Source organism: Pseudomonas sp. BN415, assembly GCF_029871195.1.
Taxonomy (GTDB): Bacteria; Pseudomonadota; Gammaproteobacteria; order Pseudomonadales; family Pseudomonadaceae; genus Metapseudomonas; species Metapseudomonas resinovorans.
Genome location: NZ_SSOK01000061.1, coordinates 169363 through 225543 on the forward strand (window position 1 = coordinate 169363; position 56181 = coordinate 225543).

54 protein-coding genes (2 of these 54 cut by a window edge) are annotated in these 56181 nt (G+C 62.5%); 36 read left to right on the top strand and 18 right to left on the bottom strand.

Translation table 11 applies throughout. The features are described 5' to 3' along the window. Nucleotides 1-273: the 5' end (the start) of a DNA polymerase III subunit beta gene (gene dnaN, locus E8F20_RS19160; protein WP_028627013.1), read on the bottom strand. The gene continues 831 nt to the left of window position 1, outside the view; the window shows 273 of its 1104 coding nt (coding positions 1-273); its start codon is at nucleotides 271-273; its stop codon lies off the left edge, out of view. Nucleotides 274-302: 29 nt separating this feature from the next. Beyond that, nucleotides 303-1766 (bottom strand): chromosomal replication initiator protein DnaA, encoded by a 1464-nt coding sequence (dnaA, locus tag E8F20_RS19165; protein WP_280285426.1) that lies wholly within the window; start codon nucleotides 1764-1766, stop codon nucleotides 303-305. 528 nt (nucleotides 1767-2294) lie between these two features. Between dnaA and rpmH the strand changes: the two genes are divergently transcribed. The 22 genes from rpmH (at nucleotide 2295) to cfaB (ending at nucleotide 23816) form a co-directional block, all read left to right on the top strand. Continuing rightward, the gene (rpmH, locus tag E8F20_RS19170) at nucleotides 2295-2429 is read left to right on the top strand and encodes a 50S ribosomal protein L34 (RefSeq protein ID WP_003290924.1); all 135 of its coding nucleotides are present in this window, start codon (nucleotides 2295-2297) and stop codon (nucleotides 2427-2429) included. Between the two features lie 14 nt (nucleotides 2430-2443). Continuing rightward, nucleotides 2444-2848, top strand: a complete 405-nt coding sequence (gene rnpA / locus E8F20_RS19175) for a ribonuclease P protein component (protein WP_280285152.1) — start codon at nucleotides 2444-2446, stop codon at nucleotides 2846-2848. Next, nucleotides 2841-3086 (top strand): membrane protein insertion efficiency factor YidD, encoded by a 246-nt coding sequence (gene yidD / locus E8F20_RS19180; RefSeq protein WP_280285153.1) that lies wholly within the window; start codon nucleotides 2841-2843, stop codon nucleotides 3084-3086. Before rnpA ends, yidD begins: the two co-directional genes overlap by 8 nt. A 2-nt stretch (nucleotides 3087-3088) precedes the next feature. After that, on the top strand, nucleotides 3089-4768 hold the full coding sequence (yidC, locus tag E8F20_RS19185) for a membrane protein insertase YidC (RefSeq protein WP_280285154.1): 1680 nt from the start codon (nucleotides 3089-3091) through the stop codon (nucleotides 4766-4768). Nucleotides 4769-4852: 84 nt separating this feature from the next. Continuing rightward, nucleotides 4853-6220 (top strand): tRNA uridine-5-carboxymethylaminomethyl(34) synthesis GTPase MnmE, encoded by a 1368-nt coding sequence (gene mnmE, locus E8F20_RS19190; protein WP_280285155.1) that lies wholly within the window; start codon nucleotides 4853-4855, stop codon nucleotides 6218-6220. 516 nt (nucleotides 6221-6736) lie between these two features. Next, entirely contained in the window at nucleotides 6737-8629 is a 1893-nt protein-coding gene (gene mnmG / locus E8F20_RS19195; RefSeq protein WP_280285156.1) for a tRNA uridine-5-carboxymethylaminomethyl(34) synthesis enzyme MnmG, read from the top strand. Then, a complete protein-coding gene (gene rsmG, locus E8F20_RS19200; RefSeq protein WP_280285157.1) occupies nucleotides 8629-9276 on the top strand; it encodes a 16S rRNA (guanine(527)-N(7))-methyltransferase RsmG in 648 nt (215 codons plus the stop codon). The genes mnmG and rsmG overlap by 1 nt, the downstream gene beginning before the upstream one ends. 14 nt (nucleotides 9277-9290) lie before the next feature. Further along, complete coding sequence (locus E8F20_RS19205) at nucleotides 9291-10079, top strand: ParA family protein (protein WP_028627005.1); 789 nt, start codon at nucleotides 9291-9293, stop codon at nucleotides 10077-10079. Nucleotides 10080-10088: 9 nt separating this feature from the next. Further along, the gene (locus E8F20_RS19210; protein ID WP_280285158.1) at nucleotides 10089-10961 is read left to right on the top strand and encodes a ParB/RepB/Spo0J family partition protein; all 873 of its coding nucleotides are present in this window, start codon (nucleotides 10089-10091) and stop codon (nucleotides 10959-10961) included. 147 nt (nucleotides 10962-11108) lie between these two features. Then, the gene (locus E8F20_RS19215) at nucleotides 11109-11516 is read left to right on the top strand and encodes a F0F1 ATP synthase subunit I (RefSeq protein WP_280285159.1); all 408 of its coding nucleotides are present in this window, start codon (nucleotides 11109-11111) and stop codon (nucleotides 11514-11516) included. A gap of 16 nt (nucleotides 11517-11532) precedes the next feature. Next, a complete protein-coding gene (gene atpB / locus E8F20_RS19220) occupies nucleotides 11533-12402 on the top strand; it encodes a F0F1 ATP synthase subunit A (protein ID WP_280285160.1) in 870 nt (289 codons plus the stop codon). Nucleotides 12403-12576: 174 nt separating this feature from the next. Then, nucleotides 12577-12834: a F0F1 ATP synthase subunit C gene (gene atpE, locus E8F20_RS19225; protein WP_003457994.1), complete on the top strand. Its 258-nt coding sequence runs from the start codon at nucleotides 12577-12579 to the stop codon at nucleotides 12832-12834. A 49-nt stretch (nucleotides 12835-12883) separates the two neighbouring features. Continuing rightward, nucleotides 12884-13354: a F0F1 ATP synthase subunit B gene (locus tag E8F20_RS19230; RefSeq protein ID WP_077527493.1), complete on the top strand. Its 471-nt coding sequence runs from the start codon at nucleotides 12884-12886 to the stop codon at nucleotides 13352-13354. Between the two features lie 12 nt (nucleotides 13355-13366). After that, nucleotides 13367-13903, top strand: coding sequence for a F0F1 ATP synthase subunit delta (locus tag E8F20_RS19235; RefSeq protein WP_280285161.1), 537 nt, complete (start codon nucleotides 13367-13369; stop codon nucleotides 13901-13903). A gap of 21 nt (nucleotides 13904-13924) precedes the next feature. Beyond that, entirely contained in the window at nucleotides 13925-15469 is a 1545-nt protein-coding gene (atpA, locus tag E8F20_RS19240; protein WP_280285162.1) for a F0F1 ATP synthase subunit alpha, read from the top strand. A gap of 52 nt (nucleotides 15470-15521) precedes the next feature. Further along, nucleotides 15522-16382, top strand: coding sequence for a F0F1 ATP synthase subunit gamma (atpG, locus tag E8F20_RS19245; protein ID WP_120653846.1), 861 nt, complete (start codon nucleotides 15522-15524; stop codon nucleotides 16380-16382). Between the two features lie 30 nt (nucleotides 16383-16412). Then, complete coding sequence (atpD, locus tag E8F20_RS19250; RefSeq protein ID WP_028626997.1) at nucleotides 16413-17789, top strand: F0F1 ATP synthase subunit beta; 1377 nt, start codon at nucleotides 16413-16415, stop codon at nucleotides 17787-17789. Between the two features lie 43 nt (nucleotides 17790-17832). Continuing rightward, nucleotides 17833-18258, top strand: a complete 426-nt coding sequence (locus E8F20_RS19255) for a F0F1 ATP synthase subunit epsilon (protein WP_120653847.1) — start codon at nucleotides 17833-17835, stop codon at nucleotides 18256-18258. 105 nt (nucleotides 18259-18363) lie between these two features. Continuing rightward, nucleotides 18364-19728: a bifunctional UDP-N-acetylglucosamine diphosphorylase/glucosamine-1-phosphate N-acetyltransferase GlmU gene (gene glmU / locus E8F20_RS19260; protein WP_280285163.1), complete on the top strand. Its 1365-nt coding sequence runs from the start codon at nucleotides 18364-18366 to the stop codon at nucleotides 19726-19728. A 139-nt stretch (nucleotides 19729-19867) separates the two neighbouring features. Then, entirely contained in the window at nucleotides 19868-20638 is a 771-nt protein-coding gene (locus tag E8F20_RS19265; RefSeq protein ID WP_280285165.1) for a DeoR family transcriptional regulator, read from the top strand. A gap of 15 nt (nucleotides 20639-20653) precedes the next feature. Further along, entirely contained in the window at nucleotides 20654-22489 is a 1836-nt protein-coding gene (gene glmS / locus E8F20_RS19270; RefSeq protein ID WP_280285166.1) for a glutamine--fructose-6-phosphate transaminase (isomerizing), read from the top strand. A gap of 139 nt (nucleotides 22490-22628) precedes the next feature. Further along, nucleotides 22629-23816 carry a C17 cyclopropane fatty acid synthase CfaB gene (gene cfaB, locus E8F20_RS19275; RefSeq protein ID WP_280285168.1) on the top strand — a complete coding sequence of 396 codons (1188 nt, stop codon included), beginning with the start codon at nucleotides 22629-22631 and terminating at the stop codon, nucleotides 23814-23816. Here cfaB and folE2 read toward each other — a convergent pair. After that, a complete protein-coding gene (gene folE2 / locus E8F20_RS19280) occupies nucleotides 23804-24694 on the bottom strand; it encodes a GTP cyclohydrolase FolE2 (RefSeq protein WP_280285170.1) in 891 nt (296 codons plus the stop codon). The two genes, cfaB and folE2, sit on opposite strands and share 13 nt — an antisense overlap. A gap of 54 nt (nucleotides 24695-24748) precedes the next feature. Here folE2 and dksA point away from each other — a divergent pair, with 54 nt between their 5' ends. Genes dksA through E8F20_RS19295 form a run of 3 tightly spaced genes read left to right on the top strand, consistent with a single transcriptional unit; the run spans nucleotide 24749 to nucleotide 27047 of the window. Further along, nucleotides 24749-25183 carry an RNA polymerase-binding protein DksA gene (gene dksA / locus E8F20_RS19285; protein ID WP_280285171.1) on the top strand — a complete coding sequence of 145 codons (435 nt, stop codon included), beginning with the start codon at nucleotides 24749-24751 and terminating at the stop codon, nucleotides 25181-25183. Nucleotides 25184-25194: 11 nt separating this feature from the next. Next, nucleotides 25195-26403 (top strand): zinc metallochaperone GTPase ZigA, encoded by a 1209-nt coding sequence (gene zigA / locus E8F20_RS19290; protein ID WP_280285172.1) that lies wholly within the window; start codon nucleotides 25195-25197, stop codon nucleotides 26401-26403. After that, nucleotides 26403-27047 carry a DUF1826 domain-containing protein gene (locus E8F20_RS19295; RefSeq protein ID WP_280285173.1) on the top strand — a complete coding sequence of 215 codons (645 nt, stop codon included), beginning with the start codon at nucleotides 26403-26405 and terminating at the stop codon, nucleotides 27045-27047. Before zigA ends, E8F20_RS19295 begins: the two co-directional genes overlap by 1 nt. Before the next feature lie 23 nt (nucleotides 27048-27070). On the opposite strand, the gene E8F20_RS19300 is transcribed toward E8F20_RS19295, so the two are convergent. Then, on the bottom strand, nucleotides 27071-27418 hold the full coding sequence (locus E8F20_RS19300; protein WP_280285174.1) for an NADH:ubiquinone oxidoreductase: 348 nt from the start codon (nucleotides 27416-27418) through the stop codon (nucleotides 27071-27073). 80 nt (nucleotides 27419-27498) lie between these two features. Between E8F20_RS19300 and E8F20_RS19305 the strand changes: the two genes are divergently transcribed. After that, a complete protein-coding gene (locus E8F20_RS19305; protein ID WP_280285175.1) occupies nucleotides 27499-28464 on the top strand; it encodes a CobW-like GTP-binding protein in 966 nt (321 codons plus the stop codon). Between the two features lie 146 nt (nucleotides 28465-28610). On the opposite strand, the gene E8F20_RS19310 is transcribed toward E8F20_RS19305, so the two are convergent. The 3 genes from E8F20_RS19310 to E8F20_RS19320 all read right to left on the bottom strand — a co-directional run bounded on the left by E8F20_RS19310 (nucleotide 28611) and on the right by E8F20_RS19320 (nucleotide 33335). Then, a complete protein-coding gene (locus tag E8F20_RS19310) occupies nucleotides 28611-29918 on the bottom strand; it encodes an MFS transporter (protein ID WP_280285176.1) in 1308 nt (435 codons plus the stop codon). A 322-nt stretch (nucleotides 29919-30240) separates the two neighbouring features. Further along, on the bottom strand, nucleotides 30241-31578 hold the full coding sequence (locus E8F20_RS19315; protein ID WP_280285178.1) for a sigma-54 dependent transcriptional regulator: 1338 nt from the start codon (nucleotides 31576-31578) through the stop codon (nucleotides 30241-30243). 2 nt (nucleotides 31579-31580) lie between these two features. Beyond that, the gene (locus tag E8F20_RS19320; RefSeq protein WP_280285179.1) at nucleotides 31581-33335 is read right to left on the bottom strand and encodes an ATP-binding protein; all 1755 of its coding nucleotides are present in this window, start codon (nucleotides 33333-33335) and stop codon (nucleotides 31581-31583) included. Between the two features lie 111 nt (nucleotides 33336-33446). Here E8F20_RS19320 and E8F20_RS19325 point away from each other — a divergent pair, with 111 nt between their 5' ends. Further along, nucleotides 33447-34325 (top strand): alpha/beta hydrolase, encoded by an 879-nt coding sequence (locus E8F20_RS19325; protein ID WP_280285180.1) that lies wholly within the window; start codon nucleotides 33447-33449, stop codon nucleotides 34323-34325. 91 nt (nucleotides 34326-34416) lie between these two features. Here E8F20_RS19325 and E8F20_RS19330 read toward each other — a convergent pair whose 3' ends face one another. Then, entirely contained in the window at nucleotides 34417-34821 is a 405-nt protein-coding gene (locus tag E8F20_RS19330) for a DUF3301 domain-containing protein (protein WP_028626981.1), read from the bottom strand. 48 nt (nucleotides 34822-34869) lie between these two features. Then, nucleotides 34870-36405 (bottom strand): sensor domain-containing diguanylate cyclase, encoded by a 1536-nt coding sequence (locus tag E8F20_RS19335; RefSeq protein ID WP_280285181.1) that lies wholly within the window; start codon nucleotides 36403-36405, stop codon nucleotides 34870-34872. A gap of 189 nt (nucleotides 36406-36594) precedes the next feature. On the opposite strand from E8F20_RS19335, the gene E8F20_RS19340 reads away from it, so the two are divergent. From E8F20_RS19340 to E8F20_RS19360, 5 genes are all read left to right on the top strand, one after another. Next, complete coding sequence (locus E8F20_RS19340) at nucleotides 36595-36978, top strand: DUF2946 domain-containing protein (RefSeq protein WP_280285182.1); 384 nt, start codon at nucleotides 36595-36597, stop codon at nucleotides 36976-36978. 88 nt (nucleotides 36979-37066) lie between these two features. Beyond that, the gene (locus tag E8F20_RS19345; protein WP_280285183.1) at nucleotides 37067-38440 is read left to right on the top strand and encodes a PepSY domain-containing protein; all 1374 of its coding nucleotides are present in this window, start codon (nucleotides 37067-37069) and stop codon (nucleotides 38438-38440) included. Nucleotides 38441-38501: 61 nt separating this feature from the next. Beyond that, nucleotides 38502-38972, top strand: a complete 471-nt coding sequence (locus E8F20_RS19350; RefSeq protein WP_280285184.1) for a copper chaperone PCu(A)C — start codon at nucleotides 38502-38504, stop codon at nucleotides 38970-38972. Nucleotides 38973-39255: 283 nt separating this feature from the next. Then, entirely contained in the window at nucleotides 39256-40656 is a 1401-nt protein-coding gene (locus tag E8F20_RS19355; protein ID WP_280285185.1) for a mannan-binding lectin, read from the top strand. A 666-nt stretch (nucleotides 40657-41322) separates the two neighbouring features. Next, nucleotides 41323-41550: a hypothetical protein gene (locus tag E8F20_RS19360; RefSeq protein ID WP_280285186.1), complete on the top strand. Its 228-nt coding sequence runs from the start codon at nucleotides 41323-41325 to the stop codon at nucleotides 41548-41550. Nucleotides 41551-41902: 352 nt separating this feature from the next. On the opposite strand, the gene E8F20_RS19365 is transcribed toward E8F20_RS19360, so the two are convergent. From E8F20_RS19365 to E8F20_RS19380, 4 genes are all read right to left on the bottom strand, one after another. Beyond that, nucleotides 41903-42385: an acyl-CoA thioesterase gene (locus tag E8F20_RS19365; RefSeq protein WP_280285187.1), complete on the bottom strand. Its 483-nt coding sequence runs from the start codon at nucleotides 42383-42385 to the stop codon at nucleotides 41903-41905. A 107-nt stretch (nucleotides 42386-42492) separates the two neighbouring features. After that, the gene (locus E8F20_RS19370) at nucleotides 42493-43287 is read right to left on the bottom strand and encodes a peptidase M24 (protein ID WP_280285188.1); all 795 of its coding nucleotides are present in this window, start codon (nucleotides 43285-43287) and stop codon (nucleotides 42493-42495) included. Between the two features lie 110 nt (nucleotides 43288-43397). After that, entirely contained in the window at nucleotides 43398-44765 is a 1368-nt protein-coding gene (locus tag E8F20_RS19375) for a glutamine synthetase family protein (protein ID WP_280285189.1), read from the bottom strand. An 88-nt stretch (nucleotides 44766-44853) separates the two neighbouring features. After that, nucleotides 44854-46245 carry an aspartate aminotransferase family protein gene (locus tag E8F20_RS19380; RefSeq protein ID WP_280285190.1) on the bottom strand — a complete coding sequence of 464 codons (1392 nt, stop codon included), beginning with the start codon at nucleotides 46243-46245 and terminating at the stop codon, nucleotides 44854-44856. A 269-nt stretch (nucleotides 46246-46514) separates the two neighbouring features. Here E8F20_RS19380 and E8F20_RS19385 point away from each other — a divergent pair, with 269 nt between their 5' ends. Next, nucleotides 46515-47177 (top strand): GntR family transcriptional regulator, encoded by a 663-nt coding sequence (locus E8F20_RS19385; protein ID WP_280285191.1) that lies wholly within the window; start codon nucleotides 46515-46517, stop codon nucleotides 47175-47177. A gap of 58 nt (nucleotides 47178-47235) precedes the next feature. Here E8F20_RS19385 and E8F20_RS19390 read toward each other — a convergent pair whose 3' ends face one another. Next, on the bottom strand, nucleotides 47236-47643 hold the full coding sequence (locus tag E8F20_RS19390; RefSeq protein WP_028626972.1) for an SMI1/KNR4 family protein: 408 nt from the start codon (nucleotides 47641-47643) through the stop codon (nucleotides 47236-47238). A 119-nt stretch (nucleotides 47644-47762) separates the two neighbouring features. Between E8F20_RS19390 and E8F20_RS19395 the strand changes: the two genes are divergently transcribed. Further along, a complete protein-coding gene (locus tag E8F20_RS19395; protein WP_280285193.1) occupies nucleotides 47763-48215 on the top strand; it encodes a GNAT family N-acetyltransferase in 453 nt (150 codons plus the stop codon). A gap of 134 nt (nucleotides 48216-48349) precedes the next feature. Further along, the gene (locus tag E8F20_RS19400) at nucleotides 48350-48814 is read left to right on the top strand and encodes a YbaK/EbsC family protein (protein ID WP_280285194.1); all 465 of its coding nucleotides are present in this window, start codon (nucleotides 48350-48352) and stop codon (nucleotides 48812-48814) included. 195 nt (nucleotides 48815-49009) lie between these two features. Here the strand turns inward: E8F20_RS19400 and E8F20_RS19405 are convergent, their stop codons facing one another. The 3 genes from E8F20_RS19405 to uvrD all read right to left on the bottom strand — a co-directional run bounded on the left by E8F20_RS19405 (nucleotide 49010) and on the right by uvrD (nucleotide 52964). Continuing rightward, nucleotides 49010-49870: a Tim44 domain-containing protein gene (locus tag E8F20_RS19405; protein WP_280285195.1), complete on the bottom strand. Its 861-nt coding sequence runs from the start codon at nucleotides 49868-49870 to the stop codon at nucleotides 49010-49012. A gap of 124 nt (nucleotides 49871-49994) precedes the next feature. Next, nucleotides 49995-50570: a TetR/AcrR family transcriptional regulator gene (locus E8F20_RS19410; protein WP_028626968.1), complete on the bottom strand. Its 576-nt coding sequence runs from the start codon at nucleotides 50568-50570 to the stop codon at nucleotides 49995-49997. Between the two features lie 213 nt (nucleotides 50571-50783). Beyond that, complete coding sequence (uvrD, locus tag E8F20_RS19415) at nucleotides 50784-52964, bottom strand: DNA helicase II (RefSeq protein ID WP_280285196.1); 2181 nt, start codon at nucleotides 52962-52964, stop codon at nucleotides 50784-50786. Nucleotides 52965-53165: 201 nt separating this feature from the next. On the opposite strand from uvrD, the gene E8F20_RS19420 reads away from it, so the two are divergent. After that, the gene (locus tag E8F20_RS19420) at nucleotides 53166-56051 is read left to right on the top strand and encodes an EAL domain-containing protein (RefSeq protein WP_280285197.1); all 2886 of its coding nucleotides are present in this window, start codon (nucleotides 53166-53168) and stop codon (nucleotides 56049-56051) included. A 76-nt stretch (nucleotides 56052-56127) separates the two neighbouring features. Here E8F20_RS19420 and yegQ read toward each other — a convergent pair whose 3' ends face one another. Next, nucleotides 56128-56181, bottom strand: the final stretch of a protein-coding gene (gene yegQ / locus E8F20_RS19425; protein WP_280285198.1) for a tRNA 5-hydroxyuridine modification protein YegQ. It continues 1272 nt past the right edge of the window; only the last 54 of its 1326 coding nucleotides appear in the window; its start codon lies off the right edge, out of view; its stop codon occupies nucleotides 56128-56130.

The window sequence follows — 56181 nt, forward strand, 5'->3', positions numbered from 1 at the left end:
ACGGATGTCGATCAGCGCGTCGCTGGGCAGGCTCTTGCAGATGTCCATCAGCTTACGGGCCGGTACGGTAATCTCACCCGGCTCAGCCGGTTCTTCCAGGGCAACGCGCCCAACCAGCTCGACCTCGAGGTCAGTGCCGGTCAACGATAGCTGCTGGCCTTCGACTACCAGCAGCACGTTCGAGAGGACCGGCAAGGTCTGGCGGCGCTCGACGACGCCGGCGACCAGTTGCAGGGGTTTCAACAGGGCTTCGCGTTGAATTGTGAAATGCATGGTCTAGTCCCTTGCCTCTTGGGCTGCGGTCAGGTGGTCAATGTACGCAGCAGATTCTTGTAATCCTCGCGGATATCCGCGTCGGATTCCCTTAGTTGTGCAATCTTACGACAGGCGTGCAGCACCGTGGTGTGGTCTCGTCCGCCGAACGCGTCGCCGATCTCCGGAAGGCTGTGGTTCGTCAATTCCTTGGACAACGCCATGGCGACTTGCCGAGGCCGAGCCACCGAGCGCGAGCGGCGCTTGGAGAGCATGTCGGACATCTTGATCTTGTAGTACTCGACTACGGTGCGCTGGATGTTATCGATGCTGACCAACTTGTCCTGCAGGGCCAGGAGGTCCTTGAGCGACTCACGGATCAGTTCGATAGTGATATCCCGGCCCATGAAGTGGGCGTGGGCAATCACTCGCTTCAAGGCACCTTCCAGTTCGCGCACGTTGGAACGAATACGCTGAGCGATGAAGAACGCGGCGTCGTGCGGCAGATCCACCTTGGCCTGCTCGGCCTTCTTCATCAGGATGGCCACACGGGTTTCCAACTCGGGCGGTTCAACCGCTACCGTCAAACCCCAGCCGAAGCGGGACTTGAGGCGCTCTTCCAGGCCTTCGATTTCCTTTGGGTAGCGGTCACTGGTGAGAATCACCTGCTGACCGCCCTCCAACAGGGCGTTGAAGGTGTGGAAAAACTCTTCCTGCGAACGCTCCTTGCGGGCGAAGAACTGAATGTCGTCGATGAGCAGCGCGTCTACAGATCGATAGAATCGCTTGAACTCGTTGATGGCATTCAACTGAAGGGCCTTCACCATGTCTGCCACGAATCGCTCGGAATGCAGGTAAACCACTTTGGCATTCGGATTCTTCTTCAGCAGGTGGTTACCCACAGCGTGCATCAAGTGGGTTTTACCCAGACCCACGCCGCCATAAAGGAACAGCGGGTTGTAGCCGTGTTTGGGGTTATCCGCCACCTGCCAGGCCGCCGCGCGGGCCAACTGGTTGGACTTGCCCTCGACGAAGTTCTCGAAGGTGAAGGTGCGATTCAGGTAGCTGGTGTGCTTCAACGCCCCTTCCACTTGCACGGAACGCTCCGTACGGATCGCTGGTGCAGATACCGCCGATGCCAGCGGATCGAGGTTGTCGCGGGTTTCTTCCACGGTCTCGATGCGCTTATGCGATGGAGCGGTAGGAGGGGGTGGCGGAGGCGCCATGACCGGAGGCGGGGGCGGTGGTGCCTTCCGCGGTGCCGGGCTGCGCTTACTGCCTATTAATAAGGAAAGAGCAGGCGCCAGGCCGTTGCCCCGTTCGCCGAGCAACTCGAGGAGCCGCCCCATGTACTTCTCGTTGACCCAATCGAGTACGAACCGATTCGGCGCGTAGACGCGCAGTTCGTCTCCATCAGCTTCAACCTGCAATGGGCGGATCCAGGTGTTGAATTGCTGGGCAGGCAGCTCATCGCGCAAGAGCTCCACGCACTGCTGCCAAAGTTCCACTGACACGGATGTCCCCCAAGTCGGAATGATGCCGGACTCAAACAAAACAGCCGTCATTGTAGCCGCGGCAGGAAGAGTTATCCACACGAAAAATGTCGAATGGGTGAATAAAATCAATATGTTATTCACCGCGCAGAATCACGTTGTGCTTGGCATGAATCTTGTGGATAACCATGCCATAACCCGGCCTTATCTCCTGGGGAAAAGTGCCTGCATAACTCGCCTGTGGGTAACCTCGCCATTCACCCCCAGCTTCTACCCAGATCGCCCACAACCAGAGCACCTCTTTCTGACAAGGTTGTTAGTCGGCTCACACGCAGACAGCATGCGGCCTGTGCTGGGTTTTCCACAGGCAAGGTGCTGGCCCAGTTATAAAAAACATAACCAAGCTTTTTTAAATTCCCCTTTCTTCTATATTCTTTTACTCGACAGCGCTGGTTGGAAATTGACCTGCCCGCACCGTTTCACTAGAATTGCCGGTCTCTTTAAACGGGGGCCACTTCCGGCCCGTAGTGACCACCAGGTAAAAGCATCATGAAACGCACTTTCCAACCCAGCACCATCAAGCGCGCTCGCACCCACGGTTTCCGTGCCCGTATGGCCACCAAGAACGGCCGCCAAGTCCTGTCGCGTCGTCGCGCCAAGGGCCGCAAGCGCCTGACCGTCTGATTTATCCGGAACGGGTGGTGAGTCAGGGCTTCGATCGGGAAAAGCGACTGCTGATACCCCGACAGTTCAAGGCAGTCTTCGACTCACCCACCGGAAAGGTTCCCGGCAAGCACGTCCTGCTCCTCGCGCGTGACAACGGCCTTGATCACCCCCGCCTGGGTCTGGTGATCGGCAAGAAAAGCGTCAAGCTTTCCGTCGAGCGCAATCGCCTAAAACGCCAGATTCGCGAATCCTTCCGCCATAACCTTGAGTTGCTGGTCGGATGGGACATCGTCATCGTGGCGCGCAAAGGCATCGGCGATCTGGAGAATCCTGAGCTGAGGCATCAGTTCGGCAAGCTCTGGAAGCGCCTCGCGCGCAGCCGGACTCGCCCTGAACCTGCTCCCGGATCAGGGGTGTCCGACAGTCCCCATGCGTAAACTGGCCCTCGCTCCGATCCAGTTCTATCGCTACGCCATCAGTCCACTGATGGCCAGTCACTGTCGTTTCTATCCCAGTTGTTCCTGCTACGCGCAGGAGGCCATCGAACAGTATGGCGTCCTGCGTGGCGGCTGGCTGACCCTGCGTCGGCTGGGCCGCTGTCATCCGTGGAATCCGGGCGGCTATGACCCGGTGCCACCTGCCAACACTCCCCAACCTCCTTCGATGGCCGAGTAATCATGGATATTCAACGCTCGATCCTGATCGTCGCCCTGGCAATCGTGTCCTACCTGATGGTTCTGCAGTGGAACCAGGACTACGGCCAAGCCGCCCTGCCGAGTGCAGGCAATAGCGCAAGCTCCGCGCAAGCGACGCTGCCGGACGACAACGCAACCGCCAAGTCCGGCGACGACGTGCCGACCGCCAGCGCTGAGCGCAGCGAACCGGCAACTCCCCAGACCGTCGCTCCCAGCAGCGAACTGATCCGTGTTGAAACCGACGTACTGAGCCTGGCCATCGATCCGAATGGCGGTGACATCGTCCAGTTGACCCTGCCGAAATACCCGCGACGCCAAGATCATCCGGATGTGCCTTTCCAGCTGTTCGACAATGGTGGTGAGCGCCTCTACCAGGCCCAAAGCGGCCTGGTCGGTGCCAATGGTCCGGACGCCCGGGCCAACGGACGCCCGATGTACAGCGCCACTCAGCGCAGCTTCAAGCTGGCCGATGGTCAGGAACAACTCGTAGTCGACCTGACATTCAGCGAAGCCGGTGTGAACTACACCAAGCGCTTCACCCTGAACCGCGGCAAGTACGAGCTGCAGGTGGCCTACAAGGTCGACAACCAGAGCGCCCAACCCTGGTCCGGCAGCATGTATGCCCAGCTCAAGCGTGACGCCAGCGCCGACCCGTCCGCAACCACAGCCACTGGTGTGTCCACCTACCTGGGCGCTGCGGTCTGGACTCCGGATGAGCCGTACAAGAAGCTTTCCATGAAAGACATGGATAAGCAGCCCTTCAAGGAAACCGTGCAGGGAGGCTGGGTCGCCTGGCTGCAGCACTACTTCGTGACCGCCTGGGTTGCACCGAAGGACCAGAACAACGCCATCCAGACCCGCAAGGACTCCCGTGGCAACTACATCGTCGGTTTCGTAGGTCCTTCGCTGAATGTCCCAGCAGGTGCTTCGGCCGAAACGTCCGCGATTCTCTACGCCGGCCCGAAGACCCAGGATCACCTCAAGGAACTCTCCCCGGGCCTGGAACTCACGGTCGACTACGGCTTCCTGTGGTTCATCGCCCAACCGATCTTCTGGCTGTTGCAACATATCCACAGCCTGCTGGGTAACTGGGGCTGGTCGATCATCGTCCTGACCATCCTGATCAAGGCTGCATTCTTCCCGCTCTCGGCGGCCAGCTATCGCTCCATGGCACGTATGCGTGCCGTGTCGCCGAAGCTCCAAGCCCTGAAAGAACAGTTCGGTGACGATCGCCAGAAGATGTCCCAGGCGATGATGGAGTTGTACAAGAAGGAGAAGATCAACCCGCTGGGCGGCTGCCTGCCGATTCTCGTGCAGATGCCAGTCTTCCTGGCCCTCTACTGGGTACTACTGGAAAGCGTAGAAATGCGCCAGGCCCCGTGGATGTTCTGGATCACCGACCTGTCGATCAAGGACCCGTTCTTCATTCTGCCGATCATCATGGGCGCCACCATGTTCATCCAGCAGCAACTCAACCCGACGCCGCCGGACCCGATGCAAGCCAAGGTACTGAAGCTGATGCCGATCATCTTCACCTTCTTCTTCCTGTGGTTCCCGGCTGGCCTGGTACTGTACTGGGTGGTCAACAACGTCCTCTCGATCGCACAGCAGTGGTACATTACCCGGCAGATCGAGGCGGCCAGCAAGAAGGCAGAAGCCTGACAGCGACGCCAGACAGCTTGAACAAGACGCCCCCTCTGGGGGCGTCTTGCTATCTGCCATTCGTAGATCCCAAGGTATCCACAGATGAATCCTATCCGTGACACCATCGTCGCCGTCGCCACCGCCCAGGGCCGGGGGGGCGTGGGCATCGTCCGCGTATCCGGACCCCACGCCGCGCGGATCGCCGAAGCCATCAGCGGTCGCTCGCCCAAACCCCGCTTTGCTCACTATGGCCCCTTCCTTGATGGTTCCGGGCAAACCCTGGACCAAGGAATCGCGCTCTATTTTCCAGGCCCCAACTCCTTCACCGGAGAAGATGTCTTTGAACTCCAGGGCCACGGCGGCCCGGTCGTACTCGACCTGCTGCTGCGCCGTTGCATGGAACTGGGGGCTCGCCAGGCACGTCCCGGTGAGTTTAGCGAGCGAGCATTCCTCAATGACAAACTCGACCTGGCCCAAGCGGAAGCCATCGCCGATCTCATCGAAGCCAGTTCCGAACAGGCGGCGCGCAATGCCTTGCGCTCGCTGCAGGGCGAGTTCTCCAAGCGCGTACATGGACTGACCGAGAAGCTGATAGAGCTACGCATCTACGTGGAGGCCGCCATCGACTTCCCCGAGGAAGAAATAGATTTCCTCGCCGATGGCCATGTGCTTGGCCTTCTGGATGGCGTGAGGGAAAACTTATCCACAGTCATCCGAGAAGCCGGCCAGGGCGCTCTGCTGCGCGATGGCATGACCGTAGTGATCGCTGGTCGCCCCAATGCTGGAAAATCCAGTCTGTTGAATGCGCTGGCAGGGCGCGAAGCAGCCATCGTGACCGAAATCGCCGGCACCACCCGCGACGTATTGCGGGAACATATCCACATCGATGGCATGCCCCTGCACGTTGTAGATACTGCCGGCCTGCGCGATACCGACGACCATGTGGAAAAGATTGGCGTCGAGCGCGCCCTCAAGGCCATTGGCGAGGCTGACCGGGTGCTTCTGGTGGTAGACGCTACCGCACCCGAAGCGGCCAATCCTTTCGCACTATGGCCAGAGTTCCTTGACCAGGAGCCGGAGCCAACGAAGGTCACCCTCATCCGAAACAAAGCCGATCTCAGTGGCGAGGCTAGCGCGCTTGAAATCAGCGACGATGGGCATGTCACCCTCAGCCTGTCGGCTCGCTCCGGAGACGGCCTTGAGCTGCTTCGCGAACACCTGAAGGCCTGCATGGGTTATCAACAGACTGCCGAAAGCAGCTTCAGCGCCCGTCGTCGTCACCTTGAAGCCCTGCGTCAGGCGGGTTCCTTCCTTGATCACGGCCGTTCCCAGCTTACGCTCGCCAGCGCTGGCGAACTGCTCGCCGAGGACCTGCGCCAAGCCCAGCAGGCCTTGGGCGAAATCACTGGCGCATTCAGCTCCGACGACCTGCTTGGCCGCATCTTCTCCAGCTTCTGCATCGGCAAGTAAGCGTCCCCCCTCCTTTCTTATCCACAGAGAACGCAACTGCCTGCCAAACGGGCGGTTCGTTCCTGCCTTCTCGCCTGAAAAATCCTTCGCCGGAACCCTGTTGATAACTGGCCCTTAACCCAGTCCATAACCCTGGTGAAAAGCCGATGGATAAATCTCCTGTGCATAACTGCCATTTAGATACACAGCTTTCTGACGGCATACTCAACGGCTACAGCCAGGAACGCCACAGAGTTATCATCCTCTGAGACTGCCGGTCTTAACGGTCTTGATTAACTTATCAACAGAAAAGCCTTTCCCTAAGGTATAAACATAAAAACAGGCTTTTTAAGAAATTCTTCTCTCTTTTCTATTCTTACCCACAGAGACTTTTCCCCATCTGGATAACTTCCCGGGGAGAAGGCCGGGAAAGCTATTGGCTATTTTTTGGCCAGACGGCTTCATGAGAGCGAGTGAATTCCCCTATACTGTGCGGCTTTCTCTATTTCCCAGCCTTGAACAGGCACGAGGTGCGTGGTGGATTTCCCTTCCCGTTTTGACGTGATCGTGATCGGTGGCGGCCATGCCGGCACTGAGGCCGCCTTGGCGGCCGCACGCATGGGCGTGAAGACCCTGCTGCTGACCCACAATGTGGAAACCCTCGGCCAGATGAGCTGCAACCCGGCCATCGGTGGCATCGGCAAGAGCCACCTGGTCAAAGAGATCGATGCCCTCGGCGGCGCCATGGCTATCGCCACGGACCTGGGGGGCATCCAGTTCCGTGTACTGAACAGCCGCAAGGGACCAGCCGTTCGTGCCACGCGCGCTCAGGCTGACCGCGTGCTCTACAAGGCCGCGATTCGCGAGATTCTCGAGAACCAGCCGAACCTGTGGATATTCCAGCAGGCCTGTGACGACCTGATCGTCGAGAACGACCAGGTCAGAGGCGTCGTGACTCAGATGGGTTTGCGCTTCCTCGCTGAATCCGTAGTGCTCACCACGGGCACCTTCCTCGGCGGACTTATCCACATTGGTCTACAAAACTATTCGGGCGGCCGCGCAGGCGATCCGCCGTCCACTGCGCTGGCCCGCCGCCTGCGAGAGCTGCCGCTGCGTGTCGGTCGACTGAAAACCGGCACCCCGCCGCGCATCGACGGTCGCTCTGTGGATTTCTCGGTAATGACCGAGCAACCAGGCGACACCCCGATCCCGGTCATGTCCTTCCTCGGCTCGAAGGAACAGCACCCGCGCCAGGTCAGCTGCTGGATCACCCATACCAACTCGCGGACCCACGAGATCATCGCCAGTAACCTCGATCGCTCGCCGATGTATTCCGGCGTGATCGAAGGCATCGGTCCGCGCTACTGCCCGTCCATCGAAGACAAGATCCACCGCTTCGCCGACAAGGACAGTCACCAGGTGTTCCTCGAGCCGGAAGGTCTGACCACCAATGAGCTGTATCCCAACGGTATCTCCACATCGCTGCCATTCGACGTGCAGCTGGACATCGTCCGGTCCATTCGCGGTATGGAGAACGCGCATATCGTGCGTCCGGGCTATGCCATCGAATATGACTACTTCGATCCACGCGACCTGAAGTACAGCCTGGAAACCAAAGTCATCTCCGGCCTGTTCTTCGCCGGCCAGATCAACGGCACCACGGGCTACGAAGAAGCCGGCGCCCAGGGCCTGCTCGCTGGCGCCAATGCCGCCCTGCGCGCCCAGGGCAAAGAAGCCTGGTGTCCGCGTCGCGACGAGGCCTACATCGGCGTACTGGTAGACGACCTGATTACCCTGGGTACCCAGGAGCCCTACCGCATGTTTACGTCACGCGCCGAGTACCGGTTGATCCTGCGCGAGGACAACGCCGACCTGCGCCTCACCGAAAAGGGCCGCGAGCTCGGCCTCGTGGACGACAACCGCTGGGCGGCTTTCGAAGCCAAGCGCGAGGGCATCGCACTCGAAGAGCAACGGCTGAAAAGCACCTGGGTCCGTCCTGGAACGCCCGAGGGCGATGCAATCGCCCAGCGTTTCGGCACCCCGCTGGCCCATGAATACAACCTGCTCAACTTGCTGAGCCGTCCGGAAATCGATTACGCCGGACTGGTGGAAGTCACCGGTGGTGGCGCGGAGGATTCGCAAGTTGCCGAGCAGGTAGAGATCAAGACCAAATACGCCGGTTACATCGACCGGCAGCAGGACGAGATCGCACGCCTTCGGGCCAGCGAAGATATTCGACTGCCTGACGACCTGGACTACGCCACCATCTCGGGTCTCTCCAAGGAAATCCAGCACAAGCTCGGCAACTCCCGTCCGGAGACTCTCGGCCAGGCCGGTCGTATCCCCGGCGTGACCCCGGCGGCGATTTCCCTGTTGCTGATCCACCTGAAGAAACGCGGTGCCGGCCGCCAGCTGGAGCAGAGCGCCTGATGTCCCTGGTTTCCCAGCGCCATGCCGACGAACTGGCCACTGGCGCACAGCAACTCGCTGTAGAACTCACCCCGGAAAAGCAGGAAAAGCTCCTCGCCTACCTCGCCTTACTGATCAAGTGGAACAAGGCTTACAACCTGACTGCGGTCCGTGATCCGGATGAAATGGTCTCGCGCCACCTCCTCGATAGCCTGAGCGTTGTGTCTCATGTCGCCGAGCTTGGGGATAACTGGCTGGACGTCGGTAGTGGCGGCGGTATGCCGGGCATACCGCTGGCCATCCTGTTCCCGGAGCGCCGCTTCACCCTGCTCGATTCCAATGGCAAGAAGACCCGTTTCCTGACCCAAGTGAAGCTGGAACTGAAACTCACCAACCTCGAAGTGGTCCACAACCGGGTCGAAGCCTTCGCTCCCGAGCAGCCGTTCAATGGCATCGTCTCGCGCGCCTTCAGTTCGTTGGAGGATTTCAGCAACTGGACGCGCCATCTCGGCGATGGCGAAACACGCTGGCTGGCCATGAAAGGCTTGCACCCGGACGACGAGCTGCAGGCACTGCCTGCGGACTTCCGCGTCGAGTCCGCGCATCAGCTGGAGGTTCCCGGTTGCCAAGGTCAGCGCCATCTGCTGATACTGCGCCGCACGCTATGAGGGGGAAGGCAGCCATGGCCAAGGTATTCGCAATTGCCAATCAGAAAGGCGGGGTCGGCAAGACCACCACCTGTGTCAACCTCGCCGCGTCGCTGGTCGCTACCAAGCGGCGCGTGCTGCTGATCGACCTCGATCCCCAGGGCAACGCCACCATGGGCAGCGGCATCGACAAGCTTGCCCTTGAGCATTCCGTCTATGACGTGCTGACCGGCGAGTGCGACCTGGCTACGGCCATGCAGTACTCCGAGCACGGCGGCTACCAGCTGTTGCCGGCCAACCGCGATCTCACCGCTGCGGAAGTGGCATTGCTGGACATGCCCAGCAAGGAACATCGCCTGCGCGAAGCCCTCGCACCCATTCGCGAGAATTACGATTACATCCTCATCGACTGCCCGCCTTCGCTGTCGATGTTGACGATCAACGCTTTGGTCGCTTCCGATGGCGTGATCATCCCCATGCAGTGCGAGTACTACGCACTCGAAGGCTTGTCGGACCTGATGAACAGCATCCAGCGCATCGGCCAGCTGCTGAACCCGAACCTGAAGATCGAGGGCCTGTTGCGCACCATGTACGATCCGCGCATCAGCCTGACCAACGACGTTTCGGCGCAGCTCAAGGAACACTTCGGCGACAAGCTCTACGATGCTGTCATCCCTCGTAACGTACGGCTGGCCGAAGCCCCTAGCTTCGGCATGCCGGCCCTGGTCTACGACAAGCAATCCCGTGGCGCCATCGCCTATCTGGCGCTGGCTGGCGAACTGGTCCGACGCCAGCGCGCCAAAGCCAAAACCGCTACCGCATAAGGAATCCGCATGGCCGCGAAAAAACGAGGTCTGGGCCGTGGCTTGGACGCCCTGTTGGGCGGCAGTACCGTCACCACGCTTGAAGAAGAAGCCGTAAAGGTCGATACCCGCGAGCTTCAGCACCTGCCCCTGGACCTGATCCAGCGCGGCAAGTATCAGCCCCGCCGCGACATGGACCCCACTGCCCTGGAAGAACTGGCCCAGTCGATCAGGGTTCAGGGCGTCATGCAGCCCATCGTGGTGCGCCCCATCGGTGCGGGACGCTTCGAGATCATCGCCGGTGAGCGCCGCTGGCGCGCCAGCCAGCAAGCCGGGCTGGACAAAATCCCGGCCATGGTCCGAGAAGTGCCCGACGAAGCCGCCATCGCCATGGCGCTGATCGAAAACATCCAGCGCGAGGACCTCAACCCCATCGAGGAAGCCATCGCGCTGCAGCGTCTGCAGCAGGAATTTCAACTCACTCAACAGCAAGTGGCTGAAGCGGTCGGCAAGTCCCGCGTCACCATTACCAACCTCCTGCGCCTGATCGGCTTGCCTGAAGAGATCAAGACCCTCCTTTCCCACGGCGACCTGGAAATGGGGCACGCTCGGGCGCTGCTCGGTCTACCCCTGGAGCGTCAGGTGGAGGGGGCGCGACATGTTGTCGCACGAGGCCTGACCGTGCGCCAGGCCGAAGCACTGGTACGGCAGTGGCTGAACGCCACTGAAAAAGCTGTCGAGCCGGTCAAGGCTGATCCGGATATCAGCCGGCTTGAACAGCGCCTGGCTGAGCGGCTGGGCGCTCCGGTGCAGATCAAGCACGGCCAGAAAGGCAAAGGTCAACTGGTCATCCGATACAACTCCCTCGACGAGCTGCAGGGCGTCCTGGCCCACATTCGCTGAAACATTTGGCGCTGTAGCGACGGTCGGATTTCACTACCCGGCAGTTGAACAGGGGGGGTTCCCCCCCTATACTCTGCGCGCAATTTTGTCGGCACAAAGTATGCCAAGTCGTTGATTCCAGCGGCCGACACCAGAGGAACTGCTGCGATGGATATCCGCACGCCAAACCGCTTGCCCGTCCATCGTCTACCGGTCTTTCCGGTGTTGCTGGTTCAACTGGTCGTACTGCTGCTCGCCGCTGTCGTTCTCTGGCAGTGGCGGGGTACGGTGGCTGGATATTCTGGCTTGTGCGGCGGCTTGATCGCCTGGTTGCCGAACCTGTATTTCGCCCGCAAGGCGTTCCGTTACAGCGGAGCCCGTGCAGCCCAGGCGATAGTCCGCTCTTTCTATGCGGGCGAGATGGGCAAGTTGATTTTGACGGCAGTGCTGTTTGCACTGACGTTTGCAGGTGTGAAACCCCTGGATGCGCCGGCAGTTTTCGGCGCTTTCCTGCTGACTCAGTCCGTCAGCTGGTTCGCGCCCCTGCTGATGAGAACAAGATTTTCGAAACCTTAGGGCGTTTGAGGCAAACATGGCAGAGCAAACCGCTTCGGGCTATATCCAGCACCACCTGCAGAACCTGACCTTCGGTCGTCTGTCCAATGGCGATTGGGGCTTCGCCCACAGCGCCGAGCAAGCTAAGGAAATGGGCTTCTGGGCTTTCCACGTCGACACCCTGGGCTGGTCCATCGGACTGGGCCTGATCTTCGTGCTCCTGTTCCGCCTGGCGGCCAAGAAAGCCACCTCCGGCATCCCTGGTGGTCTGCAGAACCTGGTGGAAGTCATGATCGACTTCGTCGACACCAACGTTAAGGACACTTTCCACGGTCGTAATCCGCTGATCGCCCCGTTGGCGCTGACCATCTTCGTCTGGATCTTCCTGATGAACGCCATCGACCTGATCCCGGTGGACTGGATCCCGATGCTGGCCGTCCTCATTTCCGGTGATTCGCACATTCCGTTCCGTGCTGTTCCGACCACCGACCCGAATGCCACCCTGGGTATGGCCTTCTCGGTGTTCGGCCTGATCATCTTCTACAGCATCAAGGTCAAAGGCATCGGCGGCTTCCTGGGCGAACTGACCCTGCACCCCTTCAGCAGCAAGAACATCTTCGTTCAGATCCTGCTGATTCCGGTCAACTTCCTGCTCGAGTTCGTCACCCTGATCGCCAAGCCGATCTCTCTGGCACTGCGTCTGTTCGGCAACATGTACGCCGGCGAGCTGGTGTTCATCCTGATCGCCGTGATGTTCGGCGCCGGCATTCTGCTGCTGAGCGGCCTGGGCATTGCCTTGCAGTGGGCGTGGGCTGTGTTCCACATCCTGATCATCACCCTGCAGGCCTTCATCTTCATGATGCTGACCATCGTCTATCTGTCGATGGCGCATGAGGACAACCATTAAGAACCTCTTGGTGCACCTGGTCGCTCTCCCGCTGGGAGGAAATCAAGTGCACCGGTGATTCTGATGGTCTCGCGCCACGGCGCGGGAAGCCCGCAAGGGCAGTGGGAACAAAACGATTTCGCTTTACCGCTTCACTTAAACCTTAACCAACACGACATAAAGTCGGGAGGAAAAATGGAAACTGTAGTAGGTCTGACCGCGATCGCCGTAGCTCTGCTGATTGGTCTGGGTGCCCTGGGTACCGCCATTGGCTTCGGTCTGCTGGGTGGCAAGTTCCTGGAAGGCGCTGCTCGTCAGCCGGAAATGGTTCCGATGCTGCAAGTTAAAATGTTCATCGTGGCCGGTCTGCTTGACGCCGTAACCATGATCGGCGTTGGTATCGCTCTGTTCTTCACCTTCGCTAACCCGTTCATTGCTCAGGTAGCCCAGTAATCCTCGATTTTCGAGGATTCGACTGACAACGAACGAGCGAGGTGTTGGCGTGAATATTAATGCAACCCTGATCGGCCAGTCCGTTGCGTTCTTCATCTTCGTACTGTTCTGCATGAAGTTCGTGTGGCCTCCGGTCATCACTGCTCTGCGTGAACGTCAGAAGAAGATCGCTGATGGCCTGGACGCTGCCAACCGTGCGGCTCGTGACCTGGAGCTGGCCCATGAAAAAGTGGGTCAGCAACTGCGCGAAGCCAAGGCTCAGGCAGCTGAAATCATTGAGCAAGCCAAAAAGCGCGCTACCCAGATCGTCGATGAATCTCGCGATCAGGCACGTGCTGAAGGTGAGCGCCTGAAGGCGCAAGCTCAGGCCGAGATCGAGCAGGAACTGAACAGCGTCAAAGACGCGCTGCGCGCCCAACTGGGTAGCCTGGCCGTTAATGGTGCCGAGAAGATCCTGGGTGCCACTATCGATCAAAACGCGCACGCGGAGCTGGTTAACAAACTGGCAGCCGAAATTTAAGCGAGGGCGATCATGGCAGAACTGACCACGCTGGCCCGACCTTACGCCAAGGCTGCTTTCGAGTACGCCCAGGCCCATCAGCAGCTGGCCGCTTGGTCGGCCATGCTAGGCCTGGCCGCTGCGGTGTCGCAGGACGACACCATGCAGCGTGTGCTCAAAGCCCCGCGACTGACGAGCGCAGAGAAAGCCAACGCCTTCATAGAGGTGGTTGGCGACAAGTTCGACGCCCAGGCACAGAACTTCATCCACGTTGTTTCCGAGAATGGCCGCCTCGTGCTGCTGCCGGAAATTGCCGAACAGTTCGAGCTCTACAAGGCCGAACAAGAGAAATCGGTAGACGTGGAAGTCACCAGTGCCTTCGCATTGAGCGATGAACAGCAAGACAAACTCGCCAAGGTTCTCAGCGCACGGCTCAGCCGGGAAGTGCGTCTGCACGCCGTGGAAGACTCCAGCCTCATAGGTGGTGTAGTCATCCGCGCCGGCGACCTGGTTATCGATGGCTCGGTTCGCGGCAAAATCGCGAAACTGGCCGAAGCGTTGAAATCTTGAGTTTGAAGGGGCAGCAGAGCAATGCAGCAACTCAATCCTTCCGAAATTAGTGAAATCATCAAGGGACGTATCGAGAAACTCGACGTCTCTTCCCAAGCCCGCAACGAGGGCACCATCGTTTCCGTCTCCGACGGCATCGTGCGCATTCACGGCCTGGCCGATGTGATGTACGGTGAGATGATCGAGTTCCCGGGCGGCGTTTACGGTATGGCGCTGAACCTGGAGCAAGACTCCGTTGGTGCCGTGATCCTGGGCAAGTACACCGGTCTGGCCGAAGGTATGAGCGCCAAGTGCACCGGCCGCATCCTGGAAGTCCCGGTTGGTCCGGAACTGCTGGGTCGCGTCGTTGACGCCCTGGGCAACCCGATCGACGGCAAAGGTCCGATCAACGCTGCTGCCACCGATGCGGTGGAAAAAGTAGCGCCGGGCGTGATCTGGCGTAAGTCGGTAGACCAGCCGGTACAGACTGGCTACAAGGCCGTTGACGCCATGATCCCGATCGGCCGTGGCCAGCGTGAGCTGATCATCGGCGACCGTCAGATCGGCAAGACCGCCCTGGCTGTCGACGCCATCATCAACCAGAAGAACAGCGGCATCCGCTGCGTATACGTAGCCATCGGTCAGAAGCAATCGACCATCGCCAACGTAGTTCGCAAGCTGGAAGAAAACGGCGCCCTGGCCAACACCATCATCGTGGCCGCCAGTGCTTCCGAATCCCCTGCTCTGCAGTACATCGCTCCGTACTCTGGCTGCACCATGGGTGAATACTTCCGCGACCGCGGTGAAGACGCCCTGATCATTTACGATGACCTGTCCAAGCAGGCCGTAGCCTACCGCCAGATCTCCCTGCTGCTGCGCCGCCCGCCGGGCCGCGAAGCCTACCCGGGCGACGTGTTCTATCTCCACAGCCGTCTGCTGGAGCGCGCTTCCCGCGTTTCCGAAGAGTACGTCGAGAAGTTCACCAACGGCGCTGTGAAAGGCAAGACCGGTTCCCTGACCGCCCTGCCGATCATCGAAACTCAGGCTGGTGACGTTTCCGCGTTCGTTCCGACCAACGTGATCTCCATCACCGACGGTCAGATCTTCCTGGAATCCGCCCTGTTCAACTCGGGTATCCGTCCGGCCGTTAACGCCGGTATCTCGGTATCCCGTGTGGGTGGCGCGGCCCAGACCAAGATCATCAAGAAGCTGTCCGGTGGTATCCGTACCGCCCTGGCCCAGTACCGTGAACTGGCTGCGTTCGCGCAGTTCGCTTCCGACCTGGACGAGGCTACCCGCAAGCAGCTCGAGCATGGTCAGCGCGTTACCGAGCTGATGAAGCAGAAGCAATACGCGCCCATGTCCATTGCCGACATGTCGCTGAGCCTGTACGCCGCTGAGCGTGGCTTCCTGCAGGACATCGAGCTCGCCAAGATCGGCGCCTTCGAACAAGCCTTGATCGCCTACTTCAACCGTGATCACGCCGCACTGATGGCGAAGATCAACGAGAAGGGTGACTTCAACGACGAGATCGACGCCGGCATCAAGGCTGGTATCGAGAAGTTCAAGGCCACCCAAACCTGGTAAGCCGCAGCGGGGGGTCGTAAGGCCCCCCGCCTGCTAACCCGATAGGTGTTACATGGCAGGCGCAAAAGAGATTCGCAGCAAGATTGCGAGCATCAAAAGCACGCAGAAGATCACCAGCGCCATGGAAAAGGTGGCGGTCAGCAAGATGCGCAGGGCTCAACTGCGTATGGCTGCCAGCCGCCCCTACGCGGAGCGCATCCGCCAGGTGATCGGTCATTTGGCCAACGCGAACCCGGAATACCGCCATCCCTTCATGATCGAGCGTGAGGTCAAGCGCGTCGGTTACGTGGTGGTGAGCAGCGACCGTGGTTTGTGCGGCGGCTTGAACATCAACCTGTTCAAGACACTGGTCAAAGACATGGCGGGTTACCGTCAGGACGGCGTGGAGATCGACCTCTGCGTGATTGGTGGCAAGGGTGCGGCCTTCTTCCGCAACTACGGCGGTAACGTCGTTGCAGCCATCAGCCACCTCGGCGAGGAACCCTCGATCAACGACCTGATCGGCAGCGTCAAGGTCATGCTCGATGCATACCTGGACGGCCGTATCGATCGCCTGTTCGTGGTCTCCAACAAGTTCGTCAACACCATGACGCAGAAGCCGACCGTGGACCAACTGGTTCCGCTGGTGGCCGACCCGGATCAAGAGTTGAAGCATCACTGGGATTACCTCTACGAACCCGACGCCAAGGAGATCCTCGAAGGTCTGCTGGTGCGCTACGTGGAATCCCAGGTGTATCAGGCCGTGGTAGAAAACAACGCCTGCGAGCAGGCGGCACGGATGATCGCGATGAAGAACGCCACCGACAACGCCGGTGACCTGATCAGCAACCTCCAGCTGATCTACAACAAGGCGCGTCAGGCAGCGATCACTCAAGAGATTTCGGAAATCGTCGGCGGCGCTGCCGCGGTTTAAGACCGGTTCATATATTTAGAGGAACCAGATATGAGTAGCGGACGTATCGTTCAAATCATCGGCGCCGTTATCGACGTGGAATTCCCGCGTGATCAGGTGCCGAACGTATACGACGCGCTGAAAGTCAGCGGCGTCGAAACCACCCTGGAAGTTCAGCAGCAGCTGGGCGACGGCGTGGTTCGTTCCATCGCAATGGGTTCGACCGAAGGCCTCAAGCGTGGCCTGGACGTCTCCAACACTGGCAAAGCCATTTCCGTCCCGGTCGGTAAAGCGACCCTGGGCCGCATCATGGACGTGCTGGGCAACCCGATCGACGAAGCCGGCCCCATTGGCGAAGAAGAGCGCTGGGTTATCCACCGCGACGCTCCGTCCTACGCCGAGCAGGCGGGTGGCAACGAGCTGCTGGAAACCGGCATCAAGGTAATCGACCTGGTTTGCCCCTTCGCCAAAGGCGGTAAGGTCGGCCTGTTCGGTGGCGCCGGTGTAGGCAAGACCGTAAACATGATGGAACTGATCCGTAACATCGCGATCGAGCACAGCGGTTACTCTGTGTTCGCCGGCGTGGGTGAGCGTACTCGTGAGGGTAACGACTTCTACCACGAGATGAAGGATTCCAACGTTCTGGACAAAGTGGCCCTGGTATACGGCCAGATGAACGAGCCGCCGGGCAACCGTCTGCGCGTTGCACTGACCGGCCTGACCATGGCCGAGAAGTTCCGTGACGAAGGCCGCGACGTTCTGCTGTTCGTCGACAACATCTACCGCTACACCCTGGCCGGTACCGAAGTGTCCGCGCTGCTGGGCCGTATGCCGTCCGCTGTGGGTTACCAGCCGACCCTGGCCGAGGAAATGGGCGTTCTGCAAGAGCGCATCACCTCCACCAAGACCGGTTCGATCACCTCCATCCAGGCCGTATACGTTCCTGCGGACGACCTGACCGACCCGTCCCCGGCGACCACCTTCGCCCACCTGGACGCCACCGTCGTACTGTCCCGTGATATCGCGTCCCTGGGTATCTACCCGGCCGTTGATCCGCTGGACTCGACCTCCCGCCAGCTGGACCCGCTGGTGATCGGTCAGGACCACTACGAGACCGCTCGTGGCGTTCAGTACGTTCTGCAGCGTTACAAGGAACTGAAGGACATCATCGCGATCCTGGGTATGGACGAACTGTCCGAAGCGGACAAGCAGCTCGTTAACCGTGCTCGTAAGATCCAGCGCTTCCTGTCCCAGCCGTTCTTCGTGGCCGAAGTCTTCACCGGTTCCCCGGGCAAGTACGTGTCGCTGAAGGACACCATCGCTGGCTTCAAAGGCATCCTCAACGGTGACTACGACCACCTGCCCGAGCAGGCGTTCTACATGGTCGGCGGCATCGAAGAAGCCATCGAGAAAGCGAAGAAACTGTAACCCCCTGAGCGCCCGGCAACGGGCGCTTACGTGAGGCAAGCGTATGGCTATTACTGTCCATTGCGATATCGTCAGCGCCGAAGCGGAGATCTTCTCCGGTCTGGTGGAGATGGTGATTGCGCACGGCCACCTGGGCGATCTGGGTATCGCTCCGGGTCACGCCCCGCTGATCACCGACCTCAAGCCGGGTCCGATCCGCCTGGTCAAGCAGGGTGGTGAGGAGGAGGTGTACTACATCTCTGGTGGTTTCCTCGAGGTCCAGCCCAACATGGTGAAGGTTCTGGCCGACACCGTGCTGCGCGCCGGCGACCTGGACGAAGCTGCTGCTCAGGAGTCCCTCAAGGCTGCTGAGAAGGCCCTCCACGAGAAGGGCGCGGAGTTCGATTACTCCGCCGCCTCCGCTCGTCTGGCCGAGGCCGCGGCGCAGCTGCGTACCGTCCAGCAGATCCGCAAGAAGTTCGGCGGCTAAGGCCCAAGGCTTCTTTGTGGATAAGTAAAAGGGTAGCCTTGGCTGCCCTTTTTCTTTTCCGGCATTCCGGTTTTCGCTTACCAGCCTGATTCGGTGATTTTTTCCATGTCCCTCGATATCGTCATCCTCGCCGCTGGCCAGGGCACGCGCATGCGTTCGGCCCTGCCCAAGGTCCTGCATCCGGTGGCCGGCAAGGCCATGCTCGGCCACGTCATCGATACTGCCCGCAAGCTCGAGCCCAAGAGCATCCATGTGGTGATTGGCCACGGTGCCGAAACCGTCCGTGAGCGACTGGCCGCAGAGGACCTGAACTTCGTTCTCCAGGCAGAGCAGCTGGGTACCGGCCACGCCGTCGCCCAGGCCCTGCCGCAGTTGTCCGCCGAGCGCGTGCTGATCCTTTACGGCGACGTGCCGTTGATCGAAGTGGAAACCCTGCAGCGTCTACTGGAGAAGGTGAGGGAAGATCAGCTCGCCCTCCTTACCGTCGAGCTGGAAGACCCCACCGGCTACGGCCGTATCGTTCGTGACGCCGGCGGCGTGGTGAAGGCGATCGTTGAGCACAAGGACGCCACCGCTGAGCAGCGCACCATCCGTGAGGGCAATACCGGAATCCTCGCCGTTCCCGGGAAGCGCCTGACTGATTGGCTCGGACGCCTGTCCAACGACAACGCCCAGGGCGAGTACTACCTTACCGACGTCATTGCGATGGCTGTGGCCGACGGCCTGGTGGTGGCTACCGAGCATCCCCATGACGCCATGGAAGTACAGGGGGCCAACGATCGCATCCAGCTTGCTGAACTCGAACGCCACTACCAGAAACGTGCCGCTCGCCGTTTGATGGCCCAGGGTGTGACCCTGCTGGATCCGGCCCGCTTCGACCTTCGCGGCGAAGCGACCGTGGGCCGCGATGTACTGATTGATGTGAACGTGATCCTCGAAGGCAAGGTCGTGATCGAGGACGGTGTGCAGATCGGCCCGAACTGTGTGATCAGGGACAGCACCTTGCGTCGCGGTGCCGTGGTCAAGGCCAACAGCCACCTGGAAGGTGCCGAGTTGGGCGAGGGTGCCGATTGTGGTCCGTTTGCGCGCCTGCGTCCTGGGGCCGTGCTGGGCGCCAATGCTCATGTGGGTAACTTCGTCGAGCTGAAGAACACCGTGATGGGGGAGGGCGCCAAGGCCGGCCACCTGGCCTATCTCGGCGATGCTGATATCGGTGCACGTACCAACATCGGTGCCGGCACCATCACTTGTAACTACGATGGCGCCAACAAGTTTCGCACCGTGATGGGCGAAGATGTCTTCATCGGTTCCAACAGCGCTCTGGTGGCCCCGGTCACCCTGGGCGACGGTGCGACAACTGGTGCCGGTTCGACCATCACCCAGGACGTACCCGCCAATACCTTGGCTGTCGGCCGCGCCAAGCAGCGCAACATTGAAGGCTGGAAGCGTCCGCTGAAGATCAAGAAGTAGGTCTGTGGATAAGCGACCTGTGGATAACGTGTGATCCAGACGAAAGGCGGCCCAGGCCGCCTTTTGTCGTTTTCGGGGTTGACGCAAAAGCTTCGTTAGGTTTTGATTCGCGCCATTATCTTTCGAAACGAAACTTTCGTTGATGTCGAAGCGCAACACGCCCCAACGCCGCCACGCTATCCTTGCGCTGCTCGACGAGCAGGGCGAGGTGAGTGTCGACGCGCTGGCAAAGGCCTTCGCCACGTCCGAAGTGACCATCCGTAAAGACCTGACCGCGCTGGAGAAGAACGGCCTGCTGCTGCGCCGTTACGGCGGCGCCGTGCCGATGCCCCAGGAACTGATCGGGGAAGGCAGCCAGCCGGTATCGTCCTACAAGCTGGCGATCGCCCGCACTGCGGTCAGCTGTATCCGCGAACACGCGCGCATCATTATCGACAGCGGCAGCACCACCGCGGCGATGATTCCCGAGCTCGGCCACAAACCTGGCCTGGTGGTGATGACCAATTCCCTCAGCGTCGCCAATGCCTTGCGCGAGCTGGAGCATGAGCCCGTGCTGCTGATGACCGGCGGCACCTGGGATCCGCATTCCGAATCCTTCCAGGGCCAGGTCGCCGAGCAGGTTCTGCGTTCGTACGATTTTGACCAACTGTTCATCGGTGCCGACGGGATCGATTTGCAGCGCGGCACGACCACATTCAACGAACTGCTGGGGCTTTCGCGGGTCATGGCCGAAGTGGCCCGCGAGGTGATCGTCCTTGCCGAATCGGACAAGGTCGGCCGGCGCATCCCCAACCTGGAGCTGCCCTGGAGCAGTATCCATACCCTGATTACCGATGAGCGCCTTGCTGCCGAAGCGCGCGAACAGATAGCTGCGCGCGGGGTCAAGTTGATCTGCGCGCGTATTGATTGAGATAGGAGAACAGCCATGTGTGGCATCGTTGGCGCCATCGCCGAGCGCAATATCACCGCAATCCTGGTCGAGGGCCTGAAGCGCCTCGAGTACCGTGGCTATGACAGTGCCGGGGTGGCCGTCTTCACCAACGATGGCGATCTGGACCGTCGTCGCCGCGTCGGCAAAGTTGCCGGGTTGGAGCAGGCACTGGCCGAGCAGCCCCTGGCCGGTCGACTGGGCATCGCCCACACCCGTTGGGCGACCCACGGCGCTCCCAGTGAGCGCAACGCCCACCCGCATTTCTCCGGTGACCAGCTGGCCGTCGTGCACAACGGCATCATCGAGAACTACGAAGCACTCCGTGAGCAGCTCAAGGGGCTTGGCTACGTCTTTACTTCGGACACCGATACCGAAGTCATCGTGCACCTGTTGCACCACAAACTGAAGACCGTCACCGACCTTGCCGATGCACTCAAGTTCGCAGTGGCCGAGCTGCATGGCGCCTATGGCCTGGCTGTGATCAGTGCCAGCCAGCCCGACCGCTTGCTCGCAGCCCGCAGCGGCAGCCCCCTGGTGATCGGCCTGGGCCTGGGCGAGAACTTCCTCGCCTCTGACCAACTGGCGCTGCGCCAGGTTACCGACCGCTTCATCTACCTGGAAGAAGGCGACATCGCCGAGATCCGCCGCGATAGCGTGCAGATCTGGGACGAGCAAGGTCATGCGGTTCAGCGTGAGCAGGTGCAGTACCACGAAGGCGCCGAAGCTGCCGACAAGGGCGAGTATCGCCACTTCATGCTTAAGGAAATCCACGAGCAGCCCAAGGTCGTGCAACGCACCCTGGAAGGCCGGCTGGGCATCGACCATGTGCTGGTCAACGCCTTTGGTCCGCGCGCCGCTGAGCTCTTCGCCAAGGTCCGTAACGTCCAGATCGTCGCCTGCGGTACCAGCTACCACGCCGGCATGGTCGCCCGTTACTGGCTGGAAGACTTGGCCGGTATCCCTTGCCAGATCGAAGTGGCCAGCGAGTTCCGCTACCGCAAGGTGGTGGTCCAGCCGGACACCCTGTTCGTGACCATTTCGCAGTCCGGCGAAACCGCCGATACCCTGGCTGCCCTGCGTAACGCCAAGGAGCTGGGCTACCTGACCAGCCTGGCCATTTGCAACGTCGGCACCAGCTCCCTGGTGCGCGAATCCGACCTGACCCTGCTGACCCAGGCCGGCCCGGAAATCGGCGTGGCCTCCACCAAAGCCTTCACCACCCAACTGGTCGGCCTGATGCTCCTGACCCTGTCCCTCGGCCAGGTACGCGGCACGCTGGATGCGGGCGTAGAGGCCGGACTGGTGGAAGAACTACGTCGTCTGCCGACCCGCCTGGGCGAAGCCCTGGCCATGGACAAGACCGTGGAGAAGGTCGCGGAGCTGTTCGCCGAGAAGCACCACACCCTGTTCCTAGGCCGCGGTGCCCAGTACCCGGTGGCGATGGAGGGCTCGCTGAAGCTCAAGGAGATCTCCTACATCCATGCGGAGGCCTACCCGGCCGGTGAACTCAAGCACGGTCCGCTGGCCCTGGTGGACAGCGACATGCCAGTGGTCACCGTCGCGCCGAACAACGAACTGGTGGAGAAGCTCAAATCCAACCTCCAGGAAGTGCGTGCCCGTGGCGGTGAGCTGATCGTGTTCGCTGACCGTGAAGCAGGTATCGACAATGGCGTGGGCACTCATGTCGTGGCCATGCCGCACATCGATGACTTCTTGGCACCGATCCTCTACACCATCCCGCTGCAGCTGCTGTCTTACTACGTCGCCGTGCTCAAGGGCACTGACGTGGACCAACCGCGAAACCTCGCGAAGTCCGTGACTGTCGAATAGTTCAGGCACTTCGAACTGGAGAAGCCCGGTTCGCCGGGCTTTTTTGTTGTCTAAATTGATGGAGGCTATCAACTCGATAGTCTGACAACCGTTCAGGGTGGTCTACCTTTCCAGTGTCCTTGGTGAAGGAGGAGTTCCCATGCTTGCGCAACTTCCGCCGCTCCTGCGCGATCTGAAACTGCCGCTGCGCTTGCAGCTCTGGGATGGCAAGGAAATCGACCTCGGCCCGAATCCCACGGTGACCATGACGGTGAAAGATCCCAGTCTGGTCTCCCTGCTCAGCCGGCCAAGCCTCGACACGCTGGGCGCTGCCTACGTCGAAGGGCGCGTGGAACTTACCGGGCCGATTCTGGAGGTGATCCGGGTTGGCGATGCCCTGAGTGAAGCGCTGATTGGTGACGAAGATGCGACGGTTCCCGAGCGCCAATCCCACGACAAGGCTACCGACGCTGCGGCTGTCTCCTATCACTACGATCTGTCCAATGACTTCTATGCGCTCTGGCTGGACCCCGAGATGGTCTATTCCTGCGCTTACTACCCGACCGGAACCGAGGATCTGGCCAGCGCCCAGCAGGCCAAGCTGCACCACCTTTGCCGCAAGCTTCGGCTGAAACCCGGCGAGTACCTGCTTGACGTGGGTTGTGGCTGGGGAGGGCTGGCGCGCTTCGCCGCGCGCGAGTACGGCGTCCAGGTGTTCGGCATCACCCTGAGCCAAGAGCAACTTGCCTTGGGGCGGGAGCGGGTCAAGGCCGAAGGGTTAGAGGGCAAGATTGATCTGGAACTGCTGGATTATCGTGACTTGCCGCAGGACGGCCGCTTCGACAAGGTGGTCAGCGTCGGCATGTTCGAACACGTCGGCCATGCCAATCTGCCGGTCTACTGCCAGCGGCTGTATGGTGCAGTGCGCGCAGGTGGGCTGGTTATGAACCATGGCATTACCGCGCGCCATCCGGATGGCCGTCCGGTCGGACGGGGTGCTGGCGACTTCATCGACCGTTACGTCTTCCCCCACGGCGAACTGCCACATCTGGCCACCATGGTTACGGAATTGAGTCTCGCCGGCCTCGAAGTGGCGGATGTGGAGAGCTTACGGCTGCACTACGCGCGGACCCTGGAGTTCTGGAGCTGCAATCTGGAAGCCAACCTGGCCAAGGCCGCCCAGTTGGTGCCTGAGCAAGCGCTACGCATCTGGCGGCTGTATCTGGCCGGTTGTTCCCACGCCTTCCAGAAGGGCTGGATCAACCTGCACCAGATCCTCGCCACCAAGCCCCATGCGGATGGGGCCCTTGAGTTGCCGTGGAGCAGGGCGGACCTCTACGTTTCATAGCGCCAGGCATATTCAGCTACGGCGTCGTGGGCGTGGAGGCTTTCCGAATGCACGACCCGTAGCTTGTAGCCCTCCAGCCAATCTTGTTCGCGCAGGGCCCTGCCCAGGCGTCGAGCGGCATCCTCGCAAAACATCAGATTCTTGCCATTGGCCAGGGCAAAGGCTTGCTCATCCGCGCGCTTGACTGCTGTCTGGACGGCGGTGCCCAAGGCCTGTTCGGCCAGGTCGGCCAGACGACGAATCGGAATGGATTGGAACGTTCCCAGGCGCACCCACAGCCTGGCGTTGCTGCGCTGGCTGTGTGGGGTGGCGACTATGCCCTGGGTGCTGCCCAGCCAGGCCAGCACGTGCTCCAGCTCCAGCGGGTGGTCGGCGAAATCCATGGTGAATCGTTGCTGGATCAACTGACGAGCAAGGGCGGCGGAACACGGGCACGTGGACGAGTAAGCCAACTCCAGCTGAAGTTCCACGTGGAACCCCCGTCGATCCTGGCGCGCAAGGATTTCAAAAGGATATGCCCTCCATCCAGATAGGGCGCTGACCAGCGCTGGTCGCTTGAGCAGCATCTCGCCGTACAGCCTCAGGCTGGCGCTGGTGGACAGTCCCTGATGACTATCCAGGAAGCGCGCCAGCACCCGGCGCAGGAGGTGGGTGGACAGTTCCTGCTGCTCCAGTTCTTCCAGTGCCAGATAAAGCCGCGACATATGGATACCCCGAGCACTGGCGTCATCCAGGCTGACACCGGCATCGGCGTGTGCGACGACACGCTGGCTGTCTACCAGCAATGGCTGGGCAATACCGCACATGCCGACCCAGTCCAGGGGCAGGTTGAGGCTGTCGGTTTGGGCGGCGATATCCGGGAGAGGGATGACGTTCATCGGGAGGGCTCTTGAAATCGATGACTAATGTTATGTTATAACAAGTTTAAGTCAATGAAGATCGCCACCATGCCAGACACTCCACTCAGCCGCGAAGAACTGTTGGCCCAACCCGCCGAGGCCTACATGAACGACATCCAGCGCGCGTACTTCCGTGATCTGCTGGAGCGCCAGCGAGAGGAATTGCGCCAGCAGATTGACGATGAGTTTGGTGCGCTGCGTGAGGTCGAGCCGGCCAGTGACGAAATCGATCTCGCCAGCCGCGAGGAACAGCGGCTGTGGCAGTTGCGTCTGCTGGAACGGGAGAAGCGGCTGCTGGACAAGATCGACGAAGCCCTGAGTCGCATCGCCCGAGGCGAGTATGGCTGGTGCGAGGAAAGCGGCGATCCCATTGGCCTGCGTCGCCTGTTGCTACGCCCCACGGCAACCCTCTGCCTGGAGGCCAAACAACGCCAGGAACGACAAGAACGCCACCATCGCCCCGCCTGAAGGACACCACCATGGACCAACGCTTACCTGTCACCCTGCTGTCCGGCTTCCTCGGCGCCGGCAAGAGCACGCTGCTCAACCATGTGCTGCGCAATCGCGATCAGCTACGTGTGGCCGTGATCGTCAATGACATGAGCGAAATCAACATCGATGCCAGCGAGGTACAGCGGGACGTCAGCCTGAACCGCGCCGAAGAGCGCCTCGTCGAGATGAGTAACGGATGCATCTGCTGCACCCTGCGTGAGGACCTGCTGGAAGAGGTCAGTCGTCTCGCCCGCGAGGGGCGCTTCGATTACCTGCTGATCGAATCCACCGGCATCTCCGAACCGCTGCCGGTGGCCGAGACCTTCACCTTTCGCGACGAGCAGGGCCGAAGCCTTTCCGATGTGGCCCGCCTGGATACCCTGGTGACGGTAGTGGATGGGGTGAACTTCCTGCGTGACTACCAGACCGGGGAAAGCCTTGAAAGCCATGGTGAATCCTTGGGCCAGGACGATGAACGCTCGATCAGCGACCTGCTGATCGAGCAGGTGGAATTCGCTGACGTGTTGTTGATCAGCAAGGCCGACCTGATCTCCAGTGCGGAGCGCGACGAACTGACCGCCATCCTGCGCCGCCTCAATCCCGTTGCTGATGTGCTGCCCATGGTCATGGGCCAGGTAGACCTCAAGCGCATCCTCGATACCGGCCGTTTCGATTTCGATCGTGCCGCCCAGGCGCCGGGCTGGCTGAAGGAATTACGGGGCGAGCACACCCCGGAAACCGAGGAATATGGCATCGCTTCCACGGCGTACCGCGCGCGAAGGCCGTTCCATCCGACGCGCTTTTTCCACTTTCTGAATCGCGAATGGAGCAATGGTCGCCTGTTGCGTTCCAAGGGGTTCTTCTGGCTGGCCAGCCGCTACCGCGACGCCGGTAGCTGGTCCCAGGCCGGTGGCCTGATGCGCTACGGACTGGCCGGTGCCTGGTGGCGCTTCGTACCCCGTGAGCGCTGGCCCGACGACGAGGAGGGCCTGCGCACGGTGCTCCAGCACTGGACCGCGGACGTGGGGGACTGCCGCCAGGAACTGGTGTTCATCGGCCAGGGGATCGACTTCCAGCGCCTGCAGGCCGAACTGGATGCCTGCCTGCTGGATGAGGACGAGATGGCCGGGGGGCCGGAAGGCTGGAGTCTGCTGCCCGACCCCTTCGGCCCGTGGCACGTCGAGGAGGCTGCCTGATGCGGGTACAGCAGCTGGACTCCACCCCATACCCAGTGCTGGGCGATGGCCCGGACGTGCTCGGTGAGGCATTGCAGGACGGGGTCAACCTCGCCATCTGGCGCCGGCAACTACCCCTGCATGTCCAGGGCTTCGCCAACAGCCTGCTGGCGCTGGGTGAGCCGCTGGCCGAGTCCCTGATCCTGGAACTGCCAGATGCGGATTGCGAGCCCAACCTCTCTGACCTCGTCGCCGGCTTCGCCGACCTGGAGGGGCACCGGGGATTCATCGCGGACGTGGGCTGGTTGGTGCGAGCTTTCGCCTGTCTGGTGGATGCCCGGCGCATCGGCTTGCGTCTGCGTCGCCTGGACAAACCCATGTGCCCGCGCTTCCACGTTGACCATGTGCCGCTGCGGCTGATCACCACCTACGCGGGAGCGGGCAGCCAGTGGCTGCGAGAGGGCGAGATGGTGCGTTCGCGTTTGGGCGATCCCGCCGCCGAGCCGGTCCGGGTTGTGGATAACCAGCAGATGGCTGCCGGCCATGTTGCCCTGTTCAAGGGCGAGAAGTGGCAGGGCAATGAGGGGCGTGGAATTATCCACAGGTCGCCGCAGGACGTGCCGGACAAGGGCCGGTTGCTGCTTACACTGGACTGGTTGGGTTAGGTGCAGCTTCTGGCGGCTCTGCGTCACTCCCACTGGCCCTGGCTCTGCCCTTCGCAAAAGGGCTTCAGGTAGCGCGCATCGCTGGCTACACCGTAATAGTGAATGTCCTGGCGATAGGGCTGGTTGCTGACCCTGGCATTGCGACAGACGCCAAAGGCTCCGCTGGGGCAGTTATCCACAAAGCTCACGTCGATCTTCTGCCCTTTCATTTCCGGCTTGCAGAAGCCGTCACGGAAGAGTTGCCGCGGGATGCTACGGTTCTCCTGGCAGATCTTCACGTCCACGCCCTCGCCCTGGCTGTGCACCACACAGGCATCGGCATGGGCACCAGAGGACAGCAACAGCAGCACGGGCAACAACCAGACACGCATCGGGAGGGTCTCCAGGCAATGAAGGACGCGACTCTAGCACGGTGCTTTCTAAGCCCGCTGTGAAGCAGCACCATAGGTCCATGCTTACTCATATCCCTACCCATCTCATTGCCGGCCCCCTGGGGGCCGGCAAAACCAGCCTGATCCGGCATCTGCTGGCGCAGCGTCCTGCGCACGAACGCTGGGCGGTGCTGATCAACGAATTCGGGCAGATAGGCCTGGACGCCGCATTGCTGGCCCGCAACGACGACGGGATCGCCATCGCCGAGGTGGCGGGCGGCTGCGTCTGCTGCGTCAACGGCGCGCCCTTCCAGGTTGGCCTCGGCCGGCTTCTGCGCAAGGCACGGCCGGACCGGCTACTGATTGAGCCCTCCGGACTCGGACACCCGGTCGAGCTACTGCGTCAGCTACGCGAACCCCCTTGGGAAGGCGTTTTGGCGCTACAGCCAAGCGTCGTGGTGCTTGACGCAGCGGCGCTGGCTACCGGCCAGCTACTGCCAGACAGCCAGCGGGAGGCCATTTCCAGCGCTGGCCTTGTGCTACTAAACAAGGCCGAAAACCTGGATTCGGTCACCTGTGAACAACTTGCCGCCACATTACCTGCCGTGCCCATGCTGTGGACGACGCAGGGCAGGCTTGAAATCCAGTGCCTTCCAGGCATCCATGCACAGAGTGGAAAAGCTGTTGGTATCAATGGTTTACCAACAGGTGTGGATAAGCCTCAGGTTCTGTGGAGGAATCCGGCCGAGCCGATCTGCCAGATCCAGGTGAGCGACGATGCCTGGAGCATCGGCTGGCGCTGGCATCCCAGCCAACAGTTCGAGCTGATGCGTGTGCAGCAATGGCTGGCCAGCCTGCCCTGGCGCCGCGCCAAGCTGGTACTGCAGAGCAACGCCGGCTGGCTCTCCGGGAACGCCCTGGACGGCGCGCCGATCCACTGGCAAGCCAGCGAGTGGCGCAGGGATTCGCGTCTGGAGCTGATCTTCGCCGGGCCCCAGGACGAGGCGGCGCTGAAGGCGGGAATGGCAGCTTGCCGGCTTCCGTAGGGTAGGGCGGGTGGCGTCCCGCGAGGTCCAGGTTCCACGGCGGTGGGTTTCGCTTCGCTCTGCGCCATCCTACGGTCCGTGCATGTTCGGGGCGGAAACAAAAACGGGCCCCGAAGGGCCCGTCTGATGTCGATCCTTGTCCGGGATCAGTCCTGGTTCATCCGCGAATGGGTGCGGGTGTCCTTCATGAACACGTACACCAGCAGCGAACAGGCGATACAAGCGGTGACGTACCAGTAGAAGCCACTTTCCATGCCGATGCTCTTGAACCACAGGGCCACGTACTCGGCGGTGCCGCCGAAGATCGATACGGTCAATGCATAGGGCAGGCCCACGCCCAGGGCGCGGATCTCGGTGGGGAACAGCTCGGCCTTAACCACGGCGTTGATCGAGGTGTAGCCGCTGACGATTACCAGCGCCGCCATGATCAGGAAGAACGCGCCCCACCAGGTCTCAATGGTGTGCAAGGTACTGAGGATCGGGTAAGTGAACAGAGTGCCCATCACGCCAAAGGCGATCAGGATCGGGCGCCGGCCGATCTTGTCGGAAAGCCCGCCGACGATGGGCTGCAGCAGCATGAACAGGAACAGCGTGGCGGCCGAGATCATGGTCGAGTCGTTCTTGGCCATGCCCACGGTGTTCACCAGGTACTTCTGCATGTAGGTGGTGTACGTGTAGAAGGCCAGGGTGCCGCCCATGGTCAGGCCGATCACGGTGAGCACTTCCTTCGGGTGGCGCATCAGGGTGCGCAGCAGGCTTTCCTTCGGCTTGTCCTTCTTCTTGGTGAAGGAGTCAGTCTCTTCCATACCGCGACGCAGGAACATGGCCACCACCGCGCACAGGGCGCCGATGAAGAAGGGCACGCGCCAGCCCCAGCTTTCCAGCTGCTCGGTGGTCAGGGTCTGCTGAAGGATGATCAGCACCGCCAGCGCGATGAGCTGACCGGAGATCAGGGTCACGTACTGGAAGCTGGAGAAGAAGCCGCGTTGCTCCTTGGTTGCCATCTCCGACAGGTAGGTGGCCGAGGTGCCGTACTCACCGCCCACCGAGAGGCCCTGTAACAGGCGTGCGACCACCAACAGGATTGGCGCCGCCACACCAATGGTCTCGTAGCTGGGGGTCAGGGCGATGATCAGCGAGCCGAAACACATCAGCAGCACCGAGGCCAGCAGCGCGGCCTTGCGGCCCTTGCGGTCGGCGTAGATGCCCATCAACCAGCCGCCGATGGGGCGCATCAGGAAGCCCACGGCGAAGATCGCCGCCGTGTTGAGCAGTTGGGCGGTCATGTCGCCCTGGGGGAAGAACGCTTTGGCGAAGTACAGCGAGAAGGCGGCGTACACGTACCAGTCGTACCACTCGACCAGGTTGCCGACCGAACCGCTGAAAATGGATTTGATGCGTTGTGATGTCGTGCGGGGTTCTGCAGAGGCAGCCAGGGTGCTGGAGCTATCCATCATCTTTCCTCGACGCTTAGTAGTTGTTGTCGTGGGCGCTGGCCAAGGCCGCGCTTGTGCGCAGGGCACATAGCAGGAGCTGTGCCAGGGGAGGAAAGGCCCGGAATAGAAGGGTTACAGCCTGATTTCGCGGCGCTTATGCGCGGAATCCTGCCGATGCCGCGGGGGCGATGAGCAAGATTCCGCCGATGGCAAAGGGCCTGGCGCGGAACTCCTGTAAGGACGATTTCAATCGCCAAGCGGAGCGTAGGTTCGTCCCCAGGATTATCAGGGGGCAGCTGCGCTGCCCTTGACGAATGAATTCGCGCCTACCGGGGTGAGGTCAATCGTCGGCGTCCGGGAGGAACTCGCTGCGCTCCAGGCCGTGGCGGAGCATCTTCTCGTTGAGGGTGCGGCGCGGCAGTTGCAGCAAGGTCATCACCGCCTTGATGTCGCCCTGGCAGCGGGCCAAGGCCTGGCGCAAGCATTGCGCTTCGTAGGCTTCCATCAGGTCGGCCAGAGAGGGTTCGCCTTCGCGTTCTGCCTGGCCTGTGGATAACCCCAGTACGTGGCGCTCGGCGGCGTTGGCCAGTTCGCGCACGTTACCTGGCCAGTTGTGTGCCAGCAGTTGCGCCAGCTCGGCCGGTGTCAGGGTCGGTTGTGGCCGGCTCAGCCGCTCGCTCGCCTGGCGGGCAAAATGCTCGAACAGCAGGGGAATGTCTTCACGCCGCTCGCGCAGCGGTGGCAACTGCAGTTCGGCCACGTTCAGGCGGTAGAGCAGGTCCTCGCGGAAGCGCCCGGCGCGGACTTCCTCGCGCAGATCCGGTTTGGTGGCCGCCACTACGCGGATATCCACAGCAATGCTCTGGTTCGAGCCCAGGCGCTCCAGGCGCTGTTCCTGCAGGACCCGCAGCAGCTTTACCTGCTGGGCGAGGGGCATGCTTTCGATCTCGTCGAGGAACAGCGTGCCGCCGTGGGCGTGCTCGATCTTGCCGATGCGTTTGCCCTGGGCGCCGGTAAAGGCGCCGCTTTCGTGACCGAACAGTTCGCTCTCGAAGAGATTCTCCGGGATGGCCGCACAGTTCAGTGCCACGAAGGGTTTACCGGCGCGGGGACCGAAGTCGTGCAGGCAGCGCGCGACCATTTCCTTGCCGGAGCCAGTCTCGCCACGTAGCAGGATGTTCACGGGTGTCGCGGCAAGGTCGAGCACTTGCCGTCGCAGTAGCCCCATGGGGCGGGCAACACCAAGCAGGCGGCCTTCGAGCTGGTCCTTGAGCTCCGCCTGCACGCGCAGACGACGGTTTTCCTGGACCAGCCGGCGCTTTTCCAGGGCGCGGCGCAGGCTTTCCAGCAGGCGCTCGGCGGTGAAGGGCTTCTCGATGAAGTCATAGGCACCCAGGCGCATGGCTTCGACCGCCTGGGGCACATCGCCATGGCCGGTGACCATCAGGAAGGGCAGTTCGCGGTCCAGCGCTTGCACCGCCTGGAGCAGCGCCATGCCGTCCATGCCGGGCATGCGCAGGTCGCTGACGACTACCCCGGGGAAATCGGCATCAAGGCGTTTCAGGCAGTCCTCGGCACTGGATTCCACCCGCACTTCGAAGCCGGATAGCTCAAGCCACTCTCGCACGGCTTCGCGGATGGCCGCTTCGTCGTCGACGAAGATCACCTGGGCAGTCATGGCTATTCCTCTCTGGCTTTATCCACAGGCAGGCGCAAGCTGAACAGCGCGCCCTCGCCCTGGTTGGCGGCGCTCAGGGTGCCGCCCAGTTCATGGACAATGGCGTAGGACACCGCCAGCCCGATTCCCAGGCCGGCACCCGCCGGTTTGGTGGTGAAGAAGGGGTCGAAGACCCGTGGCAGATCCGCTTCAGCGATGCCGCCGCCATTGTCGGCGACCTCAAGCAGCCAGTGGCCGTTTTCGCGGCGCAGTGTTATCCACAATCTCGGGTCTGGCTTGCCGGCCACGGCGTCGAGGGCATTGCGCAACAGATTGACCAGCACCTGCTCCAGGCGGATGGCATCGCCTGATACCCAGGCCGGCGTGTTCAGCTCTTGGCTGATCTGCACCCTGGCATCGCGCAGATTGGGCGCCAGCAGCTGCAGGGACTTATCCACAACACTGCCCAGTTCTAGGCACTCGCGTAGGCCGCCGGGGGTCTTGCGTGCATAAGTCTTGAGATGGCCGGTTAGTGCGGCCATGCGCTGCAACAGCTCATCATGGCGGGACAGCGCCTTGCGCGCTTGCTCCAGCTGGCCGCTGTCGAGCATCAGGCGCAGGCTGGCCAGGTGCATCTGCAGGGCAGTGAGCGGCTGGTTGATCTCATGGGCCAGGGCTGTGGACATCTGTCCCAGGGCCGCCAGCTTGGCGGCCTGGATCAGTCCATCCTGGGCGGTGCGCAGGGCGGCGGTACGTTGCTCCACCAGTTGTTCGAGCTCCTCCCGGCTGCGCTGGCGGATGCGCGCCAGGCGCCAGCGCTGGTGCAGGAACAGCCCGAGGAAGAACAGCGCCAGCCAGGCGCCTCCAGCGGCAAGGCTGGCGGCACGCGCGCTGCCGGCCGCCTCCTGCGGCGTGCGCAGCAGGTGCAGGGTCCAGCCTTCACTGGGCAGCGGCAGGCTTTCCCAGAGATAGTCGGCGCGACCTTTCGGCCCTTCGACTTGGACCAGTCGGCTGCCTTCGCCGAAGTCGATACGCGTAGTGTGGATAAGTGGCGCCAGGGGTTGCTTGTCGTACTGGCGGGTGGTGGCCATCTCGGCGCGGCCCTCGGCCGAGATCGGCTGCAGCTCCCGGTAGCGCCACCCTGGCTGGTTGGCAATGAACACCACGCCTCGGGCGTCGCTGACCAGGATGATGTCCGATCGCTGCCCCCATTCCTGTTCCAACTCGGGGAATTCCAGCTTCACCACGATGGCGCCGATGAAGGCCTCCTCGACGCTGCGCACGGCGCTTGCGAGGAAGTAGCCAGGAATCCCGCTGGTCACGCCCACCGCATAGAAGCGGCCGCTGCCAAGGCGCCGGGCTTCCGCGAAGTAAGGACGGAATCCATAGTTGTGGCCGACGAAGCTGGTGGGCAGGCGCCAGTTGCTCGCGGCCACGGCCAGGCCATCGCGGTTCAGCAGTTCCAGGGTGGTGGAACCGGCGGCGCGGTTCATCTGTTCGAGCTTGAGGTTGAGCAGCTGCTGCTCGTGCTTATCCACAGGCCCGGCCAGCGTGCCCCGCAGCTCGGGGTCCAGCGCCAGCACGGCGGGTAGGGCGCGGAAGCGGTCGATCAGGGTGCGCAGGCTGCCGGCGTAGAGTGTGAGCTGCTCGCGAGCCTGCTCACCTTCATCGAGCAGGGCCTGGCGCTCCGCCTGGCGACCGGCCAGATGCATCGCCAGAAACAAGCCGGCGAGCAGCAGCAGGATCAGCAGGGCTATGCGCAGGGAGCGGGAAATCAAGGCGTGGCGTCCGCAGGTCAGAGGCGGCGACGATATCACGGCCGGCTATGGCCACTGCTCTCGACGCATGTCAGCGGATACACTTCGCGCAGACATTTCGAGGCACGTTCGATGCAGTTGATCCCTTGGTCCCACTCGACTTCCGCCGGTTTCACCCTGCGGGGCTGGCACAGCCCGGCCTCCGGCAAGCCACTGCTGCACTTCCTTCATGGCAATGGTTTCTGCGGTCGCACCTATACGCCCTTGCTGCAGGCACTGGCGGAGGATTTCGACCTCTGGCTCTGCGATATCCAAGGCCACGGTGACAGCGACCACGGCGGCCGCTTCCTCGGCTGGAACCGTAATGCCGAACTGGCGGTAGAAGCGTTCGAGTGCGGGCGCGGGCCGTTCGGCGAGGTGCCACGGGTGGCGGTGGGGCACAGCTTCGGAGGTGTACTGAGCAGCCTCATCCTGGCCCGCCATCCCGAGCTGTTCAGCCGCGCGGTATTGCTCGATCCGGTGATCTTCACCCCGGCGATGATCGGCGTGATGGCCTTTTCCGAAGTCCTCGGCCTGCACCGCCGCACCACCATGGCCAGCCGCGCGCGAGCGCGACGCAACCACTGGGCCGACCGCCAGGCCGCGTGGAACGGCCTGCACGGACGCGGCATCTTCAAGGGCTGGACCGAGGAGGCCCTGCAGGGTTACGTCGACCACGCCATCAAGGCTGTGGATAACGGCGTCGAGCTGAAGTGCCGGCCGAGCCGCGAGGCGGAAATCTTCAGTTCCTTCCCGAAACGCCTGTGGCCGTCCCTGGGCCGCATCGTCACGCCAACCCTGATTCTTCACGGCCAGCACAGCTACCCCTTCGTGGCCAAGTCGGTGGCGCGCCTGACTGCCCTCAACAGCCATGTCAGCGCCCAGGTGGTGGAGGGAGGACACTGCTTCATGCAGGAGTATCCACAGGCCAGTGCCGAGCGCACGGCCGAGTTCCTGCTGCGCGCGCTATGAGCCATGTCTGCCAGTGCGACTGAGGGGATGTTATCCACAGAATGCAGCGCCACGAGTCGGGCTGCGCGCTATCGGATGAGCCAGGTGCGGTTCAATCCACCCGGCGCTGCTCATCCGGCTTGGGATGGCTACGCCGCCACTCGTTCATGTGGATAACCTTGTCATCGAGCTGGGGTTCGGCCTTGAACGGGTGGGCCTCGACGTCGATGCGGCCCAAGTGGTTGCCGAACATCTGGATGCTGCCGGTGAGACGCTGCTCGCCGGTGACGGTGAACTCGAAGTCATAGACGCGTGCCAGACGGCGATTGCCCTTGCCGTCGCGCACCATTGCCAGGCGGCGAAAGGCGACATTGCCATCGAGCAGCTCCACATCGAGCCGTGCGCAGTGCTGTTTGGCCAGGGCCAGGGCACGCTCGCGCACACCATGGCCGCGCCACAGCCAGGCTGCACCGGCGGCGAACAACATCAGCAGGAAAACGTCAGCCAGGCTCAGCATGATGACTCCAGAAAGATAGGCCCAAGCTTAAACCATCCAAGGAGGTTTTCAGCTGGCCATTTCGACGCGGTTCCGTCCCAGTTGCTTGGCTCGGTAGAGCGCCGCATCGGCCACACCCTGCAGGCGGTGCAAGTCGTCATTGGCGCTGACGCTGGCCAGGCCGATGCTCACGCTGACCCGGATGGGGCCGCCCGGCGCGGCGATCTCCAGACCGTGCAGCGCCATGCGCAGGCGCTCCAGCAAATGGTGGGCGGAATCGGCGCTGGTGTCCGGCAGCAGGAAGATGAACTCCTCGCCGCCGTAACGGGCGAAGAGGTCGGTGCGTCGCGCCTGCTGCTGGCAAAGCTGGCTGAACTGACGCAGTACGTCGTCACCTACCTGGTGCCCATGGCGGTCGTTGACCTGCTTGAAGTGGTCCAGGTCGAGCAGCGCCAGGCACAGCGGCGAACTTTGCCGCCGTGCCCGCTGCAGTTCCTGTTCGGCGCGCTCTTCAAAGGCACGGCGGTTGAGGGCTCCGGTGAGTGGATCGGTGGTGGCAAGGTGCAGCAGCTGGCGCTCCAGGGCCTTGCGATGGCTGACGTCGCGGATCTCCACCAGGCGCTGCTGGGATTCGTCCAGAGAGGCTATGGCCAGTTCAGCCGGGAAACCGCCGCCGTCTCCACGCCGCGCCTCGATGTCGTGCGGGCGGCCATCGGCCTGCCGTAGCAGGTTGGTCAGCAGCGGTCCCTCGGCCTCACCGACCAGTTGGGACAGGGGTTGGCCGAGCAGTTCCTCCCGGCGCTGGGCGAAAAGCTGTTCGAGCATCGGGTTGGCATCGAGTATGCGGCCGTCCTCCACCACCAGCATGCCGGCGTTGGCGACACCCATCAGGCGCTCGAAGCGGTGCGCGTTGGCCTCGGCCTCGCGGGCATGGCGCTGGCTGTCCTGGAGGATGCGGCGCATGGTCATCAGCGCCAGGCCCACCAGGGCGATGACCCAGAGCGGGATGCCGAAGTTGTACGGCAGCAGGTAGCTCACCGAGCGGGTGACATCCTGATGCTCCACCTGCTGCAGCCAGTCATGCACGCCGATGGCCGCGCGCAGCAGCGTGACCAGTGCATAGCCCAGCAGGGTGATGCCGACAAACAGCCGTACGCTGCGCAGCGCGGGCTCGCGCCGTTCGGCCAGGAGCACATGGCACGCTTGCAGCGGCATGGCACCGCCGATGGCGGCATAGAGGGCGACCATCAGCTCGGTATTGATCGGGCTGATCCAGTACCAGCAGTTCACCACGACCATGGCGCCGGCACTGGCCGGTACCGTCCAGTAAGGCGGACGCAGGCCCAGGAAGCGGAACACGCCGAGTAGCAGAATGGCTTCGCCTGCCAGTTGGGTGGCGTTGCCCAGCACATTCAGGAGCGGGCTGCCGCTGGCCATGAAGCCCATGAACAGCAGGATGCCGAGGATCAGGGTCCAGGCGCCAGCCATCCAGAATCCCGGGCCCCGGTAGGGCCGCGAGAAATACCAGAGTGCGGTGCAGGCGACGGCGCTGGCGAGCATCAGGTTGAGCCCGAGCAGCATGGGGGAGAAATAGAGGGTTTCCATCGAGGCCCTCCCGGGCCTGGTATCCGACGCGTGGATTCTGGCACCGCCAGGTGCGGCTGTCTTGCGGCCAAACGGTTGGAAATGCGGCGCATTTGGCCTGCGGCCTTCTGCCCCAGCGACTAGGCTTCTACCCAGGCAGGGGCTTGGCTAGCATAGGCGCCCCCGGCAGACCGGCATGGAACCTTCCCTGTGACCCACGGCAGAGCACGACAGCGCGGCGCCTGGCTTGGCCTTCTGGCCATGCTGCTGCTGTTCGTCGGTCCGCTGGTGTCCCAGGCTCGGGACATGGGGCCGGGCGGAGCGCCGGCCTGGATGGACGAACTGGCCTGCGCCACTGACCACAGTGCGCCCAGCCATGAGCCGTCCACGCCCAGCCACGAGATGTCCTGGGCCAAGTGCGGTTACTGTACTCTGCTGTTCAACTCACCGGCCCTCAGCCCCCAAGCGCTTTACGGGCTGGTCCTGACTGACTTCGCCCTCCCGGCGCCGACCTTGGCGACCCAGGCTGGCCATGGCTCGCGGGCAATCTTTCCCGGTGCCCTGACCCGCGCTCCCCCCGCAGCACTCGCCTGATCCAAGCAACCCCGTTACCGCATTACTCGCACAGGCGCCGGCAAGCCCGTTGTGCGCGCGGACCATTGGCTCATCCGAGAACATGACAATGTCGAAGAGCACGGTTTCCTTCTACAACATGGCGTGGCGCTGGCATTTCTATGCCGGGCTATTCGTCATCCCCTTCATGATCATGCTGGCGGTTACCGGCAGCATCTACCTGTTCAAACCCCAGTTGGACAACCTGCTCTACAGCGACCTGATGCGGGTCCGGCCTGCCGGGCAGGCACTGGCCGCCGATCAGCAACTGAGCAAGCTCCTGCAGGTTTATCCACAGGCCCAGGTCACGCAGTACCTGCCGCCAGTGGATGACAGCCATAGCGCGCAATTCGTCGCCAGCCTCGATGGCAGCAAGCAGAACCTCTTCGTCGATCCCTACAGCGGCGAGGTGCTCGGGACACAGGATGCCGAGTACAACCTTCAGGCGGTTGCTCGTTCATTGCATGGCACTTTGCTCGTGGGCACATGGGGTGATCGCCTGATCGAGCTGGCCGCTGGTTGGGGCATTGTCTTGGTGGTTTCCGGGCTCTACCTCTGGTGGCCACGCGGCCAGGGCATGCGCGGCGTGTTCTGGCCGCGCCTGGCCAATCGCGGACGGCTGTTCTGGCGCGACCTGCACGCGGTGACCGGCTTCTGGGGTTCCCTGCTGCTGCTGTTCATGCTGCTCACCGGCATGACCTGGACCGGCTACTGGGGAGAACGCTTCGCCGACGTCTGGAACCGCTTCCCGGCCGCCATGTGGAACGAGGTGCCCAAATCCGACCAACAGGCCCGCAGCCTGAACAGTGCCTCTGACCAGACAGTGGCCTGGGCGATGGAAAACACGCCAATGCCAGTGTCTGATCCCCATGCCGCCCACAAGGGCCACGCAGCCGGTGAAATGACCAGCACCTCTGGACAGATCGGCCTGCAGCAGGTGGTGGATACCGCTAGCGAACGAGGCGTGGTGCCGGGTTACAGCGTAACGCTGCCGGCGGATGCGACCGGCGTGTTCACCATCGCCGTGTTTGCCGACGACCCGCGCAACGATGCGACGCTGCACATCGATCAGTACAGTGGCAAGGTGCTGGCCGACGTGCGCTGGACGGACTACGGTGTGGTCGCGAAAAGCGTCGAGATGGGCGTGGTACTGCATGAAGGCAAGTTTTTCGGGCTGGCCAATCAGTTGCTGATGTTCGGCGTCTGCCTTCTGATCCTGCTGAGTGCCGTCAGCGGTCTGCTGATGTGGTGGAAGCGCCGTCCCCAGGGGCGTTTCGGTGCGCCGCCGTTGCCTCATTCGCTGCCGCTGTGGAAAACCGCCGTGGTCATCATGGTGGTGCTGGGTGCGGCATTTCCCCTGGTAGGCGTCTCGCTGCTGCTTATCTGGGCCCTGGACTGGCTGGTGCTGTCCCGCTTCGGCGGTAGCCGTGCCGTTACGGGCTGATACCCGATCTGCGCCCGCCCGGAGGCGGGCGTCACTATCCCTTTCGAATGGAGTTCAAACAATGCGCAAGACCCTGCTGACTCTCGGAGCCCTGCTGAGTTTTTCCGGTGGCCTGGCAGCCCATGAGTACGACACGGGCAACCTGCACATCGAACATCCCTGGGCCCTGGCCGTGCCCGCGGTATCTCCCAATGGCGCCGCCTACCTGGTTATCCACAACAAGGGCGCGGAGGCCGACAAGCTGCTCGGTGCCGATACCGCCCGAGCCGGAAAGACCGAGGTTCACGAGCACTTGCATAAGGACGGCCTGATGAAGATGCAGCAGGTTCCCGGCGGCCTGGACATTCCCGCGGGTGGCGAAGTGCGCCTGGAGCAGGGTGGCTACCACCTGATGATGTTCGGCCTGAAGCAGCCGTTGAACGCGGGTGACAAGTTCCCCATGACCCTGCACTTCCAGAAGGCGGGCGACCTGGAAGTGGAAATCCACGTGCAGAAGGAAGCGCCGGCCGGTAACGCCGAGCACCAGCACTGATTCCTACCTGCGGGGCCGTCCGGCCCCGCACCTTCGCGCGCCCAATTATCCACAACCACCGCTCGGCGGCCTGGTTTGCCGGGTGGCTGCGCCTCTTCTAGCCTGATCCCATCGCACGGAGCACCCGCCGGCAGGACGCCAGCCCCCGCGAATTACGCGGCCTCGCATGAATCATCTGCCCCCCGCTGTTTCCTGGCGATGCACTGCATCCGGTCCAAGGCGCTGCGCATTTCGCCGCGTCTGGCCGTCCCCTGCCCAGATGAGCCGAACAAGGAGATGGAAGATGAACACAGCAAGGACATTCCGTGTTGCCTGGTTCCTGTCATTGATGTTGCTCTGTGCAGGCCCGCTGCTGGTCGCCGGTTCGGCGCAGGCGGCCAGTCCGGCATGCAGCGCCAGCCAGGACTGGATCACCAACCCCGCACCACCCAGCGAGATACCTGAAGGTAGCAATGCCGATTTCTGCGACTTCTACCAGTTCGCTTGGCAATGGTTTTTCCAACTGGTGAGCCCGTCCCAGAGCGATCCGAGCCTGCGCAACTTCCAGGTCAACGCCAATTACCCGATCCTCCAGGCGACCGGCACCAATTCCTGTGATCCGGCCAAGCAGGCCGAAGTGATGTTCGTGCGTCGCGATAAGCCCATCGCTGCTGGCACTTCCTTCCAGATTCCGGACCGCACCGGTCAGGCGGGTGGCGGCGACACCATCTTCGACCAGAGTGGCAATGTGGTCTTCTACGAGATCCGCTTCAGCCAGAGCCTCTGCAACGTGCCGCAGATACAGAGCGCGCCGAACTTCCCGGCCGGTACCACCGAGCTCAAAAGTGCCTGGCGGGTCATCACCAATGCCGACAAACCGAATTACTTCTGGATAGAGGCAAACGTGGATGGGGTGCCCGGCAACGAGTTGCTGGGGCTGGTGGGGTTCCACATGGCCATCGCCACCGCGCTGCACCCGGAGTTCATCTGGGCCACGTTCGAGCACCGCAGCAACGTGCCCGAATGCAGCAATCCGGGAACCGCTCCGGCTGGCGGATGGTCTTTCACCAGCCCGGCCTGTGCTGTGGATAACCCACCCTCGACCTGCAACATGAACCAGGCCGCGCCCAGCACCAGCCTTACCGGAACGCCCTCGGAAATCTGCCGGGTCTACCATGATGGGACCAACACCGCCGACCACGAAGCCGCCACCAACATCGCCGATATCGACAGCCTGAACACGCAGATCCAGGGCTTTCTCTCGGCGTTGGGCAGCGACAACCCCATGAGTGTCTGGCAGAACTACATGAATGTCGGTGCCCTCTGGGAAAACGACGTGACCCAGCCCTCCTCCACATTCTCCAACCAGCGCGGCTCCATGCGCCTGGCCAATTCGGTGATGGAAACCACCTTCCAGAACGTCGACCCGACGCAACCCTTCATTTCCAACTGCTTCGGTTGTCACAACTTCAACGGCAGCGGAAACAGCAACACCATTCCCTGGGCCAGCTTGAGCCACATCTTCGACGACGTGATGCAGGGCCAATGTGCCACCCCGCAGGACGTGCAGGCCGGCCCCATCTGGAACAACAGCCAGGCCGCGCAGACTTGTCCGCAGGTGTGCAACAGCAAGGGCGGCTGGAACGGCAACTGGAAGACCACTGAACCCGGAAGTACGTCGGTCTGCGGCTGCTGCGGGGGATAAGCCCGTTTCGCGGAAGCTGAACGTTTATTGATCAGTTTCATGCAGGCCACGCCAGTCGCGGGATACAGCCGTGCCCGCACAGCTTATCCACAGACGGCTGCACAGATATTGTGTGCAGCCGTCGGTGTAAGTCATTGAAATTGTGTGAAAAATGCTCAATTGGCGGAAGCCGGCGCAGCATCTGGCTTACAGCCATCCATAGACATCTTATGCACAGGACCATCCACGCGATTTGGGTACAAGCGTGGAAAACCATTCACCGGATTGTGAGTTACTCGCCAGTGGTGGGAGCTCCAGGTGATGGCGTAGCCGTGGGGGGCAGGGCTGGTCAGGGAATGATCAGACGGTGTGAGGGTGCACCAATACTGGCCTACAGCGATGCCTGAACAGCTTATCCACAGATACCTGCACAGATAATGTGTGCAATGAATAGCGCAAGTGATTGAAATAGAACGAAAAAAGCACAGAAGCTGAAAAGCCGCGTCAGGCCTGCTTCCTGGAAGTCGAACTACAGTTTATCCACAGATGAGTCCACGGATTTTGGGTAAAAGCACTTGTTCCCTGTGAACAGATCTCTGGCATTCGCTACTTGTAGGGAAGCTTGCCCGCCAAGCCAAGGTGGCTTGGCCAGGTTTCGCAAATGAATTCACTTCCACAGGAAAGGCGATGCAACGCCTTATGCACAGCGGAGCCTTGCCAGCTTCAAGCTGGATAGAAAGTGATCATCTCGATGGAGGCCTCGTCATCCGTGACCTGCAGCATTGTCCGCACAAGCTATCCACAGATGGCTGCACAGATATTGTGCGCAATGACCGAGTTATCCCTATGATTTTGCTTGAAAAATGTCCAGACAGTGGAAAGCTGCGCCAGGATTGGCGCCTGTACATCCATTGACATCTTATCCACAGAAGCATCCACCAAAATTGGGGGAAAAGGCTCTGTAATGGGCATTTTCTCCCGAAGAAGGAGGCTGCAGCAGTGCCTGCTTCACGGGGGATAAAACATGATCAGAAACTGATCAATCCCTGAAAAGGCCCGGCTGGCAAGGGATAGCGCAGTGTCCGAACAGTTTATCCACAGTTTGTTGCACAGCATCTGTGCGTAATGCACAGGCCAAGTGATTGAAAACGTTCATAAAATAGCCAGTGAACAGGAAGGCCCGCATGACGCGGGGCCTGGAGGTTGGTCTACACCTTATCCACAGGCCCTTCCACTGATTTTGGGGAACAGGAGGAAAAGCGCGGGTTCAGATACCCTCGCGCATTTCCTGATAGCGCTGTTCCAGCTCCTGGCGAATCTGGCGGCGCTGCTGGGCTTGTGCGAATCGGCGCTTCTCGTCCGTGGTTTCCGGCTGCAAGGGCGGTACTTGTGCCGGGCGGCGTTCGTCGTCCAGGGCGACCATGGTGAAGAAGCAGCTGTTGGTATGGCGTACCGAACGTTCGCGGATGTTCTCGGTGACCACCTTGATACCCACCTCCATGGAGGTATTGCCGGTGTAGTTCACCGAAGCGAGGAATGTCACAAGCTCGCCGACATGGATGGGTTCGCGGAAGATCACCTGATCCACCGACAAGGTGACCACGTAGCGCCCGGCATAGCGGCTGGCGCAGGCGTAGGCGACTTCATCGAGATACTTGAGCAGGGTGCCGCCGTGGACGTTGCCGGAGAAGTTGGCCATGTCCGGGGTCATTAAGACGGTCATCGACAGATGTGCGGTTCCGGGTTCCATGCTGGCCTCGTCGGTAGTGGGGGCGGTCTGAGATAGACGCAGGCTGGCGCCTGGGCGCCACAGGGGATAATCACGCAACGCCATGCGGGCTGTGGATAACCGTGCGGTCAGGGCGCGGCATCGGGTTGCTGGCAGGCCGGGTATTCCTCCGCCAGGTCGCTGGGGCCGCAGGCCAGGCCGTGCTGCTTGCGTAACTGGGCTAGCTCCTCGCTCTGCTCGATCAGGAAGCGGTCGAAGGCTTCCAGTATCTCCGGATGCTGCAGGCTGCTGGCGTGGAACGCGGTTTTCGCAAGTGGCAGGTCCGGGTCCAGCAGCAAGCGATCGCCACCGAGATTGGTGTTCGCGTCCAGGTAGTGGTGCAGCACTTCCGGGTTGGCATAGATGGCGTCGATGCGCAGGCGCAGCAGCATGCGTACCAGCGCGCCGATATCGCTGGCCTCCACCAATTGCACCTGGCCGTCGCGCAGGCGGTCCTGCCAGGCCTCGGGGGTGAAGCCGCGTACGGTGCCCAGGCGTCGTACCGCGTCTATGCCCCGTCCCAGATGCTCGCGCAGCACCAGGCTGCCGTCGACGATGCGGATGATCGGTCGGCTGTAATACAGGCGCGCATCGCCCTTGAGCTGGCGCGACCAGGCGGGGTTGTCGGGAAACACCAGCATCAGCCGGTCGGTGGTTTGCAGATTGCGGTGCAGGCGGTTGATCGGCAGGGCTTCCAGCTCAAGGGCCAGGCCCTGGTCGATGGCGAAGCGCTGCAGAACCGCGATGGCATAGCCTTCAGCCGGCTTGCCGGGGAGTGCCCGGTAGTAAGGCAGGTAGTCCTGGCTTTCCAGGCCGACGCGCAAGGGCTCCGCTTGGCAGACACCGAGAGCCATCGACAGCAGCGCGAGGATCGCAGCTTTCATTGGGCGGGCCCGGAACAAGATGAGAATGCCGATGAGCCTAGCAGGCGGGCGGGCAAACTTCAGCGCCCGGCCAGGCCGGCCGGGCGCTTCGCTGGACCGCGAGTCCGGCATCAGGCGTGGGTCAGGTACCAGCGCCAGTCCTGCTCGCCCACTTCGCTGACGAACTGGCGGAACTCCTCCCATTTGATGGCGAGGAAGATCCTCAGGAAGTCCTCGCCCAGGGCATCCCTGGCCCAGGTCGACTGCTCCAGATTGCGCAGGGCGGTCAGCCAGTCGGTGGGCAGGGTTTCCCGGGCTTGCTCGTAACCATTGCCAACGATGGGCTCACCCGGATCGATCTGCTCGCGAATACCCTTGTGGATGCCGGCGAGAATCGCGGCGGCAGCCAGATAGGGGTTGGCGTCGGCTCCGCAGATACGGTGCTCGACATGGCGGCTCTTGGCCGGGCCGCCGGGTACGCGGAAGGAAACGGTGCGGTTGTTCACGCCCCAGCTCTTGGCGAGCGGTGCGTAGCTATTGGCCTGGAAACGACGGTAGGAGTTGGCGTTGGGGCAGAAGATCGCCAGCGCGTCGTTGAGCGTGGCCATCATGCCGCCGATGGCGTGGCGCAGCAGCGGGGTACCGTGCGGGTCCTCGCTGGCCATCAGGTTGTTGCCCTGCTCATCGGCCAGGCTCACGTGCATGTGCAGGCCGCTGCCGGCCAGGTCGCCGAAGGGTTTGGCCATGAAGCAGGCGAACAGCCCGTGCTTGTTGGCCACGCCTTTGACCAGGCGCTTGTAGCGAATGCCTTCGTCGACCGCGCGCAGGGCATCGAATCGGTGTTCCAGGGTCAGCTCCAGTTGGCCAGGAGCATATTCGGAGATCGCAGTGCGCACCGGCAGGCCCTGGGCCTCACAGGCGGCATAGAGGTCGTCGAGGAAGGGCTGCAGCTGTTCCAGCTCGTAGACGCCATAGACCTGCGGCGCCTGCGGGCGCACGCCATTCATCTGCAGCGCCGGCTGCGGACGGCCGTTGGCATCGCGGTTCTTGTCCAGCAGGTAGAACTCCAGCTCGACTGCCATCACCGGGTGGTAGCCGTCGGCCTTGAGGCGCTCGATGGCGCGTGCCAGCACATGGCGCGGATCGCCGGGGGTGGCCGGCAGGCCCTGGGTCGGGTGCATGCTGACCTGCACCTGGCCGGTGGGCGTAGTGCGCCAGGGTTGCAGGGTCAACGAGCCGGGCACCGGGTAGGTCCAACAGTCGGCGTCTGCGACTTCCCAGACCAGGCCGCTGGCTTCGACGTCCTCGCCCTGGATGGTCAGCGAGAGGATGGAGCTGGGCAGCGGACGGCCGTTCTCGAAGATCGCCAACAGCTCGTCACGGTGCAGCAGCTTGCCGCGCGGAATGCCATTGGCGTCGATCAGCATCAGCTCGATGCTGCGGACGTCCGGGTGTTGTTCAAGGAAGTCGCGGGCTTCCTGGGGATCGGCGAATTGCATGGTCGTTCTCGCGTAGGGTGGAAGGCGCTTCATCCATCCACCGGGGTTGGGTGTTGGTGGATGAACAGAGCGTCATCCACCCTGCGGATCATTCGCGGGCGCCGGGGATCGCCAGCAGTTCGGTAATGGCCTCGTCCAGGGTGACAATCAACGTGTCCACGTCGGCGGCGGTGGTGGCCGGGCAGCACAGGGTCATGTTGTGGAATGGCGTGATCAGGATGCCGCGGTTGATCAGGTAGAGGTGCAGGGCCATCTGCAGCTCATCGTGGAACGCGGCCTCGGCCTCGGCGCCGGTGCGCGGCGACACCGGGCAGAACTGGAACTCGCTGCGCGCGCCCAGTTCGGTCACCGACCATTTCAGGGCGTGCTTGGCAATCAAGCTGCGGAAGCCGTCGGCCAGGCGCTTGGCCAGCGGCAGCATGTGGTCGTAGGCCGCCTGGGTCATCACCTGTTCGAGGTTGGCGCGCATGCAGTGCATGGCCAGGGCGTTGGCCGAGAGGGTGGTGCCCATGCCGCTGTGGCCGTGGCCATGGCTGTCCTGCTGGGCCTGCTTGCGCGAGGCGAGCATCCTGTCGGCCATCTCCGCGCTGCAGCCGAAGATGCCGCAAGGCACGCCGCCAGCAATGGGTTTGCCAACCACGAAGAAGTCCGGGTCGAGGTTCCACAGCTGGGTGCAGCCGCCGATGTTGGTGGAGATGGTGTGCGTCTCGTCGATGATCAGCAGGCTGCCGTACTTGCGGGTCAGCTCGCGGCACTTCTGCATGAAGCCCGGATCGGGCAGGACCATGCCGATGTTGGTCATCGCCGGTTCGCAGAGCAGGGCACAGACGTCGCCTTGGGCCAGCGCGGCTTCCAGCGCCTCGACATCGTTGAAGGGAACGGCGCGGCTGTACTGGGTCAGGTCGTAGGCCTGGCCGACCAGGCCGGAGCGGTGCACGGTCTCGCCGTCGCGGCAGCGCACCATCACGTCGTCCACGGTGCCGTGGTAACAGCCGTCGAACACCAGCAGGGTCTTGCGCCCGGTAATGGCGCGGGCCCAGCGCAGCACATAGCGGTTGGAGTCGGTGGCGGTGGCGGTCACCTGCCAGTAGGGCAGGCCGAAGCGCTGGGCCAGCAGCTCGCCGCAAACCACGGCATCCTCGCCCGGCAGCATGGTGGTCAGGCCGTTGTTGGCCTGCTCGGCGATGGCGCGGGCAATCGGGTCCGGCGAGTGACCGAACATGGTGCCGGTGTCGCCCAGGCAGAAGTCGATGTACTCGTGGCCATCGACATCGTAGAAGCGGGCCCCCTTGGCGCGCTCGACGAACAGCGGGCAGGGCGTGGACCAGTCGGCCATCCAGTGCATCGGCACGCCAGCGTAGAGGGACTTGTGCGCGCGTTCAGCAAGTGCGACGGATTTCGGGTTGCGCTCGAGAAAGCGGACGCGCTCGCGGGCGGTGAAGGTTTCCACAGCGGCTTGGCTGATTCCACTGGCAGTCATATTGAACACCTCGTTCGAATTTCTGCACATCGTGTTTTGTGATCACAATTCTGTCAAGACTTGCGAAAAAAGGCGCTGAAATTTAACGTTAAACATGATTTGTGATCACAGGATAGAACGAAAGGCCGGAGGGAAAGCCTCCTCTGGTCTGGGTTCGCCCTGCGGTCCAGGCCACCACCCACAACAGAAGGCGACCAAAACCATGCGTAATTGCAGCCTGACCCTGAACCAACTGCCGGCGCCGCCGGCCCTTGCACGGTGATATGCCCATGGCCGAGAACCTGCAGGAGCAGCTTTACCAACGACTACGCGAGGGCCTGCTGGCAGGCCAGTACAAACCCGGCGAGCGCCTGAAGATCCGCGATCTCGCCGCTGCCTGGGGCACCAGCCCGATGCCGGTACGCGCCGCCTTGCAGCGCCTGGTGGCTGAAGGCGCCCTGGAGGGCGAGCCACAGCGCTCGGTGCGCGTGCCACCGATGACCCGTGAACGCTTCAAGCATATATTCCAGGTGCGCATGGCGCTGGAGGGCATGGCCGTAGAAGCGGCCGCTGGCCAGCTCTCCCGCGATGAGCTGGATGTCCTGCGGGGGTGCATGGAGCGCATGGATATCGCCATCGAACAACGCGACGTACAGGGCTACCTGACCGACAACAGCCGGTTCCACCGGGTGCTTTACGGCGCCTGTGGCAACCCCATCCTGCTGCGGACCATCGAAACGCTCTGGCTGCAGGTCGGCCCTTTCTTCAATCGCCTGTTCACCGAGGCGGACCTGTCGTTGCGTCTCAACGACTTCCACGAGGACGCCTTAAAGGCGTTGCAGGCGGGCGACGGCAAGGCCGCGCGCGTTGCTATCGAGCAGGATCTTTCCTACTTCGGCCAATTCCTCCTCAACCTGCTGGAACTGGACTTCGCCCAGGCCCGCAGCGGCTGATGATGCTTTCCGACGGGAGCGAGTCTGGCTCGCTCCCGTGGGACATGAGCGTCGTTGGTCAGCTGGTCAGCCAGACGTCCCGGGCCCAATGCCAGACCGAGTCCCAGCTCTCGTCGGTGAGCTCGCCTTCGTCGCCGTCCCACAGCACCACTTCGCCTTCTCCATCGACCACGTAGTAGTCACGGCCGTCCTGGCAAAGCGGCACCAGGTCGCGGGGTACGCCCAGGTCCCAGGCGACGGCGGCGACTTCCGGCAGATAGGTGTGGGATTGCGGGTCGGTGACGGTCACCGGCTCCAGGCGGCCGTAGATCACGTCGCTGACCTTGAGCAGGAACTCGCGCAGTTCGAAAGGCAGGTTGATCAACAGCTGCTCCTCGATCTCCACCAACTGCTCTTCGTCCGGCAGCTCCAGGGGAACCGGCACTGGCTCGTTGAGTTCGCGCAGTTGTTCGATGACTTCTTCCATGGCGACAGGCCCTCATGCATTGGGATGCGCTTTATACAGTAGCCAAGCTTGGGAAGAAAAAAGCCTTGTCGTAACGTGGCAGAGACTCCGTTGCCAATCCGTTTGTCGAGGCCCCCATCATGGCGATCACCTGGTCCTGCAAGCACCACAGCGAACTTGATACCCACGAGCTCTGCTGTTTTCTGGCCCTGCGCTGCCGGGTGTTCGTGGTGGAACAGAACTGCCCCTACCTGGATGTCGACGGCCAGGACCTGGAAGCTGGCACCTGTCATGTGATGGCCTGGGAACAGGGCACGCTCCTGGCCTACCTGCGCCTGCTGGACCCGGCCACCCAGGGCGGCGACGTAGTGATCGGTCGGGTGGTCAGTGCCGCCCAGGCGCGAGGCCGCGGCTTGGGCCACGGGCTGATGGAACGGGCCCTGGACGAAGCCGGCAAGCGCTGGCCGGGCATGCCGGTGTATCTCTCCGCCCAGGCGCACCTGCAGGACTACTACGGCCGCTATGGCTTCTTGCCGGTGACCGATCTGTACCTCGACGACGGCATTCCTCATATCGGCATGCGCCGCGCTTAGGCCCGGGGCTGCTAACGGCGGCCTTGTTCAGCACCAACTGCTTCAGCCCGTTCCGACACGCTGGCTAAACTTTGTGCACTGATCCGGTTGCCCGAGGCAGCTTCCGATCCCTGGTTATCCACAGGAGGTGCAACATGCGAATGGCCGCAACCCTGCAGCGCAGCCTGGAGCGTGCCCATGCCCAATTCGATCTGGTGCCACACCCGCACTCGGCCACCAGCCTGGAGTCGGCACGCGTTGCCAATATCCCCGCCGAGCGCCTGGCCAAGACGGTAATCCTCGACGACCGCCAAGGCCATTTCCTCATGGCAGTGGTGCCTGCCAGCCGCCATCTGGACATGGGCAAGGTGCGCAAGGATGCCAAGATCTGGCAGCTCACCCACGAAGCCGATCTATCCCGCCTGTTCAAGGACTGCGAACTGGGCGCCGTGCCGGCGCTGGGCGAGTCCTATGGCATGAACATGCTGGTGGACCCGCAACTGACCCGGCAACGGGACATCTACCTGGAAGCCGGCGACCACCAGAACCTGGTGCACATGCGCATGGATGAGTACCTGAAGCTGGTGCCGCATGCCGAAGTCTGCGAGCTCTGCCATTAGGGCGATGATCAGCTGCGCTTCGGGAAAGCGCTGGCGCGCTGAATCATGAAGAAACTCAAGGGTGTTCGACCGCCCATTCCGCCGCCCTTCTGGTTCCGCCGCTCCCTTGCGCGTCGGCGTTGGCGCAGGGGTGGCGGTCGCCATCAGTGAAATGAAAAACCCGGGACAAGCCCGGGTTTTTCATTGCAGAAGCGATCAGTTCTGGCGGATGCCCGCCACCAGCCAAGGCTGGTTGTCACCGTTGACGCGCTCCATGCGCCAGCTTTCGCTGAAGACTTCACCCTGGTCGAAGCGGGAAGACTTGGAGACGCCGTTGAAGGTCAGGGTAGCGACAGTCTTGTCGGCCAGTTCGTCGATGCCGTCCAGTTGAACCTGAAGGTTGTCGACGTAGGTGGACTGGTAGGCGTCGCCCAGGCTGGCGCGTTCTTCCTTGAGGAAGCTCAACATCTGCGGAGTGACGAACTCGGCGATCTTGTCCATCTCGGCCGCGTCCCAGTGCTGCTGCAGGGCCATGAAGTGTTCGCGACCGGCTTCGACGAAGCGCTGCTCATTGAACCAGCTCGGGGCATTGAAGGCGGGCTGGGCGACCGGGGCGGCGCTGCCGAAGATCGACGCCGGCTGTTGCTGCGGCATCTGCGGCATTTCACGCTGGAACGGTGCATGGCCGGCCATGGCGGGCTGACCCTGCTGCTGGGCACGTTTGCGCGCGGCCAGGAAGCGGAAGATCAGGAAGGCGATCAGGCCGATGATCAGGAAGTCGAAGATCTGCATGCCATCGAAACCGTCGCCCATGAACATGGAGGCGAGCAGGCCACCGGCGGCGATGCCGGCCAGCGGGCCGAGCCAACGGGAAGCACCGCTCGCGGCGGCGGCTTTGCCGGCTGCAGCAGGGGCAGCGGCGTTCGGGGTTTGCTGGGCGGGAGCTGCCTGGCGGGTCTGGTGGGTCGGCGCGGAGCCGAAGGACTTGCCGCCACCCATACGCTTGGCGGCGTTGACATCCAGGCTGAGCGTCAGGCTGACGCAGAGGGCCAGGGCAATACTGAGAAATCGGCGCATCAGGGGCTTCTCTTGGTTATGAATCCACGCGCGCCATGCTGCACAGTCAGTCGCGCGATAGCTAGGGGCAGAGTGTTTCGGAATTTTGTCGGACAGCTCCGTCGGCCTTTTCCGGGCATGCCGTTCATCTGCGCAGCAGGAAAACCAGCGGGCCGCAGCGCAACTGTTGGCGCAACAGGGCGCGCAGGTCGGCCTCGTCTTCCATGGGGTGACGCAGCCAGTGGATGAAGGTGCGCAGGTAAGCGCCAGTCAACAGGCTTTCTTCGGCGATGCGACACAGATGCAGGGTTTCTCGTTGTGCCGCTTCGCGCCACCACTGCACCGTACGACTGACCCGCAAAAGGCCCAGCACCTGCAAATGGAAATGACCGGGCTCCAGCTTGTAGAGCAGCATCTGCCCGGTCACCGAACGGTGCGGCGCCAGGGCGCCAAGCCAGGCGATAAGAAGTTCTTCCAGGCGCTTTTCCGCGTTCAGGGCCGGCAGGTCGCTGCCCTTGCCGCGTTCCAGCAAGGCTTGGTCGGCGCGGTCGAACCAGGCCTCCACCAGGTCGTCCTTCTGTTTGTAGTGTTTGGCGATGGCGTCGAGGCCGACGCCGAGCTCGTTGGCCACCTCGAACAGGTGCAGCCGCTCCCAACCGCAGGTGTCGGCCAGGTTCAGGGCGCAATCGAGAATGTGTTGGGCGCTGGGAGAGCGGGGCATGGACGTACCTCCGCCACTCAGTATGGCCAAGCGAAACGAGGCGGCGGGGGCATCGGACGGGCGGAGGGTAATGCCGAAGGGGGTGGCGGCTGCTCTTGTGGGGGCGAATTCATTCGCGAAGGACAGCGTAGCTGTCCCAAGGGCCTCAGGGCAGGCCTGCGGCCTGCACAGCGAATGAATTCGCCCCCACAGCGGATCGTGGCGATTGTCGGCTCAGAGCGGCTGCAGTTTGGCGTAAGCCAGCATCAGCCACTTGCTGCCCTCACTCTCGAACTTCACCTGCACCCGTGCCTGGGCACCGGCGCCTTCGAAGTTGAGGATGGTGCCTTCACCGAACAGCGCATGCTGGACGCGCTGGCCCAGGGAGAAGGGCGTTTCCGGCACGGCGGCGCCATCGAAGATGGAACCGTGACGACTGCCGGCACCCATGGGGCGGCTGATGCTGTTGTTCAGCCGCACTTCACGGATCAGCTGTGGCGGCACCTCGCGAACGAAGCGCGAGACCTTGTTATAGGTCTCGCTGCCGTACAGCCGACGGGTTTCGGCATAGGTCAGCACCAGGCGCTGCATGGCACGGGTGACGCCGACATAGGCCAGGCGGCGTTCTTCTTCCAGGCGGGTCGGGTCTTCCATGCTCATCTTGTGCGGGAAGAGGCCTTCTTCCATGCCCACCAGGAACACCAGCGGGAACTCCAGGCCCTTGGCGCTGTGCAGGGTCATCAGCTGCACGCTGTCCTCGAAGGCGTCGGCCTGGGTTTCCCCGGCCTCCAGCGAAGCGTGGCTGAGGAAGGCCTGCAGCGGGGTGAGGTCGTCCTCGGGCTCTTCGTTCTCGAAGGCGCGGGCAGCGCTGACCAGTTCTTCCAGGTTTTCCACCCGGGCCTGGCCTTTCTCGCCCTTCTCATCCTTGTGGTAGGCCACCAGGCCGCTCTGCTCGATGACGGTCTGGGTCATCAGGTGCAGGGGCATGTCGAGGGCCTTGGCGGCAAGGTTCTCGATCAGTTCCATGAAGGCCGCCAGGGCGCCGGAGGCTCGGCCAGCCAGGGCCTTGTTGGCGAGCATCAGGCGGATCGCTTCCCACATCGCGACTTCATTGACGCGGGCGAACTCGCGGATGTTCTCCACGGTTTTCTCGCCGATGCCGCGTGGCGGCACGTTGATTACCCGCTCCAGCGCGGCATCGTTTCCGCGACCGTCGAGCAGGCGCAAGTAGGCCATGGCGTTCTTGATCTCGGCGCGCTCGAAGAAGCGCTGGCCGCCGTAGATGCGGTAGGGAATCTTCTCCCGCAGCAGGGCCTCTTCCAGCACCCGCGACTGGGCGTTGGAACGGTAGAGGATGGCAATCTCGCTGCGTGCCATGCCGTCTTTCAGCGCGCTCTCGATGCTCTCCACCACATAGCGGGCTTCGTCGTGCTCGTTGAAGGCGGCATACAGGCCAATGGGTTCGCCTTCTTCGCCCTCGGTCCAGAGCTCCTTGCCCAGGCGCCCTTGATTGTTGGCGATCAGGGCGTTGGCGGCCTTGAGGATGCCCGCGGTGGAGCGGTAGTTCTGCTCCAGGCGGATTACCTCGGTGTCGGGGAAGTCGCTGGAGAACTGCTGGATGTTCTCGATCCGCGCGCCGCGCCAGCCGTAGATGGACTGGTCGTCGTCGCCCACCACCATCAGGCTCTGGCCGCCCTTGGCGAGCAGGCGCAGCCAGGCGTACTGCACGGCGTTGGTGTCCTGGAACTCGTCCACCAGTACATGGCGGAAGCGTCGCTGGTAGTGCTCCAACAGGCTCGGGCGGTCGCGCCAGAGGTCGAGGGCGCGCAGCAGCAGCTCGGAGAAGTCGATCACCCCGGTGCGCGCACAGGCAGCCTCGTAGGCTTCGTAGATCTTCAACATGGTGCCGAGGAACAGATCGCCGCCGGCCTGGATGTGTTGCGGGCGGATGCCTTCGTCCTTCTGTCCGTTGATGAACCACTGGGCCTGGCGTGCCGGCCAGCGTTGCTCGTCGAGGCCGAGGTCGCGGATCACCCGCTTGACCAGTCGCTGCTGGTCGTCGCCGTCGAGGATCTGGAAGTTCTCGGACAGACCGGCTTCCTGCCAATGGGCCCGCAACAAGCGGTGCGCCAGGCCGTGGAAGGTGCCGACCCACATGCCTGCCGGGTTGATCCCCAGCAATTGCTCGATGCGCTGGCGCATCTCGGCGGCAGCCTTGTTGGTGAAGGTCACCGACAGGATCGAATGCGGTGAAGCCTGCTCCACCTGGATCAGCCAGGCGATGCGGTGCACCAGCACGCGGGTTTTGCCGGAACCGGCGCCGGCAAGCACCAGTTGACGCCCCAGCGGGGCCGCTACGGCCTGGCGTTGAGCGTCGTTGAGGGAGTTCAGGAGGAGGGAGAGATCGTCGCGCATCGCGGCATTCTAGGGACGTGGACGGGGGAGGGCAAACGGATGACCGGATGGTCAGCTGGGCGGTCGCTGATCCCCGTGCCAGAGACCCTCCTAAAGTTGGGGGACGCTCGTCTGGAACCTCGCACATAAAGCTATTGCAGCTTCTTCCCGCTCGGGTAAGCTCCGGGCTCGCTTAGGCAGACCATTACAAAAAAAGCGCCTATGACCGCTAATTCAATGCCCGTCGGCCCGGCCCTGTCCCTGGCGGACAACCGCGAGATCCGCCAGCAGTTCGCGACCGACATTGCGGCCGAACGCACGCGCCTCCTTTATCAGGGCTCCCAGGTCCCGACCCTGTTCATGCTGCTCAACGGCCTGGCCTGCGCCTATCTGCTCTGGGCGCCGGGCAACAGCCTGCTGCTTGGTGGCTGGCTCGCTTGGCTGGTGTTGCTGGCCGTCCTGCGCCTGACCCAGGTGGCTGCCTTCAAGAAAGCCCAGCCCACCCAGCAGGCCTGCCCACGCTGGCGCCGCGCCTTCCTCCTCGGCGCGGGTGCTTCGGGGCTGACCCTGGCTTTCGCCGCCGTGGTGCTGGTGCCGCCGGACGCCTTTGTACAGCAGGCCCTGGTCTATGGCCTGATTGCCGCTGCCATTCTTTCCGCCAGCGTCGCCTACGCTGTCAGCCTGTCGGCGTTCCTGACCTTCGCCTTGCCCTGCCTGCTGCCGTCGATTACCTGGCTGCTGCTGGGCGATACGCCGTTGCTCCGCGGGTGGGGCGTGCTCGGGGTGATACTCGCCGCCTCGCTCATGGTGGTGGCCTGGCAGGTCAACCGGCTGGTGCAGCGCAGCCTGCTGCAGCGCTTTCAGAACCTGGCGCTGATCAGTCACCTGGAAGCAGCCAAGGGACGCGCCGAAGGCCTCAATGAAGAGCTGGCCCGCGAGGTGGAGCAGCGCCGTCGTGCCGAACGCGAGTTGCGCCGCACCCACGCTGAGCTGGAAATGCGCGTGGCCCAGCGCACCCTGGAGCTGGCCGACGCCAGCCATGCACTCTCCAAGAGCGAGGCGCGCCTGGCGCTGGCGCTGGAGGCGAGCGAGCTGGGGCTGTGGGACTGGAACCTGGAGACGGATGAGGTCCATCACTCCCAGCTCAAGGCCATCTTTGGCATTGAGGCCGAGGACGTAACCCGTGTGCTCAGTGACCTCAAGCCGCGCCTTCACCCGGACGACCTGCCGCTGTTGCGCCGGGCCTTGGTCGAACACCTCAAGGGCCGCACCGATGGCTACTCCATCGACTATCGGGTACGCCACAACGACGGCCACTGGGTCTGGGTGGAGGACCGTGGTCGGGTGGTGGAGCGCGACGGCGGCGGCAAGGTGCTGCGCATGCTCGGCACCCGCCGCGACATTACGGCGCGCAAGGTCCGCGATGAAGAACAACGCCTGGCGGCCACCGTGTTCGAGGCGGCCAGCGAGGGAATCGTTATCCTCGATCCCGACTACCGGGTGATCCAGACCAACGCGGCCTTCAGCCAGGTCACCGGTTATCGCCAGGAAGAAGTCATCGGGCGCAGTGTCGCTACCCTCATTGGAAGCCGCGAGGCGCGCCGCCGCTATCACCTGATCCGTGAAGAGCTGGAGCAGAGCGGCAGCTGGCAAGGCGAGCTGGTGGATGCGCGCAAGAGCGGCGAGCTCTACCCCCAGTGGCTGCAACTCAACGTGGTACGCGACTCGCGGGGCAATGTCAGCCATATCGTCGGCTTCTTCGCCGACCTCACCGCTCGCCGCGAGGCCGAGGAGCGCCTGCGCTACCTGTCCAGCTACGACGAGCTCACCGGGCTGGCCAATCGCACCCTGTTCAAGGATCGCCTTCACGAGGCCAGCCAGCGTGCCCGCCAGAGCGGCCGCAGCCTGGCGCTGCTGCACATCGACCTGGACCGGTTCAAGGTGCTCAACGATAGCCTCGGCCACGAAGTGGCCGACCAGTTGCTGCGCCAGGTTAGCCGCCGCCTGACCCAGGCGGTGCCGGAAGCCGACACGATCGCACGCCTGGCTGGCGATGAGTTCGTTGTGATCCTCGACGCCTATGGCAGCGTCGCCAGCCTGGCGCGCCAGGCCAGTCGCCTGCTCGGCAAGTTGCGCATGCCAATGACCGTGGGCGGCCACGAACTGGTGATCAGCGGCTCTCTTGGCATCAGCCTGCTGCCGGACAACGCCCGCGACATTTCCGCCCTCATCAGCCAGGCCAACATGGCCATGCAGCACGCCAAGCACCTGGGTGGTAATACTTTCCAGTTCTTCACCGACAACCTGCAGGCCTGCACCCTGGAGCGCCTGCAGTTGGAGAACCAACTGCGCAAGGCCATCGAGGAAGGCCAGCTGGAAGTCTTCTACCAGCCGAAGTTGGGCCTGGCCGATAACAGCCTGAACGCCGCCGAGGCGCTGGTGCGCTGGCGCCATCCGCAGCAGGGGCTGGTACCGCCCGGGGATTTCATCGGGCTCGCAGAAGAAACCGGGCTGATCGCCCCCATCGGGGAATTCGTGTTGCGCCAGGCCTGCCAGCAGGCCCGTGAGTGGCAGCGCCAGGGCCTGGCGGACATCCGCGTTTCGGTGAACCTGTCGATGCACCAGCTGCGCCAGGGCAACCTGGTCAGCCTGGTTCGTCAGGTGCTGGAGGAAACCGGTCTGCAGGCGCGCCTGCTGGAGCTGGAGCTGACCGAAAGCCACCTGCTGGAAAATGTCGAGAACGTCATCGCCACTTTCCACCAATTGCGCCAGCTCGGCGTGAAGCTGGCCATCGACGATTTCGGCACCGGCTATTCATCCCTGAGCTACCTCAAGCGCTTCCCGGTCGACTACGTGAAGATCGACCAGACCTTCATCCGTGACCTCTCCGCAGGTAGCGAGGACGCCGCCATTACCCGCGCGATCATCGCCATGGCCCATAGCCTGGAGCTGAAAGTGGTCGCCGAGGGTGTGGAGAACCAAGAGCAGCTGAACTTCCTGCGCAGCCAGCGCTGCGACGAGATCCAGGGCTACCTGATCAGCCCGCCAGTGGAAGCACCGCAGTTCGTGCGGCTGCTCAAGGAGCAGGCCACCGCGCTCTGGCGCTGACACCCGCACCGGGACGCCGATGCGGGAGTCGATCCGGTCGTAGGGTGGATATCGCATTTCATATCCACCTGCGGAGTCAGGCGCTTGCAGCGGTCCGGCTGTTGCCGCTGCTGAACCAGCGCAGCAGCAG

What these genes read in the sequence shown, in the direction of transcription:
- rpmH (WP_003290924.1), top strand. Translation starts at nt 2,295, where the DNA reads ATGAAACGCACTTTCCAACCCAGCACCATCAAGCGCGCTCGCACCCAC.
- yidD (WP_280285153.1), top strand. Translation starts at nt 2,841, where the DNA reads ATGCGTAAACTGGCCCTCGCTCCGATCCAGTTCTATCGCTACGCCATC.
- yidC (WP_280285154.1), top strand. Translation starts at nt 3,089, where the DNA reads ATGGATATTCAACGCTCGATCCTGATCGTCGCCCTGGCAATCGTGTCC.
- mnmE (WP_280285155.1), top strand. Translation starts at nt 4,853, where the DNA reads ATGAATCCTATCCGTGACACCATCGTCGCCGTCGCCACCGCCCAGGGC.
- rsmG (WP_280285157.1), top strand. Translation starts at nt 8,629, where the DNA reads ATGTCCCTGGTTTCCCAGCGCCATGCCGACGAACTGGCCACTGGCGCA.
- E8F20_RS19205 (WP_028627005.1), top strand. Translation starts at nt 9,291, where the DNA reads ATGGCCAAGGTATTCGCAATTGCCAATCAGAAAGGCGGGGTCGGCAAG.
- E8F20_RS19210 (WP_280285158.1), top strand. Translation starts at nt 10,089, where the DNA reads ATGGCCGCGAAAAAACGAGGTCTGGGCCGTGGCTTGGACGCCCTGTTG.
- E8F20_RS19215 (WP_280285159.1), top strand. Translation starts at nt 11,109, where the DNA reads ATGGATATCCGCACGCCAAACCGCTTGCCCGTCCATCGTCTACCGGTC.
- atpB (WP_280285160.1), top strand. Translation starts at nt 11,533, where the DNA reads ATGGCAGAGCAAACCGCTTCGGGCTATATCCAGCACCACCTGCAGAAC.
- atpE (WP_003457994.1), top strand. Translation starts at nt 12,577, where the DNA reads ATGGAAACTGTAGTAGGTCTGACCGCGATCGCCGTAGCTCTGCTGATT.
- E8F20_RS19235 (WP_280285161.1), top strand. Translation starts at nt 13,367, where the DNA reads ATGGCAGAACTGACCACGCTGGCCCGACCTTACGCCAAGGCTGCTTTC.
- atpA (WP_280285162.1), top strand. Translation starts at nt 13,925, where the DNA reads ATGCAGCAACTCAATCCTTCCGAAATTAGTGAAATCATCAAGGGACGT.
- atpG (WP_120653846.1), top strand. Translation starts at nt 15,522, where the DNA reads ATGGCAGGCGCAAAAGAGATTCGCAGCAAGATTGCGAGCATCAAAAGC.
- atpD (WP_028626997.1), top strand. Translation starts at nt 16,413, where the DNA reads ATGAGTAGCGGACGTATCGTTCAAATCATCGGCGCCGTTATCGACGTG.
- E8F20_RS19255 (WP_120653847.1), top strand. Translation starts at nt 17,833, where the DNA reads ATGGCTATTACTGTCCATTGCGATATCGTCAGCGCCGAAGCGGAGATC.
- glmU (WP_280285163.1), top strand. Translation starts at nt 18,364, where the DNA reads ATGTCCCTCGATATCGTCATCCTCGCCGCTGGCCAGGGCACGCGCATG.
- glmS (WP_280285166.1), top strand. Translation starts at nt 20,654, where the DNA reads ATGTGTGGCATCGTTGGCGCCATCGCCGAGCGCAATATCACCGCAATC.
- cfaB (WP_280285168.1), top strand. Translation starts at nt 22,629, where the DNA reads ATGCTTGCGCAACTTCCGCCGCTCCTGCGCGATCTGAAACTGCCGCTG.
- folE2 (WP_280285170.1), bottom strand. Translation starts at nt 24,694, where the DNA reads ATGAACGTCATCCCTCTCCCGGATATCGCCGCCCAAACCGACAGCCTC.
- dksA (WP_280285171.1), top strand. Translation starts at nt 24,749, where the DNA reads ATGAAGATCGCCACCATGCCAGACACTCCACTCAGCCGCGAAGAACTG.
- zigA (WP_280285172.1), top strand. Translation starts at nt 25,195, where the DNA reads ATGGACCAACGCTTACCTGTCACCCTGCTGTCCGGCTTCCTCGGCGCC.
- E8F20_RS19295 (WP_280285173.1), top strand. Translation starts at nt 26,403, where the DNA reads ATGCGGGTACAGCAGCTGGACTCCACCCCATACCCAGTGCTGGGCGAT.
- E8F20_RS19300 (WP_280285174.1), bottom strand. Translation starts at nt 27,418, where the DNA reads ATGCGTGTCTGGTTGTTGCCCGTGCTGCTGTTGCTGTCCTCTGGTGCC.
- E8F20_RS19305 (WP_280285175.1), top strand. Translation starts at nt 27,499, where the DNA reads ATGCTTACTCATATCCCTACCCATCTCATTGCCGGCCCCCTGGGGGCC.
- E8F20_RS19310 (WP_280285176.1), bottom strand. Translation starts at nt 29,918, where the DNA reads ATGGATAGCTCCAGCACCCTGGCTGCCTCTGCAGAACCCCGCACGACA.
- E8F20_RS19315 (WP_280285178.1), bottom strand. Translation starts at nt 31,578, where the DNA reads ATGACTGCCCAGGTGATCTTCGTCGACGACGAAGCGGCCATCCGCGAA.
- E8F20_RS19325 (WP_280285180.1), top strand. Translation starts at nt 33,447, where the DNA reads ATGCAGTTGATCCCTTGGTCCCACTCGACTTCCGCCGGTTTCACCCTG.
- E8F20_RS19330 (WP_028626981.1), bottom strand. Translation starts at nt 34,821, where the DNA reads ATGCTGAGCCTGGCTGACGTTTTCCTGCTGATGTTGTTCGCCGCCGGT.
- E8F20_RS19335 (WP_280285181.1), bottom strand. Translation starts at nt 36,405, where the DNA reads ATGGAAACCCTCTATTTCTCCCCCATGCTGCTCGGGCTCAACCTGATG.
- E8F20_RS19345 (WP_280285183.1), top strand. Translation starts at nt 37,067, where the DNA reads ATGTCGAAGAGCACGGTTTCCTTCTACAACATGGCGTGGCGCTGGCAT.
- E8F20_RS19350 (WP_280285184.1), top strand. Translation starts at nt 38,502, where the DNA reads ATGCGCAAGACCCTGCTGACTCTCGGAGCCCTGCTGAGTTTTTCCGGT.
- E8F20_RS19355 (WP_280285185.1), top strand. Translation starts at nt 39,256, where the DNA reads ATGAACACAGCAAGGACATTCCGTGTTGCCTGGTTCCTGTCATTGATG.
- E8F20_RS19360 (WP_280285186.1), top strand. Translation starts at nt 41,323, where the DNA reads ATGCAACGCCTTATGCACAGCGGAGCCTTGCCAGCTTCAAGCTGGATA.
- E8F20_RS19365 (WP_280285187.1), bottom strand. Translation starts at nt 42,385, where the DNA reads ATGGAACCCGGAACCGCACATCTGTCGATGACCGTCTTAATGACCCCG.
- E8F20_RS19370 (WP_280285188.1), bottom strand. Translation starts at nt 43,287, where the DNA reads ATGAAAGCTGCGATCCTCGCGCTGCTGTCGATGGCTCTCGGTGTCTGC.
- E8F20_RS19375 (WP_280285189.1), bottom strand. Translation starts at nt 44,765, where the DNA reads ATGCAATTCGCCGATCCCCAGGAAGCCCGCGACTTCCTTGAACAACAC.
- E8F20_RS19380 (WP_280285190.1), bottom strand. Translation starts at nt 46,245, where the DNA reads ATGACTGCCAGTGGAATCAGCCAAGCCGCTGTGGAAACCTTCACCGCC.
- E8F20_RS19385 (WP_280285191.1), top strand. Translation starts at nt 46,515, where the DNA reads ATGGCCGAGAACCTGCAGGAGCAGCTTTACCAACGACTACGCGAGGGC.
- E8F20_RS19390 (WP_028626972.1), bottom strand. Translation starts at nt 47,643, where the DNA reads ATGGAAGAAGTCATCGAACAACTGCGCGAACTCAACGAGCCAGTGCCG.
- E8F20_RS19395 (WP_280285193.1), top strand. Translation starts at nt 47,763, where the DNA reads ATGGCGATCACCTGGTCCTGCAAGCACCACAGCGAACTTGATACCCAC.
- E8F20_RS19400 (WP_280285194.1), top strand. Translation starts at nt 48,350, where the DNA reads ATGCGAATGGCCGCAACCCTGCAGCGCAGCCTGGAGCGTGCCCATGCC.
- E8F20_RS19405 (WP_280285195.1), bottom strand. Translation starts at nt 49,870, where the DNA reads ATGCGCCGATTTCTCAGTATTGCCCTGGCCCTCTGCGTCAGCCTGACG.
- E8F20_RS19410 (WP_028626968.1), bottom strand. Translation starts at nt 50,570, where the DNA reads ATGCCCCGCTCTCCCAGCGCCCAACACATTCTCGATTGCGCCCTGAAC.
- uvrD (WP_280285196.1), bottom strand. Translation starts at nt 52,964, where the DNA reads ATGCGCGACGATCTCTCCCTCCTCCTGAACTCCCTCAACGACGCTCAA.
- E8F20_RS19420 (WP_280285197.1), top strand. Translation starts at nt 53,166, where the DNA reads ATGACCGCTAATTCAATGCCCGTCGGCCCGGCCCTGTCCCTGGCGGAC.